Below are 57,671 nucleotides of genomic sequence, written 5' to 3'. Positions count from 1 at the left end.
AGAATTCGCTGAAACGATTAATTATCTATATGTGATTGATCAGCATCGTAAATTAGTTGGCGTCGTATCCTATCGAGATTTACTCATTGCTGAACCACATGAACCGATACGTGATGTTATGTATGAACGAGTTATTTCTGTACATGTACACACAGACCAGGAAGAAGTCGCTCACCTTGTTGAGAAATATGATTTTTTAGCAATTCCCGTTGTTGATGATGAACAGACATTAGTCGGTATCGCAACGGTTGATGACTTAATGGACGTTATTATTCGGGAGGCAAATGAAGATATTGAAAAGCTTTCTGCATCAGGTAAGGCGATTGACTTCGATACAAAAGCACCCGTTGCCGCTTATCGAAGGTTACCATGGCTTATTCTTCTACTGCTAATTGGAATTATCTCCGGAAGTATTATTGACGGTTATTCAATGGCTTTAGAAAAGGTCGTTGCCCTTGCGTTTTTCATTCCGATGATTTCAGGAATGACTGGAAATACAGGCACACAATCATTAGCAGTCGTTGTCAGAGGACTCGTTTCAAATGATATTAATAAAAAAGTCGTCATAAAGTTATTGCTACGAGAACTAGGAGTCGGTTTAATCATTGGACTAACTTGCGGATTACTCATAACTCTAATCGCCTTCCTATGGCAGGGAGATGTGATGCTTGGTTTAGTCGTTGGTGTCTCCTTATTTGTAACACTCATCATCGGAACACTTTCGGGGGCAATCATTCCATTAATTCTATACCGTTTAAACATTGATCCTGCGATAGCCTCTGGACCACTAATTACAACATTAAACGATATTTTTTCATTGCTGATCTATTTTGGCGTAGCAAGCCTCTTCCTTGTACAAATTTAAGAGATTACCTGTAATGAAAGGAAGAACTTTATTACAGGTTTTCTCTTTTTCCTTGGTATATTATGGAGGTGAAAAAAACAGGAAACTATTCCAGTTCCATTTGCGTCTATTTATAGTAAAATAAAGTTTGAATGCTAAAAGATGAGATACCTAATAAATAGATTCGCATAAGAAAAGGTGTATGCATATGAAAACAGGAAAAATAGGAGAGCGATTTGACTGGACCCTAACCTTAATCCTCTTCTTACTCTTTATTATAAGTTTAATAGCAATCTACAGTGGACAATCCTCCTCACAATACGCTGGAAACCACGCGCTTAGACAGGTCGTCAATTACGCTGCTGGGCTTGTTCTTTTAGCGATTGTCATGTTTTTTGACAGTGAGCAAGTGAAAAAACTCGCTTGGATTTTATTTGGACTTGGCGTTGTCCTTCAGCTTGGTTTATTTGTTGCTCCAGATTCGATCGCACCAGAAAGAAAGGGAGCTACACTTTGGTATGTAACACCACTCGGACAAATACAACCATCTGAATTTTTCAAGATTTTTCTTATCATTACTTTGTCAAAAGTCACGTTTGACCACCATCAGAAATTTATTCATAAAACGATTCAAACAGATTTGATGCTATTGCTTAAGTTAGGCATTATAGGTTTTATTCCATTTGCGCTCGTCGTCATTGAAGACTTAGGTACAGCCCTTGTATTTCTTGCTATTGTTCTTGGCGTTATCCTTGTCTCAGGGATTACTTGGAAATTATTATTACCATTAGCTGCTGGAGCTACTGCAATCGGCGGAGGAATTCTCTATCTAGTGCTTGTTGCACCTGAAATACTTGAAAAATATTTAAATATTGCACCCTATCAATTTCTTAGAATCTACGCTTGGCTAGATCCAATTACACACCGTCAAGGAGCTGGTCTACAGCTTTATAATTCATTACATGCAATTGGTTCTGGACAAGTTTCTGGAAAAGGTTTTACGGATAGACAAGTCTATATACCAGATGTTCATACAGACTTTATCTTCAGTGTCATTGGAGAAGAGTACGGCTTTATTGGCGCAAGTCTTGTTATCTGTTTGTACTTCCTATTAATCTATCATTTAACGAAAACAGCTCTTGAAGTTGGAAACCCGTTTAATACTTATATTTGCGCTGGGGTAATTAGCATGATCACATTCCACGTTTTTCAAAACGTAGGTATGACTATACAAGTCGTGCCAATTACAGGAATTCCTTTACCATTTATCAGCTATGGAGGAAGTGCCGTCATGAGTAACTTAATGGCGATGGGGCTTATATACGGGATGAGGTATCATCATAAGTCGTATATGTTCTCAAGCGGGAAAAATTACGCAGCATAAAAAAGGGCTTCGAGCGGGTACCTTCCACCGTCATGGTGTGCCGGTGTCGCCGCCCTACATTCTAATCGATTGATTACCTATACTCGCAAAAAAATATATTTCCTAATACACAATGCTTATAACCCACTTCCACTAGGCCGAAGTCTTCATAATTCAAAAACCCTGCTGCTCCATTTGGAACAGCAGGGTTCTTTTACATTTGCTTTACTTTTAAGCCGTATTTTTTTATTTTTACTATTGATACAACAAAGAAATAGGCTAGAAATAATATGGTCACTCCTAATCCAATTGCATTTAATTGAAACAGCTTAAAGAACACACTCGCCATTGTTGCGATATAAAGGGTGCCGAGCATTTTTTTGATTTCATCATTTTTATAGGCATTTGTTAACTTAGCCCCTACTTGTGAACCAACCAAGCCTCCTCCAAGTAAGAGTAGACCCATTTTATAATCAATTGTGATTACAAATGCATAGGACACAAATCCAGCAGTTACGATTAAAAGAACTGCTAATAAGCTCGTTCCTACTGCCCTTCTTGAGTCAAACCCTAACATTGCCACAAGAAGTGGAACGATGATAAATCCTCCACCTACACCAAGGGTTGTTGAGACAAAGCCAGCAAACAAGCCAATTATGATAAAGACGAATAATTGCTTTGAAGAAGTTTGAACTTGCTCTGACTTTTCACTTGGCTTCGATTTTTTAAACATCGATGTTGTGAAATACAATAGCAATACAATATAAAGCAATGGAATTGCCCATTCATCATATCCTTTGTTCTCTAAAAACAGTACAAAGGGCTTCGCTACTTGTGTAGCAGCCATTCCACTACCCCCGATGATCATGCCTTCTTTCCATCTAATGTTGCGCAAACGAAAATGAGCAATTACACCTGAGAATGAACTTCCTAAAGTGAAAAATAAGCTTGTTGTAATGGCTTCAAGCGGGGAGTAGCCTGTTAACATCAAAATTGGAGTTAGCACGAACCCGCCCCCAATTCCTAGAAAACCAGATAGCACCCCTGTCATAGCTCCAAGAATAAGAAAAAGTATTATGATCATATAGGCCCTCACTTATGATGTGCAAATTTTCTAACGTTCTAATTTTACACCTCTCCTATATACATGTCTAATGTTCATTTTCTTATCATACATATACGTTATAACGTTTTTGCTTGTCCGATTATTATAACCGCGCAAAGGAGTCTAATTCATGGAAAAAATCATCACTTTTTTAGAGCAATGGATGGTAGAGTACGGGGTGTACGGACTCTTGTTTGTGTCTTTCGGAGATTCCTCTTTCTTGCCTATCCCACCAGATCTATTATTGATCCCAATGGGAATTGCACATCCAGAAAAAGTGCTCGCATTAGCAGCATTAACAACCGCTGCTTCCGTATTAGGTGCAGTCGTAGGCTGGCTGATTGGCAAATACTTCGGCAGACCCTTTCTTCGCTTCTTTATCTCTGATGAAAAAATGCAAAAGGTAGAAACGCTATTTGTGAACCATGGTCCGATCGCGATTTTATTTGCAGCCTTTACTCCTTTCCCATATAAAGTGTTTACGATCTTCTCTGGTGCTTCTAACATAAAGCTCAATGTGCTAATCTTCTGGTCCATTATTGGTCGTGGCGCACGCTTCTTTTTAGAAGCATTCATTATATTAGCATTAGGAAAACAGGCAAAAAGCTTTATAGAAAACCACTTCGGCTTTATGACCCTGATTATTACCTTTACTCTTCTACTACTGTACTTTATTTATAGGAAAATAAAATTAAAATAAATATTTATTTATAATTATTATAATTAAGTATTGATTTTAATTTGATATTTGATATAATTAATTTATAAATATTGAGGAGGTTCTCATAATGGAAAACTTATATCGTGCATTAAATGTTCAAGTAGCAAACTGGAGTATCTTATATACAAAACTGCATCGCTTTCACTGGTATGTAAAAGGACCTCAGTTCTTTACTCTACATGCAAAATTCGAGGAATATTACAACGAAGCTGCAGCTATTGTTGATGAAACTGCTGAAAGATTACTAGCAATCGGTGGTTCACCTATTTCAACAATGAAAGAATACTTAGAATACGCAACATTAACAGAATCAAACAAAGAATTAAAAGCAAGTGAGATGGTTGAAGCTGTGGTAAAAGACTTTGACGCAATCAAGGTCGAGTTACAGAAATTAATTGATATTGCAGAAGAAAAAAATGATGAATCAACAGCCGATTTCGCACTTGAATTATCCGCTAAAATCGATACACATACTTGGATGTTAAATGCTTACTTAGGAGAATAACAGATTACTAATAATAAGGTCAGTGAATTATATCACTGACCTTATTTTGTTTGTGCATTATTGCATCTTACGATACGATTAAAGATATAAATATTATTAAATAATCTGTTATTTTTAAATTGAAAGTGAGTTGTCGTAATGAAAATGAATCCATCTTATTTTATTAAGAGTGAAGAAGTATTAGCGGAACGAATTGGTACGCCAAGCAAAACGGTAGCAAACAAAGTCATTCAACATTTAGATGAGCATTGTCGAGACTTTATCCAAAAGTCACCATTGGTGTTTTTATCAACGGCTGATCAGAATGGAAAATGCGATTCTTCTCCAAGGGGCGATGCACCTGGATTTATCCACGTATTGGACGATGAACATCTCATCCTTCCAGAAAGACCAGGAAATAAACGGATGGATTCTTTACGCAACTTAATACATAATCCTCATATTGGTATGCTGTTTGTTATTCCCGGATTAGAAGAAACATTGCGGATTAATGGTACAGGCTATATTACAACACAGCCTGAATTGTTAGAGCCATTAGCTGTGCAGCAAAAAGTCCCTTCACTTGCAATTATAGTAAAGGTTGATGAATGCTTCATTCATTGTGCAAAGGCCTTTAAACGCTCCCACGCATGGGATCATACTACTTGGCTCGACAAAATTGATCTTCCACGCCCTGCCACGATCCTTGCTGATCATATAAGATTAGATGATCTAACTGCTGAAAAAATTGAGGAGTCTCTGCAAGATAGCTATAAAAATAGATTGTATTAACTCTTTCCACACACACTGCATGATTTTCTTCACAAACAGGTGTAAAGGCAGTATAATGATTTTAATTAATCCCGATTGGAAAGGTTGGTTTAATAAAGATGGAACAAACTGTACGTTCAATTCCTAGACCGCTTGTCCGCACAAACCAGTGGGTTATTTTCTTAAGTGTACTACTTACTTGGCTTACAGAATACCCATGGATTTTAGCCATCCCATTATTCGCTGGATTACTTGGGCTTCTTTTTGATTTTCATCCGATCATGCGCTTTGCCCGTCTGTTTCTAAAGAAAGATCCGAAAAGCTATGTTCCGGAGGATTGGAAGGAGCAGCAATTTAACCAAGTGATCGCAGTCGTGTGCCTCTCGCTTGCTCTTGCTAGCTTTTTAATCGGTTGGAACATTGCTGCATATATCTTTTCTGCTATGGTAGCTATTGCTGCATTCGTTGCCATTTTTGGCTTCTGTGTTGGCTGCTATATTCAATATCAATATAAGCAATTCAAATATAGACGTTCCATCAAAAACACATAAAACCAGAGTAGCAACACGCTACTCTGGTTTTTTTACAACTTATAGTCCGTTTTCGATTTCTTTAATCATCTCAGCAACAGAGATTAATCCGCCACCAGATAAGTACCAGTAATCAGGGCTTAAATATACAATGTTTCCTTCTTTAAATGCAGTCGAATTGCTTACTACAGAGTTTTCAACAAGCTCTTTTGCTGAAGACTCTCCACCTGTAACTGCTGCTCCACGGTCTACTACAAATAAGTATTGAGGATCTTTTTCAACGATAAACTCTGGAGAAATTTGATCACCATGAGTCGTCACCTTAATTGTCTCATCTACAGGGCTTACTCCTAATACATCATGGATGATTCCAAATCTAGAACCTGCTCCATATGCAGATAGGTTTCCTTCATTAGCAAGAACGATTAAACCATTGATATCTTCTTCAGTGATTTTTGTATTTAATGCTTCGATTGACTCATTGATTGCAGCAAACTCAGCTGCAACTTCATCTTCTTTTTCAAAGATTTGACCAAGTACTTGTAAGTTTTCTTCAAAAGATTCCATATATCTTGAAGTATCTAATCCAACAAAGATCGTTGGTGCGATTTTTGATAACTCATCATACGCTTCAGACTGTCTTCCAGAAATGATGATTAAATCTGGTGCGATTTCATTGATCTTTTCAAAAGCAGGCTCTTTTAAGCTACCTACGTTTTCATATTTTGCATCTTCATATTTAGAAAGATAAGAAGGAATATTCGCTTGTGGAACACCTACTACTTCTACTCCTAATTTATCCAAAGTATCTAGTGCACCAAAGTCAAATACTACAACTGACTCAGGGTTTACATCTACTTCAGTTTCACCTAATTGGTGAGTAATTGTTAGCTTTTGTACTTCTTCTGTTGTATCTTCTCCACCTGTATTGCTTTCTTCTGGCTCATCTGCATTTGAAGAACCACATGCTGCTAGAACCATTGCCATTGCAGCTAATATTAGAAACATTGATAACTTTCTTATCATGATTACTTTCACCTCTAGAAAAATTATATTATTTCACTATCATTTGCTCTATAAACACACAACTTAAGTTGAGGGCCCATTCAACAGAAGTAAGCTATGTGCCATTATCAAGTGATAGATCGAAACCGATATTAGTTAAATACCATACAAAATTTTTGACAATTAAACTCGTGAATTGGAATATCCATATCATACACTTCTTTTAAGACAGACGATGAAATGATTTCATCAGTCTCGCCTGCTCTTACAACCTTGCCATCTTTTAGTGCAACGATGTAGTCAGAATAACTTGATGCAAAGTTGATATCATGGATGACGATGATGACGGTTTTGCCCATTTCTTGAGTCAATCTTCGAAGCACTTTCATAATTTGCACAGAATGCTTCATATCTAAGTTATTGAGCGGTTCATCCAAGAGGATGTACTCCGTATTTTGTGCTATGACCATCGCGATGTAAGCACGTTGTTGTTGCCCACCGCTCAGTTGGTCTAAGTATTTATCTTGAATATCAGTAAGTTCCATATAGGAAATTGCCTTATCAACATGTTCCCAATCTTCCTTTGATAAATTCCCTTGAGAGTAGGGGAATCGGCCAAATGAGACTAACTCTTTGATCGTTAGACGAATGGTAATATTATTTGATTGTTTCAAAATGGATATCTTCTTTGCTAGGTCCTTGCTTTTGCTTTCCTTTAATCGCTTTCCTTCAATCGTAATATCGCCTTCGTCAACAGAGATGAGACGACTGATCATAGAAAGCAATGTACTTTTACCCGCTCCATTTGGGCCAATAAAAGACGTAATCTTTCCTTTTGGAATCTTTACAGATACATCTTCTACAACTAGCTTTGTTCCATATTTTTTTGAGACACTCATTACATCTACCATTTTTTATTCTCCTTTAATAGAAGATAGATAAAGTATACGCCACCGGCAAAGTTAATAATGACACTTAAGGTTGTTGAGAAAGTGAAGACCCTTTCAACGATGAGCTGCCCACCTACAAGTGCGATGATACTAATTAATACAGCACCAATAATTAAGTATTTATGTTGATACGTTTTTAAAAATTGATAAGCCACATTTGCCACAAGCAGGCCTAGGAATGTAATCGGACCAACCAATGCCGTTGAGATAGAGATTAAAATCGCTACAACGATAAGCAAACGCTTAACTACATAGTCATAATCCACTCCAAGGTTTACCGCATGTTCTCTACCAAGTGACATGACATCTAAGTATTTCACAAACCTTAAGAAGTAAAGGCCTGTTAACACAATGATTATAATCGATAATGTGAGTAAGTCTGTATTAATGTTATTAAAGCTTGCAAACATCCTATCTTGAATAAACATAAATTCATTCGGATCGATTAGAACTTCCATAAACGATTGAATGCTGTTAAAGAAAGTACCAAAGATAATCCCGACAAGGAGTAGGAAATAGATGTTTCTACCGCCTTCACGGTTAAATAAAATCTTATATAGCAACATGGCGAATAGAACCATGAACCCTACAGAAATCAAGAAGTTTACGTTCTTGTCAACGACTGTCGTGCTTGCAGAGCCTAATATAAAGATTAATGTTGTTTGAATAAGTAAGTACAATGAATCCAAGCCAATAATACTTGGTGTTAAAATACGATTGTTTGTTATCGTTTGAAAGACGACTGTAGCAAATGCGATGACTGCCCCTGTAATCACAATTGCAAAGATGATTTTTGCTCTTCTCGGCAATGCATAATCCCAATTGCTTCCTAGACCTTGAAACACGAAGATTAAAATCAAGACGATTGCCAAGACTGCAAGGAGACCAATTTTTGTATTCTTACTCATATGCCTTTCTCCTCATAATCAAGTACAAGAATACTCCACTTCCAATGACACCAACTGTTACACCAATTGGAATTTCATACGGGTAAATGACTAGTCGACCAAATATGTCACATGCTAGGACAAAGACAGCCCCAAGTAATGCCGTATGTGCAAGACTATTCTTTAAATGGTCGCCTCGATAAATTGAGACGATGTTCGGGACAATTAAACCGAGGAATGGAATCATTCCAACAGTAAGTACTACAGTAGTTGTTACAAGAGCAACAATAACTAAGCCGATATTTACGACTTGTTTATGATTGAGGCCCAAATTAACAGAGAACTCCTCACCCATACCAGCTATTGTAAATTTATTTGCATATAGATACGCAACAATGAGCAATGGAATACTGAAATAGATCAATTCGTATCTACCTTGTATCATCATAGAAAAATTACCTTGTAACCATGAAGACATATTTTGGACGAGATCGTTTTTCAATGCGAAAAAAGTTGTAATAGAACCAACCACATTACCAAACATTAAACCCACTAATGGGATAAAGATGGCATCCTTAAACTTGATTCGATCCAAAATCTTCATAAAGATAAATGTTCCTAATAAGGCAAAAGCTGAAGCGACTAACATTTTCACAAAAGGACTTGCTGCTGTAAAAAACATTAGTGAAATTAATATACCAAACCTTGCTGAATCAAGTGTTCCAGCAGTAGTTGGTGAAACGAACTTATTTCTTGTTAATTGCTGCATAATTAAACCAGCAATACTCATACTCACGCCTGCTATGATGATACTTACTAATCGTGGAATTCGACTTGTAAGCAGAATATGCCATTCATCTTCTGTCATATTCATTAGCGTTAACGGACTAATATCCTTGACCCCGATAAAGATTGAGGACACAGATAAGAGAATGAGTGCGATCACTAAGTATCTCTTCTTCATGACTTCCCCTAATTTCTCTCTTAATCTACTTATTAATAAGAATCATTCTCAATGAAGGTGATAAAAATTATTGATAATGAATCTCACTATCAACCTCACTTAATATTTAACTAAAAAAACGTAGTAAAGTCAACGATTTAATGTGAAAAAGCATAATAATTCACGAAGTGTTCAATAAATATTGCTTCCCCATTTAATTAATAATTTTCTAATAATTGGATTCAATTATACGTTTCGAAGCGATTACGGGGCACTTTTCGTCCCTTTTTAAATCTTGTGAACACAAAGAAAGATCTACCTTCATTGATAGATCAAGTGACTAAATATGTATATAGACTTCTGCTTATATGCTCGAATGTATTCCGACCATGATCGAACGGTGGTAGTGTATCAATTAATACAGCAATATAAGCTTTTTTCTGCTTAAAGGAGATAATTGCACAATCATGGTGCAGTCTTGTGAGTTCGCCCGTTTTATTGTAAAGGTTGACCTTCCCAAGATCCATTGCAGAACCAAGCTTATGCGTAAATTGTTGTTTTTTCATAATAGATAAAGCTAGTTCATTGCTCTTTGCTGTTAGAAAACTCCCCTCACCTATTGCTTTTAAGCAACTTACCATGTCCTTTGCAGTCGTTACATTATCCATTCCTTCTTTAATCGCTGCAAAATCCATAAGCTTCCGTGATAGATGCGTATTCTTCATGTTTAGGTCATGAATCGTAGATTGAATGACTTCTACGCCAATCCGATCGATGAGCAAATTTGTCGCCATATTATCTGAAACGATGATCATCAACGTCATTAAATCCTTTACATTCAACACTGAATTCTTTGAGAGACTGGAGAGAACCCCCGCCCCTCCTACATAGCTCGTATTAGAAGAAGAGATCCGTTCACCCAATTGAAGCAAGCCTTCATCATATTGTCTTAACCCAGCAAGCAAAATCGGCACTTTAATTAAACTAGCTGAAGGAAATAGAACATCTTCATTAAATGAAAATTCCCCTTCATCTGTTTCAAGATAAACGCTAATTCGTCCTTGCGATGTTTCAACAATTCTTTCGAACTCTTTCTTTAACAAGGAGAAGCTCATTTGCTTACCGCTACCCTTTCATGATCATGCCCACCAGTTAAATGATCATCATGCAGATGACAAGCGACGAAATGATTTTCATCCATCTCTTTCCACTCAGGCTTAACGGTTGCACACACTTCCATTGCCATCGGACATCTTGTTCGAAAAACACAACCGCTAGGCGGATTCATTGGACTAGGCAGCTCTCCTTCTAATATGATTCTTTCACGCGTATCCTCCACGTCAGGATCAGGAATAGGAATCGCTGATAGAAGCGCTTGTGTATAAGGATGAAGTGGATTTTTATAAAGTTGATCACTCGTTGTCATTTCCATAATATGACCTAAATACATAACGGCAATCCGATCGCTTATATGCTTCACCATTGATAAATCATGAGCAATAAACAAATAAGTTAACCCTTTTTCCTGTTGAAGTCTTTTCAATAAGTTAACGACTTGTGCTTGTACAGATACATCTAATGCAGATATTGGTTCATCAGCTATAATAAACTCTGGATCTAACGATAAGGCACGAGCAATTCCAATGCGTTGCCTCTGTCCACCACTAAATTCATGTGGATAACGATTGGCATGATCACGACTTAATCCCACATCCTCTAGGAGTTGATACACTCTATCTAATCGTTCTTTTCCATTCTTATAAAGCCCTTGAACCTCCATTGGTTCACTTATTATCTCTCTAACGGTTGAGCGCGGGTTTAAAGAGGCGTAAGGGTCTTGAAAAATCATTTGCATTTTCCTATGAAACAGCGATTTATCCTTTCCTTTTAAGGAATGAACACTTTTATCTTCAAACAAGACATCCCCATCTGTTTGATTGTAAAGGCCGATTATTGTTCGTCCTGCTGTCGATTTCCCACAGCCTGACTCGCCAACAATTCCGAACGTCTCACCTCTTTTGATGGTAAATGATACATCATCAACCGCTTTTAACGTTTTGCCATTTCCCATATCAAAGTACTTTTTTAAGTTTTTAACCTCCAACAATATTTCATTGCTCATGTCCATTCCCCCATCCTACCAGTAACGTCTTGCTGCACAAAGTTCTTTTTCATAAACCGTATCTTTTAGTTCGATAACCTCAACTGTTTTACCTGTGTTTGGTGAATGAAGCATTTGTCCGTCTCCATAATAGATGCCAACATGATGTAGTGCACCTTTGCCCTCTTCATATGCGAAGAAAAGTAAGTCACCTGGCTCCAACTCATGTAATGCCACTTCACTCCCTGCTTTCGCTTGGTCTTGCGCATCACGAGGAATCAGGTAGCCGTTCGACTTATATGCATTATAGCTTAAGCCTGAACAGTCGTAGCCAAAGGAACTCATTCCACCCCATAAATACGGTAACCCTTTAAACAATTCAACCGCATCAATAATTGATTGACCGTCATTCGACCTTAAAGATGATAGTGAATCAATGATCTTCACATCTTCTGTCTTCAAATAACCAGATCCATCATCTGTTTTCACTTCTACCCACTCTTGATCATTCGTAATTACAGGTACATAAGAGAGATAACTTAATGCAAACCGTTCCTGCTTCTTTGCATCATAGAGGTTTGCTGATTTCTGTTTGACAATCGCATACTTTGCAGCAGTTGACCAGCCTACCACTTTCTTTAGTTGATCAAGAGGGATCCATCCAGGGTAGCCCCTATCATCTTTAGATGAAGCTTGATTTGGAAGCAGAACCTCTGCCCATTTTCCTTCTATTGAGACAACGATTGCTTCTTCACCATACAACGCTTGAGTTTGTACAAGGTTCTGATTGCATAGTTCAAGTCTCGTCTCATATGTTAATTGCTCTAACCAACTGACCATATTAGCACGTTCGGTAATCGCAAGCTCGTCTATTGAACGTGGTGAGTGCGGTGTTGTCCAAACCGTTGCGACAGGTACGGTTACAATCCATGTTACTTCTTTATCCAATTGATACACCTCCTGTTTGCTGAACATCAACATTCTTAATTCCTAAACCTGGATCCATGCCTAAAGTGATTTTTCTTCCATTATATTGAATGCCACCAACGACTATATCTTTCGCCAACATGAGTGGTGCATCGAAATCAAATCTCGTTATATTCTTCTTACTTGCTGCAAAATGAGCGGCAGCTGAGATCCCAACCTTTGTTTCAATCATGCTGCCTACCATACATTCAATTCCGCTTATTTCTGCAAGTTGATTGATCATTTGTGCTTGATAAATGCCACCTGATTTCATGAGCTTAATATTGATGAGATCTGCACTTCGTCTTTTAATGACTTCTAATGCTTGTTTAGGTGTAAAAACACTTTCATCTGCCATAATAGGCGTATCTACATGATCGGTTACTTGTTTCAGTCCGTCCAAGTCCCATGCTTTTACAGGCTGCTCTACAAGTTCAATTTGTAAATCCAAATCTTCCATTCTCTTAATAACATAGATCGCTTCCTTAGGCGTCCACCCTTGATTCGCATCTAAACGGATTTTAATGTTATAGCCTACCTTTTTACGAATTTCTTTAATTCGCTCAATATCTATTAAATGGTCATCTTTTCCGACCTTTACTTTCAATACATTAAAGCCAGCTTGTAAATACTCCTCGGCATCGGATGCCATTTCATCAGGGTCATTTACACTGACTGTAAAATTCGTTTCAATCGTGTCTTTATATCCACCTAAAAACTGATAAAGCGGATAACCACTTTTCGTTGCCATACAATCATAAATAGCCATGTCTATAGCTGCTTTCGCACTTGTATTTCCAATTAATATTGTTGAAAGCCCTTGAAAAATTGATTCATAGTTTTCTAAGCTTTTTCCAAGTAAAAATGGTTTTAAGACATCGTGAATAGCGGAAACAATGCTATGAATGCCTTCCCCAGTAATTACAAAGGTTGGTGGCGCTTCTCCCCAGCCTACAATCCCATTGTCGCACGTCATTTTTATGACAACCGTTTCTGCAGTATGCACTGTACGTAACGCCGTCTTAAATGGTTTCGTTAATGGTACTGCTACTCGATATGTTTCTATTCTACTAATTTTCATTCTCATTCCACCCTTATTTGACACCACTGTCAACAATCAACAATTGCTTTTTTGCATCTAGCTTCGCATTTACCCCTAATGGAACGGCAAAATGCGGTGAACAATGTCCTATCCTAAATCCTTTTATCGCGGGTTTATTTGCTAGCTTCATATAATGCTCAAGTACCTCTTCAAGGCTTAAAGTTAATTGTCTCGTCGGCTCACAGCTATTAAAGTCACCAATTACAAAGCCTGCTGCCTCTTGTAACTTGCCCGCCATATGTAGTTGATTTAGCATACGATCAATTGATCTTGGTTCCTCATGAATGTCTTCAATTAAAACGAGTTTGTCTTTTGTATCAATCTCATAGTTCGTTCCAATTGTACTTGCAAGTAAGCATAGATTTCCTCCGACTAATTCACCTTCTGCAACCCCATCAACCATTGTTTCTAAAGCGCCAAGGTCATGCGGGTAAGTCAGTGTGTCTCCAGTAAATAGCTGATTCATAAACAACTTTGATCGTAGATCGGCATCCACCTTACCAAAGTCTGATGCAAGCATCGGCCCGTGAAAAGTGACCAAACCTGTTTGTTGTCTTATGGAAGTATGTAAAAAGGTGATGTCACTATAGCCCCAGAAAATCTTCGGATTTGCTTTGATTAGGTCATAATCAATCATTCCTGCAATTCGAGCCGTTCCATAACCGCCTCCTGCACAAATAATCGCTGAGATCGTTTGATCAGAGAACATATCATGCAAATCTTGCAATCGCTCTTCATCCTTACCAGCAAGATAACCATATTCTTCTTCTAAGAAGTTGCCGAGTACAACCTCTAAGCCTAGTTCATGTAAAAATTGCATTGATCTTTGTAAGTTTTCTTGATTAGGTGGACTTGCCGGTGCAATGACACCCACTTTATCCCCTTTGCGTAATCGCATTGGACGAATATTCATGATTAAATCTCCACCTTATTGTGTCTTTTTTTGAAAGAGGGATGTTCTGTTGAACACCCCTCCCCATCTAAACTGCTCAATCCCAAGTCATCTTCTATTCTGTTTTGTCAGCCCACTTCAGTTCAATATAACCTACTGGATGACGAACGATGCCAGAGACAGCCTCGTTTTGAATATATGCTTGGTTGTAGAAATAAAGTGGTACGATTGGCATTTCATCAAATAGAATTTTCTCTGCATCATACATCATTTCGAAACGCTTCGCTTCATCAGCTTCATTCTTGGCATCTGCAATCAGTTGATCATATTCTGCATTTTCCCAACCAGTACGGTTCATGTAATGACCTGCTTGGAAGTTTTCTAAAAAATTGATTGGATCAGCATAATCTGCTAAGAATGAGCTACGAGAAAACTGGAATTTCAAGTCTGTTTGCTCTTGTGCAAACACTGCCCATTCCATATTCGCTAATTTCACTTCTACATCTAATACTTCTTTAAACATACCTTGAAGTGCTTCTGCAATGCTTTTATGTTGCTCACTTGTGCTATACGTTAAAGTGACTTCAGGCAATTCTGTATAGCCTTCTTCCTCCATCCCTAGCGCTAGTAATTCTCTAGCCTGTTCAGGGTCTGGCGTAATTAAATCGCCATTTGTTTCACGGAAGTCATTTCCATTCGCATCAGGGAAACCATATGACACAAATCCATATGCAGGATTTTGCTGTCCTTTTACGACATAATCAACAATATCTTTTTGATTAATCGCTAAAGCGAATGCTTTACGAATGTTTTCATTTTGGAAAGGTTCCATTGTTAAGTTGAAACGATAGAAATAGTCTCCAGCCTGCTCATCGACTTGAACTTTACCTTCTGCAAATAATTGGTCTGCAAGCTCCGCCGGTACACTCGCTGTATCTAGCTCTCCGCTTTGGTACATTTGATAAGAAGTATTCGAATCATCGATCATTGCCCAATGAACTTTATCTAATTTTACACTTGCAGCATCCCAATATTGCTCATTTTTCTCCATTACAAAATGACTATTATGGGCCCACTCTGTTAACTTAAATGGTCCGTTTCCTACAAAGGTATCTGCCTCTGCATGCCATTGCGGGTTATCTGTAGCAACTGCTTCATTGATAGGGAAGAAGTTCGGATTTGTAATGACACTTAAAAAATATTGTTGTGGGCTGATTAATGTTACTTCGAAAGTTTTTTCATCAACCGCCTTAACAGCAACATCATCAACAGATCCTTCGCCACTGTTATAAGCTTCTGCACCAACAATAAAGTAACCTAAGAATGCTGCTGGAGATCCCACTTCTGGATCTAGCATACGCTTCCAAGCAAACTCAAAGTCCCCTGCTGTTACATCATCACCGTTTGACCATTTTGCATCTTCACGAATATTGAATGTATATGTCTTTCCATCTTCTGAAACATCCCAGTCTTCAGCGATTGCTTTTTCTGGTTCGTGTGAAGGTCCTAAACGTGTTAAACCTTCCATTAAGTTATTTAATGCTTGCCATGAAACTGAATCGAAACCTATCGGTGGATCAAACGATGTCGGCTCTTGACCATTGTTTAACCTAAGCACCTTTTCTCCCGTTTGTTCCGTTGCTTCACCCGGGTCGTCATTCGGTGTTGGTTCTTCACCTGCATCTTCATTTGCAGTACAAGCAGCCAACACAAATGCAAACAGCCCTACAATAAAAATTGACAACAGCTTTTTCATGCGATTTTCCCCCTTGATTTTTATTCTTTTGTCACTTTTTGTTGAGTAGAGAAGTGACTCTCTACAAAAATATTAAACTTTTATAAAGGGTAAGCATCTCCTTTATAAAAGGCTAATTACTTCATCACTACGAGCTTTTTTGCCCTTTCATCCTGTAACCAGCAATCCACTTCATGTTCTTTGCTTAAATGTGTTTTGAACGGGTACGCTTTTGTACACACTTCCATTGCATAGTCACAGCGTGCTGCAAATGGACAACCTACTGGAGGTGCAAATAAATCAGGAGGAGATCCGATAATTGGGATGAGTTCTCCACCGTCCAAATCTAAGCGAGGAACAGAATTTAACAATCCTTTTGTATATGGATGTTGTGGCTGATAAAAGATTTCTCTTCTCGTCCCGGTCTCAACAATTTTCCCTGCATACATAACAGCGATTCGATCAGCAACTTGAGCGACAACCCCTAAGTCATGTGTTATTAAAATGATTGAGACGCTCGTCTTTTGTTGAATCTCACGGAACAAATCGAGAATTTGCGCTTGGATTGTTACATCTAAAGCAGTTGTCGGTTCATCTGCTATCAACACTTCAGGCTCACAAATCAAAGCCATTGCAATGACAATTCTCTGTCTCATACCACCGCTAAATTGATGAGGGTGATGCTTTAACCTCTCTTCCGGGTTCGGAATCCCAACTAAATTCAGCATTTCCACTGCTTTTTCTTTTGCTTCACTTTTCGATATATTTTCGTGTTGAAGAATGCCCTCCATAATTTGATCGCCAACTGTTAACGTTGGGTTCAATGCAGTCATCGGATCTTGGAAGATCATTGAAATATCTGCACCACGGATTTTTTGTAATTGCTTCTCTGGAAGCTTCGCCAAGTCCTTGTCTTTAAATAAAATCGAACCGTGCGAGATTCTTCCAGGCGGAGATGGAATTAAGCGCATAATGCTTTGTGAGGTGACACTCTTCCCACAGCCAGATTCACCAACAATGGCTAAGGTTTCTCCCTTATTAAGGTGAAAGTTTACCCCACGAACGGCTTGAACTTCTCCACCGTATGTATTAAAGGTTACATATAAATCTTTTACTTCAAGGATTTTTGACATCACTATTACCTCCTTAACCTTGGATCAAGTGCGTCTTGTAAACCGTCTCCAAGTACATTGAAGGAGAACATCGTTAACGAAATAAATAAGGTCGGGAAGAATAAATTCCACCAATAGCCTGTTAAGATAGCTGAAAGTGCATCATTAGCCATTGAACCCCAACTCGCTAATGGAGGAGAGATTCCTAATCCTATGAAACTCAAAAACGCTTCAGCAAAGATGGCAGATGGAACAGTTAGAGTCATTTGTACAATAATTGGCCCCATAGTATTCGGCAACAAATTCCGTGAAATGATTCGTGGTGTTTTTGCGCCGAATGATTTTGACGCCATGACAAATTCATAGTTCTTAATCTGTAGCACCTGCCCCCGCACAATCCGGGCCATACCGACCCATCCGGTTATCGTCAATGCAAAGATGATTGCGAATAAGCCTTGATCCATGACTACACTTATTAAAATAACAACGAGCAAATATGGAAGCCCATATAATACTTCAACAATACGCATCATAAAGTGATCCGTTCTTCCGCCTTTGTATCCTGCAATTCCGCCGTAAATCACTCCAATAATAAAATCGATTAAAGCAGCAGCTACCCCAACGAATAAGGAGACCCTTGCTCCCATCCATACACGGGAAAATACGTCTCTCCCTAAACTATCTGTTCCAAACCAATATTCAGTGGATGGTGGCTGATTTTGGACTTGGAATTTTTGCGCAGTAGGATCATGTGGAGAAATCATCGGTCCAAAGATCGCCATAAAGGTTAAGAGGACTAGAAAGATTAAACCACCCATTGCCAGTTTATTTTTTAATAATCTTCTCCAAGCATCCTGCCAGTATGAAAGCGATGGCCGAACGACTGCCTCTGCGCTTTCTTCGTCTTTGTCCTTTGATACAAACCATTCATCTGGAATATCATTGGCTCTATTAGGATGTTTGCGATCATGTAGTTCCATCAGCTTCCCTCCTTACGATGCAGCTTTATGCGTGGATCTAGGAAACCATACGCAATATCAACTAAGAACAACATGATGATTAAGACAGAGCTATAGAAAATCGTTGTTCCCATGATGACAGGGTAATCACGTTGATTAATGCTCTCAACGAAGTATCTCCCCATACCTGGAATTGCAAATATTTTTTCGATAACAAACGTTCCTGTTAATATTCCAGCGGCTAATGAGCCAAGGATGGTGACAACAGGCAATAATGCATTCTTTAAAGCATGTTTGAAGACAATTTTTACAGGTGACAACCCCTTTGCTTTAGCAGTTCGTATGTAATCCTGTGTTAATACTTCAAGCATGCTTGACCTTGTTAATCGAGCAATAATGGCCATAGGTCCTGTCGCTAATGCTAAAGTTGGCAAAACCATATGCATCGGGCTTGACCATGTGGCAACAGGAAAGATGGATAGATTAACAGCTAATTGCTGGATAAGGATTGTTGCTAGTACAAAATTCGGGATAGAAATTCCTAATACAGCAAAGGTCATCGCCATATAATCTATGACACCGTTATGACGCAGTGCTGCAATCACACCGAGTGTAATTCCAGATACAATCGCAACCACTAAGGTGAACAATCCAAGTTCAAGTGAAATCGGGAACCCTCTTCCTAATAGATCATTCACACTTTGATTAGGCTTTTTAATCGATGGACCAAAATCAAAGGTAACGACAGACTTCAAATAGTTTAAATATTGAATTGGTACTGGTTTATCAAGGTTATAAAAGCTCTCTAAATTCCGTTGTACAGCTTCACTTGTTGCACGCTCTTCATTAAATGGAGATCCTGGGATCGAGTGCATTAAAAAGAATGTCATAGTGATGATGACCCAGAGGGTAATAATCATCGCAAGGAGGCGCTTCAAGATATATCGAATCATCCAATCAACCTCCTAACAAAATTTTGTGCCAACAGCTAGCTCAATCATTACCAACATTGCTCGATAAGCTTCTAATATATCCTTTGCTTCAAAACGGACAATTGTTGACCCTTCTTCCAGTACTGTACCTGGCATGAGCGCTGCCCATTCCGCTTGACCATAGTTTGCAAATTCAATTCGTAATACTGGCTTTTCAGGTGGAGTGAGCGGTTTAACAAGCTCTTTATTCTCTAATGCATGAGCTAATTTTTCACGAATCAACTCGCCAGCCTTCGCCGGTGTTAATGATTTAACTGCTGAACGTGTAATCGTTTCTTTTACAGCGGCAGTTGTAATATTCGGGATTAGTTGTTCTGCTTCAAGCGCTGCCTGGTCATCACCAACAACGAGTATTACAGGTACACCATGATAACCAGCAACTAGAGCATTAAAACCCATCTCTCCGATGGCTAAATCATTGATATACATATTCCTTACACCAAAGATCATCGAGTGGGACATGACTCCTTTCATCGAAGCACGAGCATGATACCCAACAAATACTGCCCCACCAAAGCTTGAATCCAGCCCTTCGACCATTGAATACGGTTTGACATCACCCGTGATTAGCTTTGTTTCAGGATGAAGCTTTTCTATTAATAGATTATTCATTTTTGAATGGCTGTCATTTACTAGCACTTCTGTACATCCTCTAGCAAATGCTTCTGTAATCACATGGTTTGCTTCTTCTGTCATGATGAGTCGACTGCGTTCATAATTATGCTTTGCCGAGTCTACATGTGTATGATCCGCTAAACCAGTAATACCTTCCATGTCAACTGATACATATAACTTCATGCTTTTCCCCCACTTTTATCTTATTTTTATGTAAGAACTTCTAACAAAATAGCTTTTGATATAAAAAAATCCAGCTGCCAAGGAAACAGTGGGTTTCAGGCAGCTGGATTTTATCTGCGTTAAACAGAAAAAGCAGCTTAATCATTTATTATTTGCATGTATTTGAGATGTGCATTTTTAAACGCAACCATCAGCGCCTTTTGAGAGGACCCAAAATAGCGATTCTCGATTTCTTGTAAAATAGTGTCTACTTCTTTCATTGTTTTCCCTACAAAGATCGATCGAATAAACTTCGATGTTAAGTCAATTGTAGAGGAACATTCAGCATCAATAATCTCCGCTGTGTCACGTTCAACAACAAACGCAGTAAAGAATCCATTATACTTCTGTGTAATCGGATTATTAGAAGCAGTCTTGCTTTCACCGATTATATAAATTGTATTTCTAGTATACATTTATACTTCCTCCTGAGAACACGGATATTACATGAGGTGTTTATGTGACGAGCATAAACATTCAATATAATGCATGACCCATACTAGAATTGTAATACAACAGGACAACGATGACAATAATTTTTATAGACTTTTCTAAAAATTAAATATATTTCTACTATTAACTACTCAACATTTGATCCAACGTTTCATCGCTAATTCTTACTAAATCTTCAAGCGTGAATGCAGTTGGCATCCCGCCACCTTGAGCCATTTTTGCATTTCCACCACCAGTACCATTTATCAACGGAAAAATGGATTTTGCAAATTCGTTCATCTTCATAGGAACAGCTTCCCCACATCCACCAACGAATTGGATCTTTTCGTTCTTCTCCGTAAAAATAATCGAAATAGCACACTCGTTTTTCGAAATAACCTCTCTTGTGAGCTGTTGTAAACCTTTCATCTCTTTTTCATAAACAGATTGAATGATGCATGTAAATGGTCCTTTTTTTACTGCTTGTTTAAGGAGATCCTCTGCTTCATAAGATAAGAGCGTCTTTCTAAGATTATTAATTTGGGCTTCTAGTACTTTTCTTTGATTGATCAATGCTACAGTTTGGTCAACCACATTTGCTTGTGGCACATTCAGAATCTTCGTCATTTCTTTCATATATGTATAGCTGGTTTCTAACTGGGTTCTAACACGATCTCCACATATGAACGTAAGACGGATATTTCCTCTTTGTTTTTCCCAGTCTAATAATTTTATCATCCCGACTTCCCCTGTAGATTTAGGGTGGGTTCCACCGCAGCCATTGTAATCAAATTCAGGAATAATGACGAGTCGAATATTCGATTCCACCTTCGGCATTTTCCTCAATGGGTAATGATCAAGCTCATTACGTTCAACCCATTTGGTTTCAATTAAACGATTTTCACGGATAATTTCGTTCGCTAAATGTTCAGCAGCATCTGCTTGATTCTTTTTGAGTTCCTTTACAGCTAAGTCGATTGTGACACTTTCTTTTCCAAGATGGAATCCTACTGTCTCCATTCCGTATAACTCTTCAAAGGCGGCAGAAAGGATATGCTGCCCACAATGCTGTTGCATATGATCAAAGCGCCTTGCCCAATCAATATGCCCTGTTAAGAATGATTCGGTTATTTCTTCTTTTACATAATGACGGATCTCCCCATCAACCTCTTCAACATCTACTACTTTCACATCATTAAGAACACCAGTATCGTGAGGCTGACCACCACCAGAGGGATAAAAACTTGTTTTATCGAGTACAAGATAAGGTCTGCCATCTTCCTTCTCACGTGTAATGACCTTTGCAGTGAATTCTTTCATATAAGCATCTTCATAATAATATTTTCTCATTCTCTTCCTTCCCCCAATCGATGCATCTATTATTACATAGTGAACAAAGAAATAGGGTTTATAAACCCAACTCTTTCTTTTTGATCTGAAACTCGAATTTTTGATCTTAAATCACTTAAACATGATCTCAAATTCTTTTTCTACACAATAATAGAGACGGTCGCCCGCCTCTATTTAAAATTGTATCAATATTCCAGAAGGATCTTTCACATTGAATAGCGAAGCTTCTTCCTTGACGTCGAATCCCATCTCTTTAAGTCGTTCTTTTGCTTGGAGTCTTTCTTTTTCACTCGGAAACGATAGGTGAAAATAACTCATTCCTGCACTATTCTCACTTGGTGGCTGCGCACCTACTCCATTCCATGTATTTAACCCGATATGGTGATGATAATCTCCTGTCGAGATGAATAAAGCTTGTGAGCCGTAATTAGCGACAATATTGAAACCTAAGCCATCTAGATAAAATGACTTTGTTTTCTCAAATTCCGCTACATGTAGATGGATATGACCCATGATTGTTCCAGAAGGAAGCTTACTAAAAGGTTCTTCATTCCATTCGGACAGCACGCCTTCTACATCCATCGGTTCTGTGATCATCTTCACTTCACTTTTATTCCAGCTCCATGTTTCCTTTGGACGATCTGCATAAATTTCAATCCCTATTCCATCTGGGTCCGCAAGATAAAGGGCCTCACTTACGCCATGGTCTGATGCCCCTTGAACCGGATAGCGCTTATCAATAAAATGGCGGATGACTGCCGCTAAGTCTGCTCGACTCGGTAATAATAATGCCAAATGATACAACCCTGTTTTTCTGTTTTCCTTCGGCAATACCCCGTTCGGCTGCTCTAATGTAATCAGTGCATTTTGACCATCTGCAGCAAGTTCTACATATTTTTCTTTTTGATTTATAACTGATAAACCTAACATATCCTCATAAAATGCGATGGAACGATCGATATCAGTTACGATTAAATGCACCTTAGTTGCATAGGTTGTCGTTGAATCATGAAATCCCATATTTAGCTCTCCTCTTTACTTACTTTTTGTAAGTAATTATATTTTAATAACTTAACTATGTCAACCTTTCAACCTTTTCCCATTTTATTTTGAATCATTCATCCCTAAATGGTTACCATATGGAAGAGGAATTATGCGGAGGGTTTTATAATGACAAAAGAAGCCTATTGGGAATTGCTTGAAACTAAAAATGCAGAACTATCCCAATTATTCACAGATTATTGGCTGGAGTATTCTAGCTTTTCGACTTGGCAGTTTTGGGTGAACCTTGCCCTTTTTGTTATTCCACTAATTATTGTATATATCAAGGTAGATCGTGAAAAAATCTTTGAAATTTTCTTTTTCGGATTTGGCGTTCACCTTTGTTGGACTTATATCGAGATTATTCTAGCAAGGAGCACAGAATTTTGGCATCCATATTTCCTTGCACCGATTTTGCCGTTTGCTCTTAATTTAACAGCGGCTTTATTACCTGGCGTATTCCTCCTTGTTTATCAGTATACATTGCATAGACAAAAGAACTTCTACCTGTATTGTGTCATTGCTTCGGCAATCTTAGCATTTGGCTTTGCTCCAATCGAGCATGCAATCGGCTTAACAATATTCGGAGACAATATGAATTATTTCAAGATTTTCCTCGGCAATTTTGCTGCCGTTTTTCCAGCCTATTGGTTAACCCTTTTTGTAAAAAGAATGCATAAAAAAACAGGCTCTTAAGCGAGAGCCTGTGAGATCGTAGTACTTTTTGATAATAAGAGTAACCCTCAGAATGTCTTGAAAACGCTTGTCAGACTAGGCGTGCGGTCGAATGAAGCCCCGACTAGAACACACGGTTCATGAGCGGACTTTGATGCCAAACAACGACGTATGCGAGCGTTTGTCAACAGTCTGACAGGCTCTTAAGCGAGAGCCTGTCCCTTTAGCTTACTGCTTTTAATCCTGCTACTCCAATGATAATAAGAATGAGACTGACGATTCGCTGCATGCTTTTTGATTCAGAAAACAAAAACATACCGATTAATACTGCGCCTGCCGTTCCAATTCCGATCCAAACGGCATAGGCAATACTTAATTGTAAATATTGAAAAGATTGATATAAGAATAAAAAGGATAAGCCGAAGCCACCGATAAACAATCCACCGTTTTTCATTGTCCGGTTCCCACTATATAGCTTTAATCCATATACACCAACCACTTCACACGCAGCTGCGATTAATACATATAACCAACCCATTTAAACAAGCTCCTTTCTTTGATTCTCTTCATTTTGATCAGCTAACTTTAACCCAATAACCCCTAAAGCGATTAGTGCAATAAAGAGCACTTTTAATATGTTTAATGCACCATCAAAAATCAAGACATCCATTACCACTGTACCAACGGTTCCTACTCCAGCAAAAATGGCATAGACTGTCCCGGTTGGTAAACTTTCACACGCTTTTGATAAGAAATAAAAATCAACAGCTATCAGGCCAACAATCATTGCCCAATGCCACCACATCGACGCTACATTAAAACCAAATACCCACAATAGCTCTACGATACAAGTAAGAGCCACATAAAACCATGCTTTATTCATGATGTTTCCCCCTATATAATATGAATGATTATCAGTCATTTTTGTTCCAAAAGAAAAAGACGATGCTATCGCCCCTTTACATCTAGTGCGTGTTGCATAAAATCTAAAACAGAAGCCATTTGACGCTCAACCTCTTCTTCTGTTGCTTGTTTATAAAGATAGACTTGCTCTGCTGCAGATTCAATCAAGCCAATAACAAGTTTTGACATATCTTGCGAATCCATTGATGATCGTATAAATCCGTTCGTCTTTGCTTGCTCAAGAACGTTTGCAACATACGAATACAAAGGATCATATACTTCTTCCCATTCTTTTATATGCTCAGAAGAGGCAAGTCCAGCATAAACGAGTGCTAATACTTCACGATAATCATTTGTAAATACGAAAACTGTTTTGACAAGATCCTCTAACTGATCAAGAAATATTCCTTTTTCATGAAAAGTTTGTTTGACCTTCTCCATTTCAATTTCGACGAGCTTTTCTGCAATCGCAGGCATAACCGATAGTTTAGAAGGAAAATACAAATAATACGTTCCTTGTGCTATGCCAGCAAGCTTAACTATATCTGAGATTTTCGTTTTCTCAATCCCTTTATCCCGAAAAACTTCAATTGCTGCTTCGATGATTTTCTCACGTTTATCGATGCAAACCACCTCATTTAATGACTGAATATCATTCATTTTATCGATCTTTCTTATAAATGTCAATCCCAATCACATTTTTTTATTGACAGTCACACTTTAAGACATGTAAGCTATGGAAAATTCTATCACATTTAAGAGGAAAATTTATGGCATCATTAAATCGAAAAAAAGGAATCATACTCGTTTTAACTGCTGCACTTCTATGGGGTGTATCAGGCACTGTTGCTCAGTTCTTATTTCAGCAGCATTCATTCACATCTGAATGGCTCGTTGTCGTACGTTTATTATGTTCGGGTATCTTGTTTTTACTCATTGCTTTCAGAAAACAGCGCTGGAACGTTTTAAACATCTGGCAATCAAAATACGATGCTTTTCAAATCGTTATATTTGGTTTATTTGGTATGCTTGCCGTTCAATATACTTTTTTCGTTGCGATCCAACACGGCAATGCTGCAACGGCAACAGTATTACAATACTTAGCACCTGTGATCATCACTTCATTTGTAGCTTTACGCGCAAGAAGGATGCCATACAAAAAGGAATTCGCTTCCGTATTTTTAGCAATCACGGGGACATTTTTGCTCGTGACAGGTGGTAGCTTTCAGTCACTCTCCATCTCAATCGAGGCAGTTGTTTGGGGCATAGCTTCCGCTTTTGCACTTGCATTTTACACCTTATACCCGCATCGACTTCTTGCAAATTGGGGGTCTGTGATTGTCACTGGATGGGCGATGCTCATTGGTGGTGTTGTGCTAGCCATCATCTTTCCACCGTGGAATTTTGAAGGTGAATGGACTCTTGTATCCATTGCAGCAACACTTTTCATTATCATCTTTGGCACACTTATCCCTTTCTATTGCTATTTAGAAAGCATGAAATACATCACCCCTACCGAAACCGGCATCCTCGGCTGTGCAGAACCACTATCCGCAGCCATCATCGCAGTTGTCTGGTTAAACGTCCTCTTCGGACTCGGGGAATGGATGGGAACACTATGTATTTTAAGCACGATTTTCATCCTTTCTATAAGGAATAGAGCAAACGATTCTCTAGCCCAAAAAGGTGCAAGCTGACGCTTGCACCTTTTTTCGTTTAATGGTTCGCTAGATCGATTGTAACTCCTGTTGTTGATTCAACTTTGATCGACTTTGGTACCTCGAGATAAAGAACTGGATATCCTGATTGGCTACCGCTGGACATATCCAAACCATTGATCAACGACGGTTTCGTCAATTGATCCGAATCTAATTGCTGATAAGGCATTTCTAATATTATCCGCATTTCCTCGGTCATCACTTTTGGCTGAATGAGTTGATCCGTTACATCTGCTCCATTTATTTCGATAAATGCTTTATATAATGTAGCCGATACGATTCCGTCATCTTCTTCCTTCCGCTCCATAATGACCATAAGTTGACCATAGCTATCTTTCGTATCTACTAAGAAAGGACCTTCCGTTACTTCAAATGTCCATTCACCTTCGATATAACTTGGATCAATTTGATCGAATTCACCATTGCTGATTAACGGATACAATATCGGTCGTTTATAGTCTTCTGTTGATTGAACAGGGGAGAACATCATAATTGCAACACTTACGAGTAGCGCTCCTAAGTACACTCCAGCCAGCCAATGAGTGAACTTCAATTCTGTCTTTTTAAAACGAGTTAATCGAAAGAACATGAAGGTACAACAAACCAATAAAATCAATACTGCTATTTCAATCATCGTTTGACCTCCAGTTTCGAAAAAATTGACGATGCAATACTAAATAGTAGCGTACTTATAGCTACTGAAATCAGCATAAAAGCTAGAAGCGTAGATTCAAAAAAGTAATACTTAAAGAAACTTGATACGACACTCTGTTGTGAAACTAAAATATTAAAAAGAACAAAGATTAGAACAGGTACGGCAAACATTAACACTTTATGAATCTGAACAAGTGATCCAACAAAATATGAAAAAGCTCCAATTACAAGAAGATAACAAAATATAATAAGGAGATAACTAAAACCTTCCGCAATTGTCATATGGTTTGAATAAAGTCCTAGTGAGCTGCTCGTTAATATCTTAACAGCCCATATTAGAAAATTAGATGCTAGCACTAGTATCGCAGCAAACCCTGAAACCGTTAGTAAAAAAAGAATGGAAGAAACACTACTAGTGAGTCTATTCGTAACAAAGGAAAAATCCTCTTCGCGGTTTGTTTTCAGCGTTACCGTAATTCCCGTTACGAACATCCATAAAAATGTAAAGGCCATCACAATATCTGAATTATACAATCTCACATTGTATTGAACCCATAACGATGATCCTCCTACTGAAGAGCCAATAAGTATAACAGTAAAAAGGATTCCGATTAACTGCATACCGACTAATGAACTATAAATATCAATATACGACTTTAGTTTAAAGGTATATTGCTTTTTAATATGTTTCATCAACTGTGGCATAGACATCTTCGATTCCCCCTTTCGTTGCTCCTGTTAAGTACATGCTCATTTCGCTGCTTGGTACTTTTGAGAGTTGTAGACCAGTAAGTCTTGCATTTTCTGCGATTTCTTGTGTGAAGTTATTGATGACGACTGCATATTTCATATGCGCATTGATTGATCGTTGGTGAAGAAGTTGTTTTCCACTTAGCCATTGATCCACCGCTGCTGATGGTCCCTGTACAGCCATTCCATACTCTTTAAAATCGTCCATCTTCATATGAAGCTTGACGTTGCCACCGTGCAATATGATCACGTCTTCTAATAAATTTTCAACTTCGTTCATGTGGTGACTAGAGATAATAATCGTTCTTGGTGCAAGCAAATAATCCTTCATAAGCGCACGATAAAAATCGTTTCTAGTTGCATGATCCATCCCAGTTGTCGGTTCATCAAAAATGGTCAGTGGGCATCGAGATGCAAGCCCAACAATCATATTAAATGTACTCGTTCTCCCTTTTGAAAGCCGATTATGATAGCCTGTCGGATCGAAAGAGAAATAATCGAACAGCTTCTTTGCAATGTCCATATTCCAATTCGGGTAGAAATGCTCACCCGCTTCTAAAATCTCACTAAGACGCAATGACGATGAAAAACGCATTTGATCATCAACAAAAATCGTTTTCTCTGAAACTGTAAGACTTTCAACCGGGTTTTCACCAAAGACTTCTATGCTTCCTGATGTTGGCTTCGTAAACCCAGCGAGCATTTTTAACAAGGTCGTCTTCCCCACACCATTCCTACCAACAAGTCCTGTTAATGCGTTTTCTTTTATTTCCAAGTCCAAATGATTCAGAATCTGCCGCTTAAAATAGGATTTCGTTACATCTTTGCAGCTAACAATCATCCTTCATTCTCCCCTTCGTCTAAAATCATGCTCCACAATTCTTCCTTCGTTACATTCAGGCGATTGGCTTCGATCACTATGTCTTGAACTAGCTTCTTTAACGTCTCATTTTTTCTTTTGTTCATAATTCTCTCCTTCGCCTGTTCGGATACAAACATTCCTAGTCCTCGCTTTTTGAACAACACGCCGTCTTCCACTAGTAGAGCCAAGCCCTTAGCGGCCGTTGCGGGATTGATTGTATACATCTCAGCTAATTGGTATTGGGAGTAGATTTTATCTCCATTTGAAAAATGTCCATTTAAAATTTCAGTTTCGATCCATTCTGCAATTTGTACGTAAATAGGTTTTGGACTATTAGGATTTAAGATGACCATCGCCTCCTCTCTAATATAGTGCATTACTGTTGTAATGTACTATATAATAAATTCCACATTTTATCAATAGGGAAGAATAAAAAAACACTCATAAGCGTCATAAAGTTGACGATTATGAGTGTTTGAGATTGTAGTACTTTTTGATAATAAGAGAAACCCCTCAGAATGTCTTGAAAACGCTTGTCAGACCAGGCGTGCGGTCGAATGAAGACCCGAATAGAACACACGGTTCATGAGGGGACGAGTGAGACAAACAACGACGTATGCGAGCGTTTGTCAACAGTCTGAAACACTCATAAGCGTCATAAAGTTGACGATTATGAGTGTTTGACTATTACGTAAAGAATAAGCTTTACGGTGTTCATTTTGCTTAATTTCTTTTAGGGAATAACAATGTAACAACTGTTCCCCAGTGTTCTTTGCTTTTCACAATCATTTCACCATTGTTTTCTTTCATTAGCTTTAAACAAATTGTTAGACCAATGCCGGTCCCTTTTTCTTTGCTTGTATAATAAGGTTCACCAATTCGGCTTAGCCTCTCCTTGTGAATTCCCTCTCCATTATCCAAAATTCGAATGCGGACAAAGGTCTGCTGTTCATCAAGGATGATTTTAATTCTTCCTTCTTTCGGAATTGCTTCTAAACTATTTTTAATAATATTAATGATTACCTGTTTAAAATGTGCTTTGCCCATTGAAAGGGTAGACTTATTTATCGTTCGCAAATCGACTTCAATTGCTTTATTTTGTTCAATTGCCATCGCTTGGAACAACAGTTGAATATTCTTCAATTCACCACAAGCCTCTATTGAAAGTTCAGTCTCGTCATCACCCTCAGTCGATTCAGGTTTACCTAATATCAATAGCTCTTTTAACACTTGATTAATGCGATCAATCTCATCCAATAGAATTACCTCATACTCAGGTTCCTCATTCTTTTCCTTCATCAATTGGATAAAGCCACGTATTGTAGTCAAAGGGTTACGGATTTCATGAGCTACACTAGCCGCCATTTCCCCGATGACCTTCATCTTTTCTGAAGAAAGGAGAATTTGTTCGTTTTGCTTTTGTTCGGTCACATCAATCCCAAAATAGATTTCAAATCGTTCTCCATTCTTTTGGTGAAGCTTCTTCCTCCCCCATAAAATGTAATACAGCTTCCCCTTTAAGTTCATATATCGGAATGGTTCATCTCTCCCGCGCAGCATCTCATAATGTGCTGACAGATTAGAAAAATCCTGATTAAGTAAGGCCGTTGACTCGATCGCAACTAAGTCACAAAATGCTTCATTCACTTTAACAATTTCATTCTTTTCATTTTTCACAAGAATAAAATTTGGGTTAATATTCATAATAGCTTCCAGTAACTCGCTTTGCTTTTTCAGACTACTGTTCATCTTATTCATCTGATGTGCCTGCAATGTGAAGAACGCCAAGTATAGGATAATCGCCGCAACAACTGAATTAAAGCTAGAAAAGAACAATGGAATAAAAGCAAAACCACTAAGCACACCATTTAAAAAGATAATTAGTGCCGCGATGATGAGCTTAAAATAAAAATGCTTATATGGACCATCCTTTAACTTAATTGTGAAGAAGAAAAGCACAAGTGTATGCACAAATACGAGCAATACATTTATGATAAATAATACATTCAGTGGTCCATACAACGGCAACCAATGTGAAGGTGCAATAAACCCTTCACTTTTCAGCACATATGTTTCCACACCAAGTGATGTAAAGTTTATAAAATACACGACAAAGCTAAAAATTAAGATAAAAATAAATACGATACGATTATAAAGAAGACGAGCTACGTGATTGGCGCTATACTCCTTAATAATTGTATAGGTAAAGTAATACATGATTGGCATGATCATAATCGAACCGATTCGGAAAAATCGGAAAAGATGATCCATTTCATGCATTTCTAATAAAACATCTGTATATAATATCGCTACATCAATCTGCCAGAATGACAACATCATTAAAAAAATAGATAATGCTTTAGCGATTGACGTCTTTGCATAGATTAAAATTGAAAATGAAATGATAAGTGGAATCATCGAAACTGTCAGCAATACTATAAATTCCACTATAAACTCCTCCTAAAAAACATATGAATTAAAAACTAAATATTACCAGTTAATGTATAATATATTTGAATAATTTCATGTAAATGGAATAATAATTATCTCACATATTAGATAATCTGGTAAATGGATTTCATTAGGAAGAACGTTATTTGGAGAAAAACAACATAAAGGCGGTGCTAATAGTGTGCACCACCTTATCGTTACTTATTTGAAACGATCACTTCTTGATCGTTTACAGTTGGTTCTTGCCAACCCTTGCAAACATCAACCCACTCTTGTGCATTTGAGTACTGAACTATTTCATCACATGTTAACTCAATTGCAGAGTTGTTGCTCCCACATGCGGGAAACAATGTATTAAACCTTTTCATTGAAACATCAACATAGACAGGCAACGGATTTTTCAAACCAAATGGACAAACACCACCAACCTTATGTCCTGTATACTCGAATGCTTCATCGGCAGATAACATTCTTGCTTTTAACCCAAACTTTTCACGGAACTTTTTATTATCAATCTTTACATCACCAGCTGCCACAACTACAATTGCCCCGTCATTGTTCCCACGAAAGGTTAGCGTTTTAGCGATCCTTGCTGGTTCTACTCCTAGCACATTTGCTGCCTGCTCAACCGTTGCACTCAACTCATCAAACTCTAGGACGTCCTGATCTCGCCCCCATTTCTTTAAATGGTTCTTCACCGCTTCAATTGACATCATAACACCCCATTACGTATGTATTAAAAATGATAATACCACCATTTTTTTAACACTTGCAAGGGTTCGTACATTAAAGTAAAGAATTATTTTGTTATTCGAAAGTAGTAACGCCAGCTTTTTGTGAGAAGCCATATTAATTGGAGCATAAGCACTCCAATCAGAACCATACTCCATCCGTGAATCATCGAAACATTACCTAACGTTGAAAATACCAGATAGCCATACATGAAGACCAATGGCATAAACAGGATTGAATAGGTGATGGAGACTCTTCTTCTATGGCGCTTCATATACTCCCTTTCATAGAACATAGGCTTCTCATCATTTTCAGCATACCCCTTCCTCCAAATCGACCAATTTTGCCACATCATTGAATTTGTAAACATGAGCTCCCAGCCCGATTCTTTATGCATGTCATAATAAGATTCAGAAGACATATTTTGATAATCTGCATGGTAAGATACAAGCCGACCATCTCCTTTTTTAAATGTAAAAGTGTTGCCTATCCGATTGACCTTTACTAGTTGATTTCCTAGCCGTTCTTGTTCTTCTAACCATCTTTCCAATTTATCTGGTTCATAAAACCAACTAAATTTTCGTTTTAGAATTGGCGTATATGCTTCGTTTTCAACAGGGACTTCCTCGTTGCTGAGATCACGATTTGTTCTTGTAATTTTTATGATCGATAGAATAGCTAGAATAACAAGTAAAAGAACAAGAAATCCAACCGAGTAGGTAATCCACCAAAACGGACTTTCCACCCTATTGATGGGAGCATCAGAAAAAAATGCATAAGTGAATAGGGTGATCGGCATAAGAAGATTGATACATGTAAAAACGAGAAAAGCGAGAAATCCATACATATGAAGGCGATTTCTCTTTAAAATCCCATCCCGACTGGGCATTGTCTTCTGTAAGCTTTGCGGAGCTTCATTGCTTATAAACACCCACTTTCCCGTAGTAAAGAGAACACTCCACCCATCTTTCATTAAAGTTGAAGGAAGTGACTGAGAATGCTTGTCATGTACAATTCGGATGGTACGTGTGGAATTTGATCCTTTTTCAAAGTGGAAAATCCTCTTTAAAGAATCTACACTTTTCACTTCATATCCATGTTCTGCCATATCCTCAAGCCAGCTTTCCGTTTTCTCAACATCATAACTCCAAAATGGGTTAAATTTCTTCATCTTGGAACGCCTCCTCGTATTTTAATACGTTTTGATGGACTTCCTTTAACCGATCTATTTCAGCTCGAATGATTGCTTTTCCTATTGCTGTGATCTCATACAGAGTTCTCCGTTGATCATCAGCAAATACGACAATCATTCCGTCCTTTTGCATTTTCGTTAATGTGCCATAAACAGTCCCAGACCCTAGCCTCAACCTTCCTGTTGATAGTTCCTCTACATGCTTGATGATTCCATAGCCATGACGAGGTGTTGACAATGACAATAAAATATAAAATGCGGTTTCTGTCATTGGAATATATTTTTTAAAAAGCTTCTCCATCTACTCAAATCTCCTTACTATGTCGCGCTGTGATATATCTTATTTAGAATATATCACAACGTGACATAGTAAGCAAAAAAAAAAAAACGAGTTTACACTCGCTTTTAAGGTAACTTCAAAAAATACTCTCGAAACTCTTCTGGTAGCTCTTCTACATGGATGATTTTTAAACGATTCGTTCCTGGTGTCGTTTTTAAAAGATAAGTTCTATCTTCAAATTCAACTAAGGTGATCGATGAGATTCTTTCAGCTGAATGTGATAATTCGTTTATGTATTCAAAATCCTCTTCTGAAAAATCACCGCTAGATTCATTGACCATATACGATTGGACCTTCTCATAATCATCAGCAAACCGAACCTTTTGATACAATTCTACAGAATTTTTTGGTGTAGAGAATACTAAATACCAAACGGAAAATCCAATGATTAGTGCGAAAAGGATGAATGATAATGCAATCTCTTTTCTTGTAAACTTATTCAATTGAAACCCTCCCCCTGCTTCTTTCCCTTTTGCAACGATCATAAACGCTATCGGACAGACATATGTATTGAGTATGTGCTTAAATAGGAGGTTTAAAACGATGAAAAAATTGTTATTGCCTATTGCTTTATTCGCAATCCTTTCTGCTACATTTTTTCTCGAACATCAATTTACGGAAAATGAACTTACTGAAGACCGAATAGGAGATTATCCTTATATCCCATATGCAAACGAAGAAGAAGTTGATGCGAGCAGTGACACCAATTCTATCGATATAATCATTCCTGAGTTGGAACTTCAACTTGTGAACGAACATATAGAAGATGGCTACCTAATTGAAACATACCAGCAATTCGAGATCTACCGAAACGAACGTAATGAAATCATAAAAGCAGAACCGACTAAGCACTATGAATACTTAAGATATAAGCAATAAACAAAAGACAAATACTGTCACATTGACATTCTCTCTTTTATAAGATAACGTATATATTATCAATAATGCGAAAGGGTGAATTTGTCCACAATGAAGTACTAATCCTATTTTTTAGAAAACTTACAATTGAAGCGAAAGAAGAAACCACAGGCTACTCCTGTCTATTTCTTGTTCCTTCAATCGATGTTTTCAGAATAGGATTGGCTTCATGGAGGACATTAGGGACTATTCCCTATTTTTGCATACACCCATGCCTCCTATTCTGAACCAAGATAGGAGGCTTTTTTAGTCTCCAAAAAGGGAGATGATTTCATGAATTTATTTGAAGCAAGCAATTTGAAAGTATATATAAAAGACCGACTTCTGCTTGATATAGAGCGACTTGCAATTCCACGCTCAGCGAAAATCGGCATCGTCGGAAAAAATGGCAGCGGCAAAACAACACTGTTAAAAGCTTTAACAAGCCAGCATCCAATTGATGGTGGGCAAATCCAAGTGAATGCCACATACAGTTTTCTTCCACAGCTAAAACGTACCGACACGGTGAAAAGTGGTGGAGAAGTCACCCAGGACTATATTAAAAATGCACTCCAAGAAAATACGGAAGTCTTCTTTGCTGATGAGCCGACAACCAATCTAGATACATCGCATATCGAATGGTTGGAGAAGATATTCACTAGCTGGAAAGGCGCATTTGTTATTGTTTCTCATGATCGAGCTTTTCTAGATGCTGTGTGCACTACGATATGGGAAATAGCTGACGGTTCATTAACTGTGTATAACGGCAATTATTCTTTCTATACTCAACAAAAGGCTTTGAAAAAGCAGCAGCAAGAAGATGCTTATGATAAGTATGAGCAGAAGAAAAAACAGTTGGAAAATGCTTTGATGGAAAAACAGCGAAAAGCCGAACGCGCGACAAAAAAGCCAAAAAACCTCTCTTCATCAGAGGCCAGAATAACGGGGACAAAACCGTATTTTGCAAAAAAACAAAAAAAGCTTCAACAAGTAGGAAAGGCGATGGAAACTCGTTTAGATAAGCTCGAAAAGGTTGAAAAACCAAAAGCTGAAACAAAAATCAAAATGAGCCTTCCTAATGAAAAAGCATTTAAAAATAAGATAATGATCCGTGCCGAGAATAGTATCGGAAAGATTGAAAATCGTATGCTATGGAAGAAGTCGAGCTTTCATATTCGAGGAGGTGACAAGGTCGCACTCATTGGGCCTAATGGAAGTGGTAAGACAACGCTCATCAAAAGACTTCTAAGTGAAAAAGGCGGCTTCTCCATTTCTCCTGCTGTGAAGGTTGGCTATTTTAGTCAAAATCTAAATGTGTTGGACACAGATAAATCAATCTTAGAGAATGTACAGTCGACTTCTATTCAAGAAGAAGACTTTGTTCGTACGGTCTTGGCGCGACTCCACTTTAAGCGTGATGAAGTATATAAGCCGGTTCATGTATTGAGCGGAGGCGAAAGAGTGAAGGTTGCGCTAGCTAAATCATTTGTAAGTGATATCAACACGTTCATTCTCGATGAACCAACGAATTATTTAGATTTAGATGCAGTTGAAGCACTTGAGTCCCTGCTTTCCGATTATGAAGGAACCGTTATTTTCGTCTCACATGATCGTCGTTTTATTGGAACATTAGCAACAAAAATCATTGAGATCAAGGATCAGAATCTCTATGTGTTCTCTGGGACACTTGGCGAATATGAAAACTCTTCTAAAACTGAAGAACGTGACCATAAAGCAGACGATCTCCTTGTAATCGAAACGAAAATTACAGAAGTGCTATCAAGATTAAGCATCGAGCCATCAGATGCATTAGAAAAAGAATTTCAATCTTTGTTAAAACGAAAGCGACAGCTTACAAATATATAAAGAATTTTTCGTTCAATTTAGCTCAACTCTTTATGAATATGCTATAGTAATAAAAATTAAAAAAGGGGTGGACTAAGTTGGACGTTTCTTTTATGAAAAATGCGATTGATCTCGCCACTCAAAATGTATTGACTGAAAAAGGCGGACCATTTGCTGCGGTGGTCGTTAAAAATGGAAAGGTGATCAGCACTGGATGTAATCATGTCACAACCCATAATGATCCAACTGCCCATGCTGAGATAGTAGCCATCAGGAATGCTTGCCATACATTACAGTCATATCAATTAACAGATTGCGAACTTTACACAAGTTGCGAGCCATGCCCAATGTGTTTAGGTGCCATTTATTGGGCAAGACCAAAAGCCGTCTATTTCGCTAGCACAAAAGATGATGCTAGACTTGCCGGTTTTGATGATGCATTTATTTACGATGAAATCCTACTACCCCACAACCAACGTAAAATCCCAATTTCCAGACTATATTTTGAAAATTACAACATTCCGTTTACGACGTGGAATTCTTTTGCGAATAAGGTAGAATACTAGCAAAAGGGAGGTTGCTTCATGAACAAACAATCATTAGAAAATCGCATACATGTTGCATCTGGTCAAAAACCAGCTGATTTAATCATAAAAAACGGAAACATCCTCGATGTGTTTAATGGTGAATGGATCCAAATGGATATAGCCATTAAAGATGGCTATATAGCTGGCATAGGAGAATACGCAGGTGCAAATGAAATCGATGCCAAAGGAAAATATATCGTCCCTTCCTTCATTGATGGGCATGTTCATATTGAATCCTCAATGGTACCTCCAGCAGAATTCGCAAAAGTACAATTGTTACATGGGGTAACCGCGATTATTTGCGATCCACATGAAATTGCCAATGTCTCAGGAGCAAAGGGCATTCAATTTATGCTAGATTCTGCCCGTGATGTTCCTTTTGATTTCCACTTTATGCTACCTTCCTGTGTTCCAGCAACATCTTTTGAACACTCCGGAGCAACTTTAACTGCCGAAGACTTGCAGCCTTTTTATGAACATGAATTGGTTCATGGGCTTGCAGAGGTAATGAATTATCCTGGAGTTGAGAACACAGAACCAGATTTAATTCAAAAGATCCTTGATGCAAAATTAAGAAATAAAAAAATTGATGGTCATGCTTCTGGGCTATCAGGAAAGCAAATCGATGTATATACAACGGCAGGCATTAAAACCGACCATGAATGCACGACAGCCGAGCAAGCTTTAGAACGCATCCGTAAAGGGATGTATGTGCTGATTCGAGAAGGTACTGTTGCAAAAGAATTAAAGAGAGTCATAAAAGCTGTAACAGAGCGCAATGCAAGACGGTTTTTATTCGTAACCGATGATCGCCATCTTGACGATGTCATAGATGAAGGCAGCATTGATTATATAGTAAGACTTGCAATTGAAGAAGGTATTGACCCGATCACAGCGTATCAAATGGCCTCATTAAATGCGGCTGAATGCTATGGTTTAGAAGAAAATGGCGCCATTGCACCAGGGTATAAGGCAGACTTCTTATTCGTAAGTGACCTAAATGAAGTGTCGATCAACGCTGTATTTAAAAACGGCAAGTGCGTGGTGAAAAACGGGTCATTGGTATCCTACCCAGAACTCCCCCAGTTAGAGCCTGTTGGTTTAACGGGTTCCGTACATTTGCCTGAGCTCACATCAGCACAGTTGCAAATACCTATTATTGACGGCACAGCTACAATTATTGAAGTCATTCCAAATAGCTTGATCACAAAGAAGAGATTCGAAAATGTTTCAGTATCTGCAACAGGTCATTTTGTTTCTTCCATAGAACGTGATCAGCATAAAATGGCTGTCATTGAACGCCATCACAATACAGGAAATATTGGACTAGGCATCGTTCATGGAATCGGCATGCAAAACGGGGCCATCGCAACAACTGTTGGCCATGATTCCCATAATTTAATCGTGACAGGAACCTCTGATGAGGACATTCTTTTTGCAGCAAAAACGATTGGAGAAATGGAAGGCGGACTTGTTGTTGTTCAAAACGGCAAAGTACTCGCTAAACTACACCTTCCAATTTCTGGGTTACTATCACCAGCGCCCTATATGGACGTCTACAGAAACTTAAAAGAAATTGACATCGCACTCGAAACAGTCGGTGTAAAAAAAGGCTTCAATCCATTTTTAACACTAAGTTTCCTTGCATTGCCCGTCATTCCAGACATCAAGTTAACAGATATCGGCTTGTTTGACGTTACAACATTCAAACATATACCAGTATCAGGAGATTAACAATATGAAAAGCCAAGAACTAAAAAGATTTCTTGGCTTTTATTTCTATGGTGGTAGGGATTATCTAGAAAAGTGTTGATTTCGCTCTAGAGTTGTTGATATGTTCCGGAAAAGTGTTGATTTCACTCTAAAGTTGTTGATATATTCTGGAAAAGTGTTGATTTCGCTCTAAAGTTGTTGATATATCACTCAAAACTCTGATATGTGCCTTTGCCAGAAAACATAAGAGTTAGTCACGATCGTAGTCGATTTCTAGAATGGCACCCGTAACTGCATCGATTTCAAATTCGACTTCTCCCTTATCTGAACTGAGTTCAATTTCATACACATATTTGCCATCATCATAATCTAGTTTAACTTCCTTTACTGTTCCGTTTACTTCACTTTTAGCATTTTCGATTGCTTGCTCGCTTGAGATGATTAGCTTTACATCTTCTGCATTCGAAGCATCTGTCGTCGTTTTGTCATCATCTTGTTCTTCTTTTTTCGAAAGAACTTCTCCTGATGATGCATCAACTTTCAATTCGTATTCTACGCCTTCCTCTTTAATGTCCACCTCATAGTAAGATCCGCTGCGTTTATTTTCCAACTCTACACTATCTAATGTTCCCGGTCGCTCATTTAGAGCAGTTTCTGTTGCTTTTTCTAATGTTATTTTCGGAGCTTCACTTTCACTTTTAGTCGTAGCACCAACAGCAACAGCCCCTCCTAAAACAACTGCACCAATTACACCAATCATTAGTTTTTTCTTCATTGTCATCTGTCATTTCTCCTTTCATCTTTCTTACACATTCAATATATCCGTGAAAAGTTAAAAGAAAAGGAGAGAAACATTAAAATCTGCTGAGAAAAGCAATTAATCTTCCCAGGTGACGGTTGCTTTCCCTGTGATTGCATGAATCTGAACAATCGCTTCAACATCATTGTCGGTTTCAATTTCAACTATATAATAAGGCTGCCCATTTAACGATTCTAAATCAATATCATCTATTGTTCCGTTTACTTGAGTGAGTGCAATTTCACTTGCTTCCTCTTCTGTTAATAGCGCTTCAAGTTGCACACTTGATTCTCTTCGCTCTAACACTTCGCCTGTATAAGCGTCGACAATATAGGTCCATTGTTGATCATCATGATTTGCTTGTAGAATCCATACATCTGGCTCTTCTTTAGCAGAAACGACTTCAACTTCTGGACCTAATAACGACTTCACTTCTTCTGTTGATAGCCTTACTTTCTCTTCCTGCTCGACTTGTTCCTGCTTAATTGAAAGCACTTCTCCTGTTTGCGCATGTAACATAACTACATATTGTGATGCCTCTTTTTCAAAGGATAATTCATACCCGTTTGCTTTAGTGACAACTGTCTGCACCGTTCCATTAAATAGGTCTTCGACTTTTTTCGTTGCTTCAGCTTTTGTTAGGGACTCAGGAGCGCTGTTCATTTTCCAAATTGAAAATAAAACCAAGGGAACGAGAAAAATAATGATTACAGTAACCCATTTCCTTTTCATTCAACCACCTCTATAAAATGCTTCATGCTTCCATTATTCAATAAAAAGATGAAAATTTGCTGAGAACCCCTATTGTTTTTTCTTTAAAATTTTTACCGTTGTTCCGATCCCTTCAGTGCTTTCAATTAGAAGTTCGAGAAACAGTGCATCTGCTATTTCTTTTGCTAGCGATAACCCTAATCCAGCTCCTCCAGTTTTCCTTGTTCTTGCTTCATCTACTCGATAAAACCGTTCAAACACGTGAGGTAGGTCTCTCGCTGGAATGCCAATTCCTGTATCAGTAATCGTAATAAGGAGACTGTCATTTAGTTCTTCAACTGATAAATCAATCTTTCCTTCACTATACTTACGAGCATTGTCCATTAAGATATAAAGAAGCTGCTTTAACTTCTGTTCATCTGTTTTTAATGTGACACTTTCAGGATAAGAAAGGTTGACATCTCTTTTATATGCATTTTGAAATGACTTACTCACCTCATAAAGAACATTTCCGACATCTATCGTGCTCATATTTTGCTGCCATCTTTCTTGATGCGTGGCGAGTAATAAGAGTTGCTCCGTTAAGTCTTTCATCCTAACTGCTTCGGAATGAATCGCTTCGGTTGCCTCATCAAAAATCTCAGGCTCAGATTTCCCACGTCTTTTTAATAAACTTGCATAACTTTCGATAATCGTAATCGGCGTTTTCAGTTCATGTGAAGCACTGGAAACAAACTTTTTCTGCTTCTCAAAGTTCTCTTCTAACAAGTCCATCATATGATTAAAGCTTGTCGCCATTTCCGTTAGTTCATCCTTTGATTTTTTCTCCAGGTGAATTCTTTTAAAGCTACCACTTGTACGAATGTCGCGAATTGTGCTGATCATCGATGCAATTGGTTTCATAATGACTCCACTCAATACATGACTGGAGATCACAATCGGTAATAAAACAAGAATTGTCACAATGAAAAGGACGATACGAAGTGTTTGTAGGTTTTCAATCGTCTGTTCCATATTTTTTGTCAGCTGCAGATTGCCAATCGTACCGTTCTCTAATATAACGGGAATCGAGCTAAAGGCGTACGTTTTTCCGTCAATGCGAATTCTTTCACTTTTCTCTCCTACAAAAAATGTAGGTGTGGCTAAACGCAACACATCATCTTCCGTTGATTGAGTCGTCGTCCCTTCTAGATTTTCATTTAGGATTCGAATCATCCCATTAACTGGCACATAAGCTCTTAATAATTCTCCTTGAGAAACCGTACCAAGTGACTGGTTCAAGGTTTTTGCAATATTTGCTCCTTCACTTTGTGCCACTTGTAATTCACTATCAATCATTAGTTTAGAAAATAAAAAATAGATGGATGTATTCATTAATAAAAGCAGGACAGCAAATAACACCACAGTATAAAGATTAATTTTATTTCTAACTCTCATGAGCGTTCCTTTATCACATATCCGACTCCACGAACTGTTCTTATTAAGGATTCTTCATTCTGCACGTCAATCTTTTTTCGGATATAACGTATGTATACATCCACAACATTGGTGTCTCCCGCAAAATCATAGCCCCATACCGCGTCTAATATCTGCTCCCTAGAAAGAACCTGTTTCTTATTCATCAGTAAGAACTGTAACAATTCAAACTCTCTTGCGGTTAACTCTATCAGGCTTTCACCGCGTGTGACTTCTCTTGTTTTTTCATGCAATACTAAATCCTCCAGGCGAAGGACTCCCTCTTCTTCAGTTGCCCTATTCCTTAGAGCAACACGAATTCGTGCGAGCAATTCTTCTATTTGAAAAGGCTTCGTGATGTAATCATTCGCTCCTAAATCAAGCCCTGAAACTTTGTCTTCTACCGAGCTTTTTGCAGTGAGTAAATAAATTGGCGTTACAGAATCATTTGTACGGATGCGACGAAGTAGTTCAATTCCACTTAACCCTGGAATCATTACATCTAATAGGATCAAATCCCAGCTTTTGCTACGATACAATTCCAACGCTTCAATCCCATCGTATACCTTCGTGACTTCATAGCCTTCATACTCTAGCTCCAGCTCAATAAGCCTAGCGATTTTCTCTTCATCCTCAACGACAAGGATCTGTTGCTTCGACATCTACACGGCCTCCTTATACACTGCTTCTCTTAAAAATCTTACCTCTTAACCGATGCGATTGACAATAAAAACACCACATCAAAACTAGGATAGTGGTGTAATCATCATCTAGCCTTTACTTGTTTAGACATGGTTCAACATGTACATGAACATCAAAGACTTCGAATTCATTTATTAATTTTTCTTCAACCATTGTTGCTAAATCATGTGCCTCCGCTACATCAAGAGAAGGATTTACCAATATGACAATATCAACAACGGTATTGTTACCATATTTACGTGCACGAATATCCTTTACATCCTCAATTCCTTCAACGGACATAATATTCTCTTTGTATTCATTCATTTGGGTTTCATCAAAGCCGTCCGTTAAATGGTGCGATGCATCAGAAAATATCCCCCATGCAGTTTTACAGATTAACACCCCAACAATAAGTGCAGTAACAGGATCTAACCACGGCAAACCAAATTGCGCACCGATGATCCCAACTGTTGCCCCAATACTTACCCATGCATCAGATATATTATCCTTAGCAGCTGCCATAACAGCTTGACTGTCAATTTCTTCTGCTAATTTGCGGTTGTACCGATAAACTCCAAACATGACAATAGCGCTCAAAACTCCGACCCATGTAGCAATCGTATCAGGAGCTTCACTCGTTCCAGAAAGTACGGATCTTCCTGCTCCAAGGAGCACTTGTATTCCTATTGCCATCATAATAAACGAAGCAATCAATGATGCAATGTTTTCAGCTTTCCAATGGCCATAAGGATGGTTTTCATCTGGTGGCTTTTGCGATATTCGTAAGCCAACGAGAACAGCAATTGAAGCAACAATATCTGTTGCGTTATTCAAACCATCTGCCTTCAAAGCCTCAGAGCCAGCGTAGACTCCAACTATTAACTTCAAAACCGATAGAATTAAATAAGCAATAATACTGATAATTGCCCCACGTTCACCCTTTTTTAAATTTTTGTATTTCTGTTCAACCATATGTCGTCCCCCATTCCATATGCGTTAATAGCATAGCAAACGTGGATTGAGTGGGTCTAGAGCAACCTTTTTCCCTCCTTCTACAAAAGTAATAGGCGGAAAAAAGTGTTTACCTAAGGAAAATAGTACACCACCGTCGTTGCATTCCATTAGTATCGACTAGTTCCCCTTATTCTATATCTTTATCTTTTGACAAATTTCTATTATTTCGTCTAGCTCATCAATTGTAAAATCAGCATTTTCATCGTTCCATTGAGAATCCCTTTTCCAAATCGTGGTCATCCCTACTTCACGAGCTGCTCTTATATCATTCACTGGATGATCCCCAACAAAAAAGCAGTCTTCGGGCTTCACCTTTAATTGACCACATGCATGAAGAAAAATACGATGATCTGGCTTTTTCATTCCTACTCTTTCAGAAATTACAATTGTATCAAAAAACGGTACGATCCCGATTGAACTCATCGTCGATTGTTGCATGCTTATCGAACCATTTGTAATCAGCCCAAGCTTCCAACCAGCTTTTTTTACATACTTTAAAAGGTCAATAGCATAAGGAAATGAAATTGAATGGTGATGAAATTGTTCATAATAGTCCTTTACAAAAATTACTACTGAAGTAGAGTGAATAAGCCCTTCTGTCGCCATCAGCTCGAATACTTGTTGTTTTGAACGATAACCTCTTTCGTCCAGTTCAATAAGCCGTTGTACATACTTTAGCTTATGCGATGTGTGAATAAACTGTCTTAGGCGATGAAACTGAATATCTGCAAACCTTTTTAAAGATGCATCCCGATTCAATAACGTTCCATCTAAGTCAAATAAAATCGTTGTTTTCATATTTCGTCGCCTCACAGTTCAATCTGTATATACTCCTCTTCTATGATCTCTGTTCCTTCTACAAGACAAGAGAGGAACTCTTGATAGAGCCTATTTAATTCTTCATTTCCTTCTAACTGCTTCATTCCATTCTGATATGCTGATTCACTTTCATAATAGCTATATTCCGTCCAAGAGGATGAAGAATCCCTCTGCTTCAAGTACATAGTTTTTATTTGCCCTACAGCTTGATAATGGAGCCTTGCTTGTCTTTGCACAGAAGAATATTGCTCCACGCAATCCGGATGCACTCTATAACGATATACTTTTACATACAAATGCTGTCACTCCTTCTTTAAAAAACGAAAACACCTAGTTTCCTAAGTGCCTTCTACTGATTTTTGGAGATTTCCAATACTTCATTTACGTTTTGTAATTCACTAGCAACTCTATAGCCATTGAAGAAATATTTGCCATTTTTATCTATGTCTAAGCTGAAGTAATCTCCCCTGTTACTACGCAGTAACAACGAATAAGATACATCTACTACAGATGGTTTGATAAGCGTCACATTGAGCTTCGCAGACGCTAGTTCTTCGACTAGGAGCCCTATAAGCTCAGAATCTTCAACTACATTTTCCAATCGGATGTCGTCATAGTCTAGAACAGATAACCAAATGAGTTCACTCTTTTTTTCGTTAAAGTCATCAACAAGCTGAGTACGTTCCTGAACATTTTTAATGATATTATTCGTAAGCAATGATCCAAAAATTAGAATCATTATAATTAGACAGATTAGTGGAAACAAATGTTGCCGTATGCTTCTCTTCATTTGCCACCTCCACTTTCATATTAACATATTTATCCTTATTTTTTATTAAGTTTATTGAACATTAAGAATAATAAAAGTAGAAACCCTACAACGATAAAGCCAATTCCTCCAACTGCTCCAAGCAATCTAGGAGGAAAAACCTCTAAAGCTACTCCCGCTAAAAACATTGATAGCCCAATGAGTGTATTAGAAATTGTCGTAAGGAAGCCAAATACTTTTCCTTGCATGCTCTTAGGTACTTGTTTCATCACGACAGAGTCGAAGCACACATTTCCTAAACCAGAAAAAAATGCGACGGTTATGAAGAAAAGAACCGCTGCGTAGACGCTTTCTGTAGTGCTAATGAAAAACAAAAAAACACCTTCCAAAACTAGAACGATGAGACCTACGTATAGTAGCCTATTATTCAATCGTTCCGCTACCACGAAGCTGAGCATCAACCCTACCCCTAATGCACCGTAGAAAAGCCCTACCCCAATGTCTGCTAGCTGGAATTCTTGCACCGCATAAACACTAATTAAGACATTATCAATGCCATTTAATAAAGGAATAAAGATTTCCGTCATTAGCACTACAATCAGCACATTGGATGTGAAAAATAGCTTGATGATCGAACGATTCTGCTTCTCATCTTCATCTGATCGTACATCCATATTTGGAGGTTCAGACAATCTTGTTAAAATCAACCCCGCAACGAAGAAGGACAACCCATTCACAAAAAAAGTGATGTGCGGACCAATTAAGAATGAAACAAGTCCACCTGTTAATGAACCTCCAATGAGGACAACCCCCAGCATCACCTGTTCCAGCCCATTCACTTTTACAATGTTTTCATGCCTCACAATTTGCGGTATGAGTGATTTTCTTGCTGGTGCATAAATCGCTTCCCCTACCGCAAGAAAAAAAGTACCGACATACACTACCCAGATTGTTGATTCATTTACAAAAAGAAACGAAAGAGCAAATAGTATACGAATAAAATCTGTTAATACTAAAATCGATTTACGAGAAATGCGATCTGCCAACCAACCGCCTAATGGTGCAAAAAACAGAAATGGGATGACACGAATTGCTAGTGTAATTCCGACGGCTAAGCCAGAACCAGTGATGTGTAATAGCAAAGCTAATACAGCGACTTGACTAAAGCGATCTCCAATTCCATTTAAAATTCCTGCACTAAATAGCTTTCGATATTCTCTTTCTTGCTTAAGTAAATTTATGACATTCATTTTTAATACCTCTTCTTTAATTAGATATATATCTAATTAGATAATAATCGAATCAAACTTCGTATTCAAGTTAAAATAATAAAACATACCTGAACTTAGGTATGTTTCAGACTGTTGACAAACGCTCGCATACGTCGTTGTTTGTCTCACTCGTCCCCTCATGAACCTTGTGTTCTATTCGGGTCTTTATTCGACCGCACGCTTAGTCTGACAAGCGTTTTCAAGACATTCTGAGGTTTTCTCTTATTATAAAAAAGTACTACGAAAAAATGTAGACAAAGTCGGAAATCGACTTTGTCTACAATCTCAAACATACCTGAACTTAGGTATGTTTGAGTTGATTATCTACTTTTAACTAATATTTGAACCGACCCTTTAACAGTGTTTGAAGTCAACTTACACTGATGGCGTATGGATTGGGATCAAAAGCTCAACATCAAGCACATCCTTCCCCTCATCCATATAAAAGATTTCAATCGGGAATGTGCCTTGGAGAGACTTTTGCGTGTAATTGTTTTCACCCATCCATTGAAAAAGCGTGCCATACCCTTGGTCAATTGAACGATTTGAATATCGTACACGGGCATATTTGCTTTCTGGAATGGCAAAACCAATCATCCCTTCAGGAACATCAGCTAACTCTCGTACTTCTACGCATGCAAAATACGTTACTACTAGATCGTTACAAAGATATGGACTGATAATTACATTCGGCCGTTCAGAATTTTTAATGACAGATTGCCTTTCTTTAAAATCCATTTGAACTTTAATAGCATCATGTGGAAAGTTTGTTGTCACACTTTGTCCAACTAGCAAAAATGCCTTTTCAACAACATCACATTTCAAACGACTCACTTCAAGCATATTTATTCTACATCCTTAATTGGAATCAACAAATCTACATTTTCTTCATCTACATTATCTTCAAAGTAATAGATTTCAACTGGGAACGTATAGTAGAGTCTCTTTTCAACGTAGCCATTTTCGCTCATCCAATGAAAGATCTTATTATAGCCTTCACCAACCGATTTGTTTGTACAGCGAACACGTGCATATTTAGTGAGAGGAAGATGAATTTTATGCATATCTTCTGGAACTTCATCGAATTGTTCTACTTCTAAGCATGCAAAATACGTTGCCATGATTTCATTACACATATATGGACTAATCATGATTTCCTTATTAAGTGCATGTTTTACTTCATCTCTTCGGAGTTCAAATGCTTGTTGAATTTTTATGGCGGCGTCTGGGAATCCATTGGGGAAATTTGCGGTTAAGCTTTGTCCAACTAATAAAAACTCCTTTTCTACAAGATCACACTCAAGCTTCGTCAAACCAGGAAAAGGTGCAAGACTCATAAAAACCTCCTAAATATCTGTATTTTCAAACAATTACATTTTACTATACTCTCATATCTTTTCCAACATATTCTAATCTTTAAGTCCAATACCGTTTGTTACAACGGATGGTCGTCCAAACATTCATTGCATTCGTTACAAGCTTTGCTGCTTCTCCTTCTTTGCTGCTTTCATAAGACTTCTTTTCTATACAACGAATCAAAGCATGGTCACATCTACAATCCAAACCATACTTTGCTACACATTCATCATGTTTCTTACAACATGCATCTACTGAATTAATTGGCTTTCCCGGACCACTACAGCCTGGACCACAATATCGATAGCCTCCAGGTAAGCACATACGAATTGGAAAACTCGATTGTCCATTATTTCTTTTCATCATTAACTACCTTCTTTTTTATATTATATATATTCTCTCCTCACCACTTTGAACAGTAAAAAAGCCTTTCTTAATCAAACGTTTGATTAAGAAAGGCTCACACTTATTTCAATTGACAAACAACGACCATTTGCAAGCTCGTACTTGTTAGCTCCTTTTCCTCCCAGTCCCCAAACAATTCCACGATTTCAAAGCCATTTGGATGCATATAGCGAAGTAAGACTTTGTCCCGCTCTATGCGAAAATACCAAAAAGTAAGAATGTCCTTATAATCTTCCAAGATGAAAAGTCTAGACGTATCGCAAAAGTTTAGATTATTCATAAAATCAAATCAAAATATGACTGCTGAAAGTAAGGATTGTTTTATTAATCACAAATTATAATTAGCGTTTAAGCTGATTTATTTTTGGTATTAAATATTAAACTTAAAAAAAAGATAATAACAAAAAGTATAGATAAATAAAAAATAATAGAGTCTCCAGATCTGTTAAATTCATCAACAATAAAACCTTGAATAATTAATAAAATTAATCCTATTAATACAAAAAAGAATGAATTTAGTAATACATAAGTAGTTGATTTAATTTTGTTTTTTAGAAAAACTAAATATACAAAATTAAAGACTAGTACCACTGCAATTAAATAATAAATAGGACGTAACCATGTAAACGTTTCTCCTAACATAAAATGCACCTACTTTTTATATTTTTTTACATTATATCACAATATAAATTTACTAATTTTAAAAAATATTGTAATATTTACATATGATATATTTACCAAAAATGTTAATATATCAAAAAAACATGAGGGTGATGAGAAATGAAAAAACTTTTTATTATTGTATTAGCGATTTTTTTAATAGCTCCTATTACATCCACTTACACTTTTGCAAATGAAAACAAAAATGTAAGCGATAATGATGAACTAATTGATGAATTAGGTTATAAGTACACTATAAAAAAAGCATCAGAAATTGATTTTGCAGACGGAGATTTTTATTTAGCACTACTTTCGGGAGATCCAACAAGTGAAAATGCAATCTTTGCTGTTTATGATAATAGTGAACTAGAGAAATATGAAAATGAAATATTAGCATCACTTGGAAATCGTATATCTACTTTATCAAGTACCCCTACTGCATTTTCTGATTATTATTCTGGATCAGCTTGGAATACACGTTCTGAAGGTGTAACTTTATCTTTAAATCCTAAACCAAATGCATGGCAAAAACCTGCAAACCCAATTGTAGAGGCTCATTTACATAAATATCGTTGGGAAGTTGTTTATAATAAACATAAGAATGACAGAAACTGGAATAACACTGCAAGTATGAGAGCTCAATTACATTGTCATGCTGACACTATCAAAGGAGTTAAAAACCCTTGGAATATCGAACCTTGGCGTACAACTAGTAACTATGTAAAAGTAGTTCGTAAAGCATGTAACCCGCCTATAGGATATTAAATTAAAAAGAGACTTGGACAAAACCCATCTCTAAAATGAAAAAGCCGGTGAATTTATACCACGAGTAAAATTTCGTCGGCTTTGAATATTTTTGAATTATTTATAAGGACCTTACTTATAATATAAAGTTATCACACCAAAGTTCAAAAGAAAGAAGGGTCTTAATGTTTAAAAATTAGAACACAAATTCAATTAGTATTGCCTTTAAATTTAAAAGTGAAATTATAAAGAAAAGATAGGACTACTTTCCATATTCACCATTTAGCTAAAAGTATTCCTCTTGAAACCTTCGAACCATTCTTTTGATAAGAAGGCTGTCCTGCCTATCATCCACGTATGATGCTAATAATCATCTTATGTGCCTCCGCTCAATCGACCTTTTCAAACAAGATTGAACACCTATTAATGACAGTATCCATATGATATGAGCTAGCACAAGGATACAATCAAAGTTTCCGCACAATTAACAGATTTCGTGTTCATTTAGAGGAAAAATAATTAATTCGCCAATTCACCATGGCCTCTTCCAATTCTGTTGCCAATTAATCGAGGAGAAATTGATTGACCAAGGAGCCATGTTTATCAATGATACAAAGATTAAATTGAATGCGGATAAATTTACGCTTATCTGAAGAAATCGATTGGGAAGTATCATTAATATTTAATCAGAAAATTCAACAAACTATAAATAATCTACTTGAGTATGAAATTATACTTGAAATGGAACATGAATGCCATGAGCAGTTATCCTTGAAAGAACTCACTCAATTAGTTAAAAGAATAGACTATGTCGTAAGCTAGTATGATCAACAAACTAAAGAATCATCGGCTTTTCCGAATGAAAACTCTTAAGAAATAAACACGAATATACAAAACGACAATTAATGGTTTTGTCTCTCAAAAGTAGAAATATAACCTAAGTTTTTGTATATTAAGAAATCGTTAAGACTATTCTAAAAAAGATTCTGATGCAACAAGCCAACTTGTGTTAATGGTTAAAAAATGATTTATAAAGGAGACTTTGAGTGTGTTCAAAGTCTCCTTTATAAATCATTATTTGAAGATAATTATGTCCAGCAACTTCATATTATTTCCTTCTACAGACAATTACCATTTGTAAACTCTTTGGAGTTAATTCCCCCTCCTCCCAGTCCCCAAACAATTCCACGATTTCAAAACCATGTTCTTTTAGTAACCGCATTAATTCTAATGGATACGTATAGCGAAGCAAGATTTTGTCTTTGTCCGTTCGAATGTACCTTCCATTTTCATAGAGATCACGCTCTTCATAGCACGATAGTATTTGTGAAAGATGATCGTAAATATCCTCGCCTCTTTCAACAACATCTTGCTTCTCTTTATTTGCATAGCGATTTTCGTACTTTTCTACTACTGCTAGTTCGTGTAAAATCGGATTTCTCGTATCAAAAATGAAGATTCCCTCATGTATTAAGTGGTTTCTTACAGAAGATAACAACATATCTTGACTTTCATTTGTTAAAAAGTGTTGAAAAGAATTGCCTACCATAAACATAAAATTTGTCTTTTCTTCCAGTCGCAATATTGTACAATCTTGATGATGAAATGCAATTGGTAGTCCAGCATGATTTGCTTTTATCTTTGCGAGATTTAACATCCCTTCATGGAGATCTACCCCAATCATTTTATATCCTATTTCAGCCATAGGAATCGTCAAACGACCAGAACCACAACCAAGTTCCACAAATGGTTTCCCTAAGTCTTTTGCATACTTTAACAAGAGTGGCATTTCATTTTTAATATGGTTATATCGATGATCATATTCTAATGGATCACCATATTTCTCAAAATTATCTTCAAAAATTGATTTATTCAATTTCTTCTCTCCTATCATCCTATTCTGTAAAGTATGATTACGTGATAGAAGACTTTAAACGCTATTAAAGCTCTATCACCTTTGCTTTGATTTTCATTTTGATCACTCCTTCATATTTAATATTCTAACAATAACAAAAAAAGAAATATTTGGCACCCTATTATACTGTACTACTCACATCCTCCCTCAGCTATTCAAATTTTGCAGATGGAAAAGGTTATTCATCGTTATACAGGGGAAGAACAATTCTAAAGACTTCTCCATTCGAAGGCGTTATTTACAAAAATTTAATAATATTCAATCTATTATTATTTCCTCTCTTTACATTTTTTTCTTATTATAAGTAGGCTGACTAATTCAAACGATAATATGAAAGACTAAAAAATTTACAAAATCTTTACGAATGATTAATAGAACATTTACTCACATCCAGTATTCTTGACTTGTACGTTAACAAGCAATCGAAATTTGGAGGGTTTTTTCATGCCATCTTTTAATAAAAAAGCATTTATCGGCTTCATTGCATCATTTGCACTCTTCTTAACTGCATGCAGTAATGATGGAGAACAAGCTGGACAAGGCAATTCCTCTGGTGAAACAAGCACTATTGCGATCTCTGGCTCCACATCCGTCGGACCATTAACGGAAAAACTTGCGGATAAGCACCAGAGTGAAAATGCAAACGTCAAAATAGAAGTAAACCAAATCGGTTCCTCAGCTGGAATAACAAATGCAATTTCTGGGGTTTCAGAAATAGGCATGTCCTCTCGTGATTTAAAAGAAGGAGAAGTTGCGAGTGGATTAACAGAAACAATTATTGCTTATGATGGAATCGTAATCGTTGCACATCCTACTAATAAGGTAAGCGACTTAACAATGGAGCAAGTAAAAGATATTTTCACTGGGAAAATCACCAACTGGAAAGACCTTGGTGGGGATGATATGGAGATTGTAGTCGTATCACGTGAAGATGGATCTGGTTCACGTGATGCTTTCCAAGAAATTGTTGACTATACTTCTGGTCAATTAATTCGAAATTCAATCGTCGCAAGTGGAAATGGAAATATTAAAACGACTGTAGCGACAAATCGTCATGCTATTGGATTTATATCATTTGAGTACATTGATGATACCATCTCTACGATGAAAATTAACGGTGTTGAAGCGACTGCTCAAAATGTTTTAGATCAAAAATATCAACTTTCAAGACCATTCCTGTTCGTGCATAAAGAAGAAACGATTTCAGAGGCTGGCAGATCATTTATAGATTTCATTCTAAGTCCTGATGGACAAAAAATTGTCGCTGAAGTTGGCGCAATTCCAATACAGTAGTTATGCTAGCTTGGAGGTATCATTCATGCCGAAACAACAAAATGATTCATTTAATACTCAAATGAATCAAAACAATAAACGTAAATATTTTCTTGAAAATGTATCAGCAAAACTTTTTCTCTTTTGTGCCTTACTCTCAGTAATCAGTTTATTGCTTATCATCGGTTTCGTATTTTACAAAGGATCTAATCCTTTTTTAGCAGATGGGTATAGCTTCTTGTCATTCCTATTTGGTACAGATTGGGTGCCAAGCGAAGATAAATATGGCATCTTCCCAATGATTGTTGCTTCCATCTATGCAACAATCGGCGCCCTTGTTATTGGTGTTCCAGTTGGACTATTCACTGCCATCTTCTTAGCAGAAATTGCACCGAAGAGCGTTGCAAAAATTATCTCTCCTGCTGTTCAACTATTGGCAGGTATTCCTTCTGTTTTATATGGAGTATTCGGTTTAGCTATTATTGTTCCGTTTTTGCAAAACCAACTTGGTCTAGTCAAAGGACAGACATTAATTGCCGTCATACTAGTATTAGCAATCATGATGCTACCGACCATCGTCACCGTAGCTGAAACCGCGATTAGAGCGGTGCCAAAAACCTATCGTGAAGGCTCTTTAGCTTTAGGTGCTTCACAAATTGGAACAATCTTTAAAGTTGTTGTTCCGTCAGCAAAATCTGGAATTATGGCAGCTATTGTATTAGGGCTTGGACGTGCAATTGGAGAAACTATGGCTGTAATCTTAGTTGCAGGAAACAGCTTAATCGTTCCGACAAGCCTAACGGATAGTGTGAGACCTCTTACAACAAATATCGCTTTAGAAATGGGATATGCATTTGGTACACACCAAGAAATGTTATTCGCAACTGGTATTGTTTTGTTCTCCTTTATCCTAATCCTAAACTTTGTTTTAGCAAAAATCAGTTCGAAGGGTGGTAAATAAGTTGAGAAGGTTTAATGACAATCTACTACGTGGGCTTTTATGGTTCTCTGCCTTTTTAACCATTGCCGTCCTCTTAACCATCGTCGGTTTCATTTTTTATAAAGGCTATCATTTAATCAGCTTTGATTTTATATTTGGTGATTATTCACCTGCAGGTGGTGGCGGTATTTGGCCAATGATCATCACAACCATCTATACAATTGTCATTTCATTAATAATTGCAACACCAATTGGAATACTAGCCGCTGTATATTTACAAGAGTATGCAAAGCAAGGCAGGCTCGTAAGAATGATTCGCTTTGCAACAGAAAGCTTAACGGGTATTCCATCAATTATTTACGGATTGTTCGGGGCTGTATTCTTTGTAACAACATTAAAACTCGGAATGTCTATTATCGCTGCTTCTCTTACATTAACGATTATCGTATTACCGGTCATCATTCGAACGACAGAGGAAGCATTAAAAACAGTCCCACCTACTTATCGTGAAGGCTCTTTAGCACTAGGCTCAACAAAGCTCCAAACTCTATATAAAGTCATTTTACCAAGTGCAATGCCAGGGATCTTATCTGGAATCATTCTTTCAATCGGACGGATCGTCGGTGAATCAGCTGCCATTTTCTTAACAGCTGGTACAGTTGCAGCAATGCCCGAGGGGATCTTTTCATCCGCACGAACATTAACAGTCCATTCTTACCTCGTAACACAGGAGTCTGGAGATATTGCACTTGCATCTGCTGTTGGAATTGTGCTAATTGTGATTATCTTATTCTTGAATCTGACTGCTACATTTATCTCGAAGAAGTTAAATAAAGCGAACTATTAAAAGGAGTGTTACGTATGGGTACAGCAATAATGGACCAACAAACAAATACACCTCAATCTACATCTAATAATGCGAAAATAAGCGTGCGAAACTTGAATCTTTTTTACGGAGAAAAGCAAGCACTTTACGATGTCTCATTAGATATCCAAGAGAAAGAAGTTACTGCCTTGATCGGACCATCTGGATGTGGTAAATCCACGTTTTTAAGAACACTAAACCGGATGAATGATTTGATTGACGGCGTCAAAATTGCTGGTGATATTGTTATCGAGGGACAGAATATTTACCGATCAAATGACGTGATTCAATTACGAACAAAAGTAGGAATGGTCTTTCAAAAGCCTAACCTTTTTCCAATGAGTATTTATGATAATGTTGCATACGGCCCTCGCATGCAAGGAATTAAGAGCAAAAAAGTCTTGAATGCAATCGTTGAAGAAAGCTTGCGTGGTGCTGCTATCTGGGATGAAGTGAAGGATCGCTTAAAATCATCCGCGCTAGGGTTATCAGGTGGTCAACAGCAACGTGTTTGTATCGCACGAGCAATTGCAATGAAACCAGATGTGATTTTAATGGATGAACCAACATCAGCTCTTGATCCGATTTCTACCTTAAAGGTTGAAGAGTTGATTACACAAATGAAGAAGGATTATACAATTGTTATTGTTACACATAATATGCAGCAAGCTGCACGTGTTTCAGATAAAACAGCATTCTTCTTAAATGGAGAGGTCGTTGAATACGCTGAAACGAATCAAATCTTCTCAACGCCAAAAGACCAGCGTACAGAAGACTACGTCACTGGACGATTCGGATAATGGAGGGATTACTATGGTCGTTCGAGAAAGCTTTGACAAAAACCTGCTTGAGTTAAAAAACAAAATTAAAGAGATGAATGACCTTACCATCTCAGCATTTGAAAAAGCGTATACTGCTTTTATCAATCAAGATGTTGAAAAAGCTTTAAAAGTCATTGAAGAAGACTACATCATCGATCAGATTGAAAATGAAATCAATCAGTTTTCGGTTTGGCTCATGGCTAAAGAGCAGCCTGTAGCAAGAGACTTGCGCAGCATCATTGGTGCCATTAAGATTTCTTCCGATATTGAACGGATCGCTGACTTTGCTGTAAACATCGCGAAAGCAACAATTAAGATTGGAAAATCAGAGAACTTACAAGAGCATACCCAATTAGCTGACATGAAAGAAACAGCAATAAAAATGCTGCAAATGTCTGTACAATCTTTTGTTGATGAAGATATGGCATTAGCAAAAGAGGTCGCTAATCTCGATGACTTGGTCGATGATTTATCAGATCAAACATACAAATCGCTAACAAACTATTTGCGTGAACATCCTGAACAAACGAACCAACTTGTGCAATTGCTCTTTATAAACCGTTACTTAGAGCGCACAGGAGACCATATTACAAACATCGCAGAAAGTGCTGCCTATTTAATTAAAGGTAGGATTTACGATATGAATACGTAAAATGATAACTATGTAGACAAGGTTGGTTTTTCGACTTTGTCTACATTTTTTATTTTTTGGTACTAAAGGTTACAAAAATACTTGAATCAAAGTGGCAGTTTTCGGACGGTCCAGTCCTGCGCACAATGTTTAATATTCTCTGATTAGGTGAATACCTATACTACAGAGGAGGTCGTGCTTTTGAGAAATCAAAAAACGCTTAGTATCGTCTATGTCGTGGCTTTCGCGATTATGATTTTTCTTAATTATTGGTCTGCCACAAATGTAGGAAATGTCGCTGACTCCAATCAGCCAATCATTCAGCCCGCTGGATATGCCTTCTCCATTTGGGGTGTTATCTACGCTTTGCTCTTCATTTGGATCATTCGTATGTTTTTTGCTAAAAACACCATTATTTATGAGAGACTTGGTTATTGGCCAGTCGTAAATTTTTTCTTAAACGGTTTTTGGATTATAGTCTTCACCCAACAATGGCTATTCTTATCTACCATCATCATATTTGCAATTCTCATTACATTAATCATCATCTACTCAAGAATACATGAAACAAAGGATCATACTTTCTTTGAGATACTACCTTTTTCAATGTATATGGGATGGATCACAGCAGCAAGTATTTTGAATGTTTTTGTCTGGTTCGTTAGCGAGGATTATTCCCCTTTCCTAGGAATGAGCGAGCAAACTTGGTCCATAATCATGCTGATTGCTGGCGCGCTCATCGCCCTGACAGTAACATTTCGATTCCAAGATTTTGTTTATCCACTCGTGCTTGTTTGGGCTTATATCGGGATTCTTGTAAAAGTTGATATTGAGGTCATTCGAACCCTCTTATTCATTGCCATTGCTGTACTGGTTCTATCAAGCGGAATGGTTGGATATAGACGAATCATGTCTCACAAGCGATAGGCAGCCGCGTCATGAGCGACTGCCTTTTTTCTTAATTGTTTTCTTTAAACCAATTGTACAACTCGACAGACTCAATTTTTAAGTACGGTCCATTAAACCTTGGAAAAGTTACGACACCATCCTGTAATACTATATCGTTTTTATCAGATCTCCATTTTCGATTGTTCGCGACAGAATCGTCCCCTGCAAAGTAGTCAAAGTCCGTAATCACACGGTACACTTGGGTTACTCCATCAGGGAAGAAATCTTCAACAACGCGGAAGTTCCCGACTGTTTTTTCAAACGAGCCATTTGGATTGCCATCCCCCATCGTTACTTCAATTACTCTTTTGCCGTCCTGATCATAATAGAAGTTAATTTCTTTCCCTGTAGTTACTCTAGTTGCACCATTTGAAGTAGATTTAAACTCAATTTCTCCCGTTGTATACGGTGGGCCAACAGGCTCTTCTTCTACCAATTCATCCACTTGTGTAGCGATTACTTCTAGTTTTATATTTCCTGTCCTTCCTTGAAAATCGATATCACGATCACTATGTGGCCAGCTTACAAATATTTTGAACTTCTCCTCGTCTACATCAGGTCTAAAAGAAGATTGAAAATCAATAGCTACCCATTTATCACCGATTAAACGTTGTAAGGATAATTGAACGGGGGAATCTTGACCGCTTGGAAACAATTCACCAGAAGGGGTAAAGTTTACTGTATACTCAACTGGCACCTCAGTATCGTTCTTATTAATCTGGAAAGCATACACTTCTGTCAATTCCATTCCTGGGTAAAGATTCCCATCAATTGAGAATTCCCCATCTCCAATTGTTCTGCCTTCATTATTGACTGTATCCACTGTGAATTTGGCAGCAGCTAATGTATTTCCATCACTGACAAATGTTTTTGTAAAATAGGCAACCGTCGAAATCATTGCAGCTACTATGAACATCATCGCTACAGAGCCGAATACAATTTTTTTGTTTTTCAAATTCTTTCTCCCCTTTTATATTTTTCTTTTCTCATCTCTAAAACGAGCTTCTTCCCAATCATGGACAAAACCATACATAGAGTGATAAAAATGATGATTGCTACCCCAGCCCCACCCTGTAATGACTGAATAAACGAGCCTATGTATGGAAAATGCCAAACAAGCTTTCCCTCCAGTTGATCCGCTCTAACAAGTT

Annotated in this window: 64 protein-coding genes (2 of these 64 cut by a window edge); 19 read left to right on the top strand and 45 right to left on the bottom strand. The window is 37.6% G+C overall.

Annotated features, from left to right (window positions below; translation table 11 throughout):
• Positions 1 to 865: the 3' portion of a magnesium transporter gene (gene mgtE / locus AC6F34_RS13900; protein ID WP_500773143.1), read on the top strand. The gene continues 491 nt to the left of window position 1, outside the view; the window shows 865 of its 1,356 coding nt (coding positions 492-1,356); its start codon lies off the left edge, out of view; it ends in the stop codon at positions 863 to 865.
• A 187-nt stretch (positions 866 to 1,052) separates the two neighbouring features.
• Positions 1,053 to 2,228, top strand: coding sequence for an FtsW/RodA/SpoVE family cell cycle protein (locus AC6F34_RS13895; RefSeq protein WP_500773141.1), 1,176 nt, complete (start codon positions 1,053 to 1,055; stop codon positions 2,226 to 2,228).
• 193 nt (positions 2,229 to 2,421) lie between these two features.
• Here the strand turns inward: AC6F34_RS13895 and AC6F34_RS13890 are convergent, their stop codons facing one another.
• Positions 2,422 to 3,291 carry a sulfite exporter TauE/SafE family protein gene (locus tag AC6F34_RS13890; protein ID WP_500773139.1) on the bottom strand — a complete coding sequence of 290 codons (870 nt, stop codon included), beginning with the start codon at positions 3,289 to 3,291 and terminating at the stop codon, positions 2,422 to 2,424.
• A gap of 151 nt (positions 3,292 to 3,442) precedes the next feature.
• Between AC6F34_RS13890 and AC6F34_RS13885 the strand changes: the two genes are divergently transcribed.
• From AC6F34_RS13885 to AC6F34_RS13870, 4 genes are all read left to right on the top strand, one after another.
• A complete protein-coding gene (locus AC6F34_RS13885) occupies positions 3,443 to 4,012 on the top strand; it encodes a YqaA family protein (RefSeq protein WP_500773137.1) in 570 nt (189 codons plus the stop codon).
• 88 nt (positions 4,013 to 4,100) lie between these two features.
• On the top strand, positions 4,101 to 4,538 hold the full coding sequence (locus tag AC6F34_RS13880; RefSeq protein WP_500773135.1) for a Dps family protein: 438 nt from the start codon (positions 4,101 to 4,103) through the stop codon (positions 4,536 to 4,538).
• A 138-nt stretch (positions 4,539 to 4,676) separates the two neighbouring features.
• Positions 4,677 to 5,309, top strand: coding sequence for a pyridoxamine 5'-phosphate oxidase family protein (locus AC6F34_RS13875; RefSeq protein ID WP_500773133.1), 633 nt, complete (start codon positions 4,677 to 4,679; stop codon positions 5,307 to 5,309).
• Between the two features lie 98 nt (positions 5,310 to 5,407).
• Positions 5,408 to 5,839: a DUF4395 domain-containing protein gene (locus tag AC6F34_RS13870; protein ID WP_500773131.1), complete on the top strand. Its 432-nt coding sequence runs from the start codon at positions 5,408 to 5,410 to the stop codon at positions 5,837 to 5,839.
• Between the two features lie 39 nt (positions 5,840 to 5,878).
• Here AC6F34_RS13870 and AC6F34_RS13865 read toward each other — a convergent pair whose 3' ends face one another.
• The 17 genes from AC6F34_RS13865 to AC6F34_RS13785 form a co-directional block, all read right to left on the bottom strand.
• Positions 5,879 to 6,841 carry a siderophore ABC transporter substrate-binding protein gene (locus AC6F34_RS13865; protein ID WP_500773267.1) on the bottom strand — a complete coding sequence of 321 codons (963 nt, stop codon included), beginning with the start codon at positions 6,839 to 6,841 and terminating at the stop codon, positions 5,879 to 5,881.
• Positions 6,842 to 6,975: 134 nt separating this feature from the next.
• Complete coding sequence (locus AC6F34_RS13860; RefSeq protein WP_500773129.1) at positions 6,976 to 7,734, bottom strand: iron ABC transporter ATP-binding protein; 759 nt, start codon at positions 7,732 to 7,734, stop codon at positions 6,976 to 6,978.
• Positions 7,728 to 8,681 (bottom strand): iron chelate uptake ABC transporter family permease subunit, encoded by a 954-nt coding sequence (locus AC6F34_RS13855; protein ID WP_500773127.1) that lies wholly within the window; start codon positions 8,679 to 8,681, stop codon positions 7,728 to 7,730. Before AC6F34_RS13855 ends, AC6F34_RS13860 begins: the two co-directional genes overlap by 7 nt.
• Entirely contained in the window at positions 8,674 to 9,624 is a 951-nt protein-coding gene (locus tag AC6F34_RS13850) for an ABC transporter permease (RefSeq protein ID WP_500773125.1), read from the bottom strand. The genes AC6F34_RS13855 and AC6F34_RS13850 overlap by 8 nt, the downstream gene beginning before the upstream one ends.
• 311 nt (positions 9,625 to 9,935) lie before the next feature.
• Positions 9,936 to 10,718 (bottom strand): serine hydrolase, encoded by a 783-nt coding sequence (locus tag AC6F34_RS13845; protein WP_500773123.1) that lies wholly within the window; start codon positions 10,716 to 10,718, stop codon positions 9,936 to 9,938.
• Positions 10,715 to 11,725, bottom strand: a complete 1,011-nt coding sequence (locus AC6F34_RS13840; RefSeq protein ID WP_500773121.1) for an ABC transporter ATP-binding protein — start codon at positions 11,723 to 11,725, stop codon at positions 10,715 to 10,717. The genes AC6F34_RS13845 and AC6F34_RS13840 overlap by 4 nt, the downstream gene beginning before the upstream one ends.
• A 15-nt stretch (positions 11,726 to 11,740) precedes the next feature.
• The gene (locus AC6F34_RS13835; RefSeq protein ID WP_500773265.1) at positions 11,741 to 12,661 is read right to left on the bottom strand and encodes a C40 family peptidase; all 921 of its coding nucleotides are present in this window, start codon (positions 12,659 to 12,661) and stop codon (positions 11,741 to 11,743) included.
• Complete coding sequence (locus AC6F34_RS13830) at positions 12,645 to 13,751, bottom strand: mandelate racemase/muconate lactonizing enzyme family protein (protein ID WP_500773119.1); 1,107 nt, start codon at positions 13,749 to 13,751, stop codon at positions 12,645 to 12,647. Before AC6F34_RS13830 ends, AC6F34_RS13835 begins: the two co-directional genes overlap by 17 nt.
• A 13-nt stretch (positions 13,752 to 13,764) precedes the next feature.
• Positions 13,765 to 14,685 carry a S66 peptidase family protein gene (locus AC6F34_RS13825; protein ID WP_500773117.1) on the bottom strand — a complete coding sequence of 307 codons (921 nt, stop codon included), beginning with the start codon at positions 14,683 to 14,685 and terminating at the stop codon, positions 13,765 to 13,767.
• 94 nt (positions 14,686 to 14,779) lie between these two features.
• Positions 14,780 to 16,420, bottom strand: a complete 1,641-nt coding sequence (locus AC6F34_RS13820; RefSeq protein ID WP_500773115.1) for a peptide ABC transporter substrate-binding protein — start codon at positions 16,418 to 16,420, stop codon at positions 14,780 to 14,782.
• 116 nt (positions 16,421 to 16,536) lie between these two features.
• Entirely contained in the window at positions 16,537 to 17,532 is a 996-nt protein-coding gene (locus tag AC6F34_RS13815; RefSeq protein ID WP_500773113.1) for an ABC transporter ATP-binding protein, read from the bottom strand.
• Between the two features lie 5 nt (positions 17,533 to 17,537).
• Complete coding sequence (locus tag AC6F34_RS13810) at positions 17,538 to 18,491, bottom strand: ABC transporter permease (protein WP_500773111.1); 954 nt, start codon at positions 18,489 to 18,491, stop codon at positions 17,538 to 17,540.
• Positions 18,491 to 19,423 carry an ABC transporter permease gene (locus AC6F34_RS13805; protein WP_500773109.1) on the bottom strand — a complete coding sequence of 311 codons (933 nt, stop codon included), beginning with the start codon at positions 19,421 to 19,423 and terminating at the stop codon, positions 18,491 to 18,493. Before AC6F34_RS13805 ends, AC6F34_RS13810 begins: the two co-directional genes overlap by 1 nt.
• A gap of 12 nt (positions 19,424 to 19,435) precedes the next feature.
• Positions 19,436 to 20,260, bottom strand: coding sequence for a D-aminopeptidase DppA (dppA, locus tag AC6F34_RS13800; protein WP_500773107.1), 825 nt, complete (start codon positions 20,258 to 20,260; stop codon positions 19,436 to 19,438).
• 137 nt (positions 20,261 to 20,397) lie between these two features.
• Positions 20,398 to 20,715 carry a DUF3870 domain-containing protein gene (locus tag AC6F34_RS13795; protein WP_500773105.1) on the bottom strand — a complete coding sequence of 106 codons (318 nt, stop codon included), beginning with the start codon at positions 20,713 to 20,715 and terminating at the stop codon, positions 20,398 to 20,400.
• A 160-nt stretch (positions 20,716 to 20,875) separates the two neighbouring features.
• Positions 20,876 to 22,081, bottom strand: a complete 1,206-nt coding sequence (locus AC6F34_RS13790; RefSeq protein WP_500773103.1) for an alanyl-tRNA editing protein — start codon at positions 22,079 to 22,081, stop codon at positions 20,876 to 20,878.
• Between the two features lie 174 nt (positions 22,082 to 22,255).
• A complete protein-coding gene (locus tag AC6F34_RS13785; RefSeq protein WP_500773101.1) occupies positions 22,256 to 23,101 on the bottom strand; it encodes a VOC family protein in 846 nt (281 codons plus the stop codon).
• A 150-nt stretch (positions 23,102 to 23,251) separates the two neighbouring features.
• On the opposite strand from AC6F34_RS13785, the gene AC6F34_RS13780 reads away from it, so the two are divergent.
• Positions 23,252 to 23,818 carry a hypothetical protein gene (locus tag AC6F34_RS13780; RefSeq protein ID WP_500773099.1) on the top strand — a complete coding sequence of 189 codons (567 nt, stop codon included), beginning with the start codon at positions 23,252 to 23,254 and terminating at the stop codon, positions 23,816 to 23,818.
• Between the two features lie 202 nt (positions 23,819 to 24,020).
• On the opposite strand, the gene AC6F34_RS13775 is transcribed toward AC6F34_RS13780, so the two are convergent.
• The 3 genes from AC6F34_RS13775 to AC6F34_RS13765 form a co-directional block, all read right to left on the bottom strand.
• Positions 24,021 to 24,335, bottom strand: coding sequence for a DMT family transporter (locus tag AC6F34_RS13775; protein WP_500773097.1), 315 nt, complete (start codon positions 24,333 to 24,335; stop codon positions 24,021 to 24,023).
• The gene (locus AC6F34_RS13770; RefSeq protein WP_500773263.1) at positions 24,336 to 24,683 is read right to left on the bottom strand and encodes a DMT family transporter; all 348 of its coding nucleotides are present in this window, start codon (positions 24,681 to 24,683) and stop codon (positions 24,336 to 24,338) included.
• A gap of 62 nt (positions 24,684 to 24,745) precedes the next feature.
• Positions 24,746 to 25,360, bottom strand: a complete 615-nt coding sequence (locus AC6F34_RS13765) for a TetR/AcrR family transcriptional regulator (protein WP_500773261.1) — start codon at positions 25,358 to 25,360, stop codon at positions 24,746 to 24,748.
• A gap of 110 nt (positions 25,361 to 25,470) precedes the next feature.
• Between AC6F34_RS13765 and AC6F34_RS13760 the strand changes: the two genes are divergently transcribed.
• Positions 25,471 to 26,397, top strand: a complete 927-nt coding sequence (locus AC6F34_RS13760; RefSeq protein WP_500773095.1) for an EamA family transporter — start codon at positions 25,471 to 25,473, stop codon at positions 26,395 to 26,397.
• Between the two features lie 19 nt (positions 26,398 to 26,416).
• On the opposite strand, the gene AC6F34_RS13755 is transcribed toward AC6F34_RS13760, so the two are convergent.
• The 9 genes from AC6F34_RS13755 to AC6F34_RS13715 all read right to left on the bottom strand — a co-directional run bounded on the left by AC6F34_RS13755 (position 26,417) and on the right by AC6F34_RS13715 (position 33,842).
• Positions 26,417 to 27,052 (bottom strand): hypothetical protein, encoded by a 636-nt coding sequence (locus AC6F34_RS13755; protein WP_500773093.1) that lies wholly within the window; start codon positions 27,050 to 27,052, stop codon positions 26,417 to 26,419.
• Positions 27,049 to 27,783, bottom strand: coding sequence for a hypothetical protein (locus tag AC6F34_RS13750; protein WP_500773091.1), 735 nt, complete (start codon positions 27,781 to 27,783; stop codon positions 27,049 to 27,051). The genes AC6F34_RS13755 and AC6F34_RS13750 overlap by 4 nt, the downstream gene beginning before the upstream one ends.
• Positions 27,752 to 28,663 carry an ATP-binding cassette domain-containing protein gene (locus AC6F34_RS13745; protein WP_500773089.1) on the bottom strand — a complete coding sequence of 304 codons (912 nt, stop codon included), beginning with the start codon at positions 28,661 to 28,663 and terminating at the stop codon, positions 27,752 to 27,754. Before AC6F34_RS13745 ends, AC6F34_RS13750 begins: the two co-directional genes overlap by 32 nt.
• Positions 28,660 to 29,037, bottom strand: a complete 378-nt coding sequence (locus AC6F34_RS13740) for a GntR family transcriptional regulator (RefSeq protein WP_500773087.1) — start codon at positions 29,035 to 29,037, stop codon at positions 28,660 to 28,662. The genes AC6F34_RS13745 and AC6F34_RS13740 overlap by 4 nt, the downstream gene beginning before the upstream one ends.
• A 370-nt stretch (positions 29,038 to 29,407) precedes the next feature.
• A complete protein-coding gene (locus tag AC6F34_RS13735; RefSeq protein WP_500773085.1) occupies positions 29,408 to 31,132 on the bottom strand; it encodes an ATP-binding protein in 1,725 nt (574 codons plus the stop codon).
• Positions 31,133 to 31,332: 200 nt separating this feature from the next.
• Complete coding sequence (locus AC6F34_RS13730) at positions 31,333 to 31,848, bottom strand: YbaK/EbsC family protein (RefSeq protein ID WP_500773083.1); 516 nt, start codon at positions 31,846 to 31,848, stop codon at positions 31,333 to 31,335.
• Between the two features lie 86 nt (positions 31,849 to 31,934).
• On the bottom strand, positions 31,935 to 33,038 hold the full coding sequence (locus AC6F34_RS13725; RefSeq protein ID WP_500773081.1) for a DUF2812 domain-containing protein: 1,104 nt from the start codon (positions 33,036 to 33,038) through the stop codon (positions 31,935 to 31,937).
• On the bottom strand, positions 33,025 to 33,360 hold the full coding sequence (locus AC6F34_RS13720) for a PadR family transcriptional regulator (RefSeq protein WP_500773079.1): 336 nt from the start codon (positions 33,358 to 33,360) through the stop codon (positions 33,025 to 33,027). The genes AC6F34_RS13725 and AC6F34_RS13720 overlap by 14 nt, the downstream gene beginning before the upstream one ends.
• A gap of 104 nt (positions 33,361 to 33,464) precedes the next feature.
• The gene (locus AC6F34_RS13715) at positions 33,465 to 33,842 is read right to left on the bottom strand and encodes a hypothetical protein (protein WP_500773077.1); all 378 of its coding nucleotides are present in this window, start codon (positions 33,840 to 33,842) and stop codon (positions 33,465 to 33,467) included.
• 100 nt (positions 33,843 to 33,942) lie between these two features.
• Between AC6F34_RS13715 and AC6F34_RS13710 the strand changes: the two genes are divergently transcribed.
• From AC6F34_RS13710 to ade, 4 genes are all read left to right on the top strand, one after another.
• Positions 33,943 to 34,278, top strand: a complete 336-nt coding sequence (locus AC6F34_RS13710) for a hypothetical protein (RefSeq protein WP_500773075.1) — start codon at positions 33,943 to 33,945, stop codon at positions 34,276 to 34,278.
• Positions 34,279 to 34,590: 312 nt separating this feature from the next.
• Positions 34,591 to 36,162 carry a Vga family ABC-F type ribosomal protection protein gene (locus AC6F34_RS13705; RefSeq protein ID WP_500773073.1) on the top strand — a complete coding sequence of 524 codons (1,572 nt, stop codon included), beginning with the start codon at positions 34,591 to 34,593 and terminating at the stop codon, positions 36,160 to 36,162.
• A 92-nt stretch (positions 36,163 to 36,254) separates the two neighbouring features.
• Positions 36,255 to 36,707 (top strand): nucleoside deaminase, encoded by a 453-nt coding sequence (locus AC6F34_RS13700; protein ID WP_500773259.1) that lies wholly within the window; start codon positions 36,255 to 36,257, stop codon positions 36,705 to 36,707.
• A gap of 18 nt (positions 36,708 to 36,725) precedes the next feature.
• Positions 36,726 to 38,462 (top strand): adenine deaminase, encoded by a 1,737-nt coding sequence (gene ade / locus AC6F34_RS13695; protein WP_500773071.1) that lies wholly within the window; start codon positions 36,726 to 36,728, stop codon positions 38,460 to 38,462.
• Between the two features lie 229 nt (positions 38,463 to 38,691).
• Here ade and AC6F34_RS13690 read toward each other — a convergent pair whose 3' ends face one another.
• From AC6F34_RS13690 to AC6F34_RS13635, 12 genes are all read right to left on the bottom strand, one after another.
• Positions 38,692 to 39,222, bottom strand: a complete 531-nt coding sequence (locus tag AC6F34_RS13690; protein ID WP_500773069.1) for a PepSY domain-containing protein — start codon at positions 39,220 to 39,222, stop codon at positions 38,692 to 38,694.
• 96 nt (positions 39,223 to 39,318) lie between these two features.
• Positions 39,319 to 39,972 carry a PepSY domain-containing protein gene (locus AC6F34_RS13685; protein ID WP_500773067.1) on the bottom strand — a complete coding sequence of 218 codons (654 nt, stop codon included), beginning with the start codon at positions 39,970 to 39,972 and terminating at the stop codon, positions 39,319 to 39,321.
• A 69-nt stretch (positions 39,973 to 40,041) separates the two neighbouring features.
• Entirely contained in the window at positions 40,042 to 41,388 is a 1,347-nt protein-coding gene (locus AC6F34_RS13680; RefSeq protein ID WP_500773065.1) for a sensor histidine kinase, read from the bottom strand.
• Positions 41,385 to 42,068 carry a response regulator transcription factor gene (locus AC6F34_RS13675; protein WP_500773063.1) on the bottom strand — a complete coding sequence of 228 codons (684 nt, stop codon included), beginning with the start codon at positions 42,066 to 42,068 and terminating at the stop codon, positions 41,385 to 41,387. The genes AC6F34_RS13680 and AC6F34_RS13675 overlap by 4 nt, the downstream gene beginning before the upstream one ends.
• A gap of 115 nt (positions 42,069 to 42,183) precedes the next feature.
• Positions 42,184 to 43,062 carry a cation diffusion facilitator family transporter gene (locus AC6F34_RS13670; RefSeq protein WP_500773061.1) on the bottom strand — a complete coding sequence of 293 codons (879 nt, stop codon included), beginning with the start codon at positions 43,060 to 43,062 and terminating at the stop codon, positions 42,184 to 42,186.
• Positions 43,063 to 43,236: 174 nt separating this feature from the next.
• On the bottom strand, positions 43,237 to 43,902 hold the full coding sequence (locus AC6F34_RS13665) for an HAD family hydrolase (RefSeq protein ID WP_500773059.1): 666 nt from the start codon (positions 43,900 to 43,902) through the stop codon (positions 43,237 to 43,239).
• An 11-nt stretch (positions 43,903 to 43,913) separates the two neighbouring features.
• Positions 43,914 to 44,219, bottom strand: a complete 306-nt coding sequence (locus AC6F34_RS13660) for a hypothetical protein (protein ID WP_500773057.1) — start codon at positions 44,217 to 44,219, stop codon at positions 43,914 to 43,916.
• A gap of 53 nt (positions 44,220 to 44,272) precedes the next feature.
• Positions 44,273 to 44,713 (bottom strand): hypothetical protein, encoded by a 441-nt coding sequence (locus AC6F34_RS13655; protein WP_500773055.1) that lies wholly within the window; start codon positions 44,711 to 44,713, stop codon positions 44,273 to 44,275.
• A 35-nt stretch (positions 44,714 to 44,748) separates the two neighbouring features.
• On the bottom strand, positions 44,749 to 45,942 hold the full coding sequence (locus AC6F34_RS13650; RefSeq protein ID WP_500773053.1) for an MFS transporter: 1,194 nt from the start codon (positions 45,940 to 45,942) through the stop codon (positions 44,749 to 44,751).
• A gap of 396 nt (positions 45,943 to 46,338) precedes the next feature.
• The gene (locus tag AC6F34_RS13645) at positions 46,339 to 46,806 is read right to left on the bottom strand and encodes an effector binding domain-containing protein (RefSeq protein WP_500773051.1); all 468 of its coding nucleotides are present in this window, start codon (positions 46,804 to 46,806) and stop codon (positions 46,339 to 46,341) included.
• Between the two features lie 2 nt (positions 46,807 to 46,808).
• A complete protein-coding gene (locus tag AC6F34_RS13640; protein WP_500773049.1) occupies positions 46,809 to 47,300 on the bottom strand; it encodes a GyrI-like domain-containing protein in 492 nt (163 codons plus the stop codon).
• A 79-nt stretch (positions 47,301 to 47,379) separates the two neighbouring features.
• The gene (locus AC6F34_RS13635) at positions 47,380 to 47,685 is read right to left on the bottom strand and encodes a phospholipase A2 family protein (protein ID WP_500773047.1); all 306 of its coding nucleotides are present in this window, start codon (positions 47,683 to 47,685) and stop codon (positions 47,380 to 47,382) included.
• An 819-nt stretch (positions 47,686 to 48,504) separates the two neighbouring features.
• On the opposite strand from AC6F34_RS13635, the gene AC6F34_RS13630 reads away from it, so the two are divergent.
• The gene (locus AC6F34_RS13630; protein WP_500773044.1) at positions 48,505 to 49,149 is read left to right on the top strand and encodes a DUF2599 domain-containing protein; all 645 of its coding nucleotides are present in this window, start codon (positions 48,505 to 48,507) and stop codon (positions 49,147 to 49,149) included.
• A gap of 1,087 nt (positions 49,150 to 50,236) precedes the next feature.
• Here AC6F34_RS13630 and AC6F34_RS13625 read toward each other — a convergent pair.
• Positions 50,237 to 51,004, bottom strand: a complete 768-nt coding sequence (locus AC6F34_RS13625) for a class I SAM-dependent methyltransferase (RefSeq protein WP_500773042.1) — start codon at positions 51,002 to 51,004, stop codon at positions 50,237 to 50,239.
• A 483-nt stretch (positions 51,005 to 51,487) separates the two neighbouring features.
• Between AC6F34_RS13625 and AC6F34_RS13620 the strand changes: the two genes are divergently transcribed.
• The 6 genes from AC6F34_RS13620 (at position 51,488) to AC6F34_RS13595 (ending at position 56,499) form a co-directional block, all read left to right on the top strand.
• Positions 51,488 to 52,336, top strand: a complete 849-nt coding sequence (locus AC6F34_RS13620) for a phosphate ABC transporter substrate-binding protein (protein ID WP_500773039.1) — start codon at positions 51,488 to 51,490, stop codon at positions 52,334 to 52,336.
• 25 nt (positions 52,337 to 52,361) lie between these two features.
• Positions 52,362 to 53,276 (top strand): phosphate ABC transporter permease subunit PstC, encoded by a 915-nt coding sequence (gene pstC / locus AC6F34_RS13615; RefSeq protein WP_500773037.1) that lies wholly within the window; start codon positions 52,362 to 52,364, stop codon positions 53,274 to 53,276.
• A gap of 1 nt (position 53,277) precedes the next feature.
• Positions 53,278 to 54,102, top strand: a complete 825-nt coding sequence (gene pstA / locus AC6F34_RS13610) for a phosphate ABC transporter permease PstA (protein ID WP_500773035.1) — start codon at positions 53,278 to 53,280, stop codon at positions 54,100 to 54,102.
• Between the two features lie 14 nt (positions 54,103 to 54,116).
• Entirely contained in the window at positions 54,117 to 54,920 is an 804-nt protein-coding gene (gene pstB, locus AC6F34_RS13605; protein ID WP_500773033.1) for a phosphate ABC transporter ATP-binding protein PstB, read from the top strand.
• Positions 54,921 to 54,933: 13 nt separating this feature from the next.
• The gene (phoU, locus tag AC6F34_RS13600; RefSeq protein ID WP_500773031.1) at positions 54,934 to 55,593 is read left to right on the top strand and encodes a phosphate signaling complex protein PhoU; all 660 of its coding nucleotides are present in this window, start codon (positions 54,934 to 54,936) and stop codon (positions 55,591 to 55,593) included.
• Between the two features lie 180 nt (positions 55,594 to 55,773).
• On the top strand, positions 55,774 to 56,499 hold the full coding sequence (locus AC6F34_RS13595; protein WP_500773029.1) for a TspO-related membrane protein: 726 nt from the start codon (positions 55,774 to 55,776) through the stop codon (positions 56,497 to 56,499).
• Between the two features lie 31 nt (positions 56,500 to 56,530).
• Here AC6F34_RS13595 and AC6F34_RS13590 read toward each other — a convergent pair whose 3' ends face one another.
• Positions 56,531 to 57,475 (bottom strand): hypothetical protein, encoded by a 945-nt coding sequence (locus AC6F34_RS13590; protein WP_500773027.1) that lies wholly within the window; start codon positions 57,473 to 57,475, stop codon positions 56,531 to 56,533.
• On the bottom strand, positions 57,472 to 57,671 hold the 3' portion of the coding sequence (locus tag AC6F34_RS13585; RefSeq protein ID WP_500773025.1) for a signal peptidase I. It continues 352 nt past the right edge of the window; 200 of the gene's 552 nt are visible here — the last part of the coding sequence; the start codon falls outside the window, past its right edge — the gene reads right to left on this strand; the stop codon is at positions 57,472 to 57,474. The genes AC6F34_RS13590 and AC6F34_RS13585 overlap by 4 nt, the downstream gene beginning before the upstream one ends.

It is taken from the genome of Niallia sp. CD-39 (genome assembly GCF_059874745.1).
Note: the sequence above shows the minus strand (reverse complement) of the source record. Positions and strands in the feature narration are given on the sequence as shown.

Bases quoted from the DNA above. Each gene is read 5' to 3' on its own strand.
- AC6F34_RS13895 (WP_500773141.1), top strand. From the start codon at position 1,053: ATGAAAACAGGAAAAATAGGAGAGCGATTTGACTGGACCCTAACCTTA.
- AC6F34_RS13890 (WP_500773139.1), bottom strand. From the start codon at position 3,291: ATGATCATAATACTTTTTCTTATTCTTGGAGCTATGACAGGGGTGCTA.
- AC6F34_RS13885 (WP_500773137.1), top strand. From the start codon at position 3,443: ATGGAAAAAATCATCACTTTTTTAGAGCAATGGATGGTAGAGTACGGG.
- AC6F34_RS13880 (WP_500773135.1), top strand. From the start codon at position 4,101: ATGGAAAACTTATATCGTGCATTAAATGTTCAAGTAGCAAACTGGAGT.
- AC6F34_RS13875 (WP_500773133.1), top strand. From the start codon at position 4,677: ATGAAAATGAATCCATCTTATTTTATTAAGAGTGAAGAAGTATTAGCG.
- AC6F34_RS13870 (WP_500773131.1), top strand. From the start codon at position 5,408: ATGGAACAAACTGTACGTTCAATTCCTAGACCGCTTGTCCGCACAAAC.
- AC6F34_RS13860 (WP_500773129.1), bottom strand. From the start codon at position 7,734: ATGGTAGATGTAATGAGTGTCTCAAAAAAATATGGAACAAAGCTAGTT.
- AC6F34_RS13855 (WP_500773127.1), bottom strand. From the start codon at position 8,681: ATGAGTAAGAATACAAAAATTGGTCTCCTTGCAGTCTTGGCAATCGTC.
- AC6F34_RS13850 (WP_500773125.1), bottom strand. From the start codon at position 9,624: ATGAAGAAGAGATACTTAGTGATCGCACTCATTCTCTTATCTGTGTCC.
- AC6F34_RS13845 (WP_500773123.1), bottom strand. From the start codon at position 10,718: ATGAGCTTCTCCTTGTTAAAGAAAGAGTTCGAAAGAATTGTTGAAACA.
- AC6F34_RS13840 (WP_500773121.1), bottom strand. From the start codon at position 11,725: ATGAGCAATGAAATATTGTTGGAGGTTAAAAACTTAAAAAAGTACTTT.
- AC6F34_RS13830 (WP_500773119.1), bottom strand. From the start codon at position 13,751: ATGAAAATTAGTAGAATAGAAACATATCGAGTAGCAGTACCATTAACG.
- AC6F34_RS13825 (WP_500773117.1), bottom strand. From the start codon at position 14,685: ATGAATATTCGTCCAATGCGATTACGCAAAGGGGATAAAGTGGGTGTC.
- AC6F34_RS13820 (WP_500773115.1), bottom strand. From the start codon at position 16,420: ATGAAAAAGCTGTTGTCAATTTTTATTGTAGGGCTGTTTGCATTTGTG.
- AC6F34_RS13815 (WP_500773113.1), bottom strand. From the start codon at position 17,532: ATGTCAAAAATCCTTGAAGTAAAAGATTTATATGTAACCTTTAATACA.
- AC6F34_RS13810 (WP_500773111.1), bottom strand. From the start codon at position 18,491: ATGGAACTACATGATCGCAAACATCCTAATAGAGCCAATGATATTCCA.
- AC6F34_RS13805 (WP_500773109.1), bottom strand. From the start codon at position 19,423: ATGATTCGATATATCTTGAAGCGCCTCCTTGCGATGATTATTACCCTC.
- dppA (WP_500773107.1), bottom strand. From the start codon at position 20,260: ATGAAGTTATATGTATCAGTTGACATGGAAGGTATTACTGGTTTAGCG.
- AC6F34_RS13795 (WP_500773105.1), bottom strand. From the start codon at position 20,715: ATGTATACTAGAAATACAATTTATATAATCGGTGAAAGCAAGACTGCT.
- AC6F34_RS13790 (WP_500773103.1), bottom strand. From the start codon at position 22,081: ATGAGAAAATATTATTATGAAGATGCTTATATGAAAGAATTCACTGCA.
- AC6F34_RS13785 (WP_500773101.1), bottom strand. From the start codon at position 23,101: ATGGGATTTCATGATTCAACGACAACCTATGCAACTAAGGTGCATTTA.
- AC6F34_RS13780 (WP_500773099.1), top strand. From the start codon at position 23,252: ATGACAAAAGAAGCCTATTGGGAATTGCTTGAAACTAAAAATGCAGAA.
- AC6F34_RS13775 (WP_500773097.1), bottom strand. From the start codon at position 24,335: ATGGGTTGGTTATATGTATTAATCGCAGCTGCGTGTGAAGTGGTTGGT.
- AC6F34_RS13765 (WP_500773261.1), bottom strand. From the start codon at position 25,360: ATGAATGATATTCAGTCATTAAATGAGGTGGTTTGCATCGATAAACGT.
- AC6F34_RS13760 (WP_500773095.1), top strand. From the start codon at position 25,471: ATGGCATCATTAAATCGAAAAAAAGGAATCATACTCGTTTTAACTGCT.
- AC6F34_RS13755 (WP_500773093.1), bottom strand. From the start codon at position 27,052: ATGATTGAAATAGCAGTATTGATTTTATTGGTTTGTTGTACCTTCATG.
- AC6F34_RS13750 (WP_500773091.1), bottom strand. From the start codon at position 27,783: ATGTCTATGCCACAGTTGATGAAACATATTAAAAAGCAATATACCTTT.
- AC6F34_RS13745 (WP_500773089.1), bottom strand. From the start codon at position 28,663: ATGATTGTTAGCTGCAAAGATGTAACGAAATCCTATTTTAAGCGGCAG.
- AC6F34_RS13740 (WP_500773087.1), bottom strand. From the start codon at position 29,037: ATGGTCATCTTAAATCCTAATAGTCCAAAACCTATTTACGTACAAATT.
- AC6F34_RS13730 (WP_500773083.1), bottom strand. From the start codon at position 31,848: ATGTCAATTGAAGCGGTGAAGAACCATTTAAAGAAATGGGGGCGAGAT.
- AC6F34_RS13725 (WP_500773081.1), bottom strand. From the start codon at position 33,038: ATGAAGAAATTTAACCCATTTTGGAGTTATGATGTTGAGAAAACGGAA.
- AC6F34_RS13720 (WP_500773079.1), bottom strand. From the start codon at position 33,360: ATGGAGAAGCTTTTTAAAAAATATATTCCAATGACAGAAACCGCATTT.
- AC6F34_RS13710 (WP_500773075.1), top strand. From the start codon at position 33,943: ATGAAAAAATTGTTATTGCCTATTGCTTTATTCGCAATCCTTTCTGCT.
- AC6F34_RS13705 (WP_500773073.1), top strand. From the start codon at position 34,591: ATGAATTTATTTGAAGCAAGCAATTTGAAAGTATATATAAAAGACCGA.
- AC6F34_RS13700 (WP_500773259.1), top strand. From the start codon at position 36,255: ATGAAAAATGCGATTGATCTCGCCACTCAAAATGTATTGACTGAAAAA.
- ade (WP_500773071.1), top strand. From the start codon at position 36,726: ATGAACAAACAATCATTAGAAAATCGCATACATGTTGCATCTGGTCAA.
- AC6F34_RS13690 (WP_500773069.1), bottom strand. From the start codon at position 39,222: ATGACAATGAAGAAAAAACTAATGATTGGTGTAATTGGTGCAGTTGTT.
- AC6F34_RS13685 (WP_500773067.1), bottom strand. From the start codon at position 39,972: ATGAAAAGGAAATGGGTTACTGTAATCATTATTTTTCTCGTTCCCTTG.
- AC6F34_RS13680 (WP_500773065.1), bottom strand. From the start codon at position 41,388: ATGAGAGTTAGAAATAAAATTAATCTTTATACTGTGGTGTTATTTGCT.
- AC6F34_RS13675 (WP_500773063.1), bottom strand. From the start codon at position 42,068: ATGTCGAAGCAACAGATCCTTGTCGTTGAGGATGAAGAGAAAATCGCT.
- AC6F34_RS13670 (WP_500773061.1), bottom strand. From the start codon at position 43,062: ATGGTTGAACAGAAATACAAAAATTTAAAAAAGGGTGAACGTGGGGCA.
- AC6F34_RS13665 (WP_500773059.1), bottom strand. From the start codon at position 43,902: ATGAAAACAACGATTTTATTTGACTTAGATGGAACGTTATTGAATCGG.
- AC6F34_RS13655 (WP_500773055.1), bottom strand. From the start codon at position 44,713: ATGAAGAGAAGCATACGGCAACATTTGTTTCCACTAATCTGTCTAATT.
- AC6F34_RS13650 (WP_500773053.1), bottom strand. From the start codon at position 45,942: ATGAATGTCATAAATTTACTTAAGCAAGAAAGAGAATATCGAAAGCTA.
- AC6F34_RS13645 (WP_500773051.1), bottom strand. From the start codon at position 46,806: ATGCTTGAAGTGAGTCGTTTGAAATGTGATGTTGTTGAAAAGGCATTT.
- AC6F34_RS13640 (WP_500773049.1), bottom strand. From the start codon at position 47,300: ATGAGTCTTGCACCTTTTCCTGGTTTGACGAAGCTTGAGTGTGATCTT.
- AC6F34_RS13635 (WP_500773047.1), bottom strand. From the start codon at position 47,685: ATGATGAAAAGAAATAATGGACAATCGAGTTTTCCAATTCGTATGTGC.
- AC6F34_RS13630 (WP_500773044.1), top strand. From the start codon at position 48,505: ATGAAAAAACTTTTTATTATTGTATTAGCGATTTTTTTAATAGCTCCT.
- AC6F34_RS13620 (WP_500773039.1), top strand. From the start codon at position 51,488: ATGCCATCTTTTAATAAAAAAGCATTTATCGGCTTCATTGCATCATTT.
- pstC (WP_500773037.1), top strand. From the start codon at position 52,362: ATGCCGAAACAACAAAATGATTCATTTAATACTCAAATGAATCAAAAC.
- pstB (WP_500773033.1), top strand. From the start codon at position 54,117: ATGGGTACAGCAATAATGGACCAACAAACAAATACACCTCAATCTACA.
- phoU (WP_500773031.1), top strand. From the start codon at position 54,934: ATGGTCGTTCGAGAAAGCTTTGACAAAAACCTGCTTGAGTTAAAAAAC.